Annotated in this window: 53 protein-coding genes (2 of these 53 running past the window's edge); 31 read left to right on the top strand and 22 right to left on the bottom strand. The window is 70.9% G+C overall.

Annotated features, from left to right (window positions below; genetic code table 11):
• Window positions 1–254, top strand: partial view of a GntP family permease gene (locus ACFYW1_RS25165; protein WP_388997368.1) — the end only. 1222 nt of this gene lie to the left of the window's left edge; the window shows 254 of its 1476 coding nt (coding positions 1223–1476); its start codon lies beyond the left edge, outside the window; the stop codon is at window positions 252–254.
• A gap of 84 nt (window positions 255–338) precedes the next feature.
• Here the strand turns inward: ACFYW1_RS25165 and ACFYW1_RS25160 are convergent, their stop codons facing one another.
• On the bottom strand, window positions 339–2198 hold the full coding sequence (locus ACFYW1_RS25160; RefSeq protein ID WP_388997365.1) for a serine/threonine-protein kinase: 1860 nt from the start codon (window positions 2196–2198) through the stop codon (window positions 339–341).
• Between the two features lie 606 nt (window positions 2199–2804).
• On the opposite strand from ACFYW1_RS25160, the gene ACFYW1_RS25155 reads away from it, so the two are divergent.
• Entirely contained in the window at window positions 2805–3053 is a 249-nt protein-coding gene (locus ACFYW1_RS25155; RefSeq protein ID WP_388997362.1) for a hypothetical protein, read from the top strand.
• Window positions 3054–3149: 96 nt separating this feature from the next.
• Here the strand turns inward: ACFYW1_RS25155 and ACFYW1_RS25150 are convergent, their stop codons facing one another.
• Together ACFYW1_RS25150 and ACFYW1_RS25145 are read right to left on the bottom strand one after the other, a co-directional pair.
• Window positions 3150–5405, bottom strand: a complete 2256-nt coding sequence (locus ACFYW1_RS25150) for a serine/threonine-protein kinase (protein WP_388997359.1) — start codon at window positions 5403–5405, stop codon at window positions 3150–3152.
• Between the two features lie 208 nt (window positions 5406–5613).
• Window positions 5614–7350 carry a chitinase gene (locus tag ACFYW1_RS25145; RefSeq protein WP_388997356.1) on the bottom strand — a complete coding sequence of 579 codons (1737 nt, stop codon included), beginning with the start codon at window positions 7348–7350 and terminating at the stop codon, window positions 5614–5616.
• Between the two features lie 694 nt (window positions 7351–8044).
• Between ACFYW1_RS25145 and ACFYW1_RS25140 the strand changes: the two genes are divergently transcribed.
• The 15 genes from ACFYW1_RS25140 to ACFYW1_RS25070 all read left to right on the top strand — a co-directional run bounded on the left by ACFYW1_RS25140 (window position 8045) and on the right by ACFYW1_RS25070 (window position 21182).
• Complete coding sequence (locus tag ACFYW1_RS25140; RefSeq protein WP_388997353.1) at window positions 8045–8911, top strand: hypothetical protein; 867 nt, start codon at window positions 8045–8047, stop codon at window positions 8909–8911.
• A 75-nt stretch (window positions 8912–8986) separates the two neighbouring features.
• A complete protein-coding gene (gene cpaB, locus ACFYW1_RS25135; RefSeq protein ID WP_388997350.1) occupies window positions 8987–9697 on the top strand; it encodes a Flp pilus assembly protein CpaB in 711 nt (236 codons plus the stop codon).
• 7 nt (window positions 9698–9704) lie between these two features.
• Entirely contained in the window at window positions 9705–10985 is a 1281-nt protein-coding gene (locus ACFYW1_RS25130) for a CpaE family protein (protein ID WP_388997347.1), read from the top strand.
• Window positions 10986–11111: 126 nt separating this feature from the next.
• Complete coding sequence (locus ACFYW1_RS25125; RefSeq protein WP_388997574.1) at window positions 11112–11495, top strand: TadE family protein; 384 nt, start codon at window positions 11112–11114, stop codon at window positions 11493–11495.
• The gene (locus ACFYW1_RS25120; protein ID WP_388997344.1) at window positions 11492–11878 is read left to right on the top strand and encodes a TadE/TadG family type IV pilus assembly protein; all 387 of its coding nucleotides are present in this window, start codon (window positions 11492–11494) and stop codon (window positions 11876–11878) included. The genes ACFYW1_RS25125 and ACFYW1_RS25120 overlap by 4 nt, the downstream gene beginning before the upstream one ends.
• A gap of 69 nt (window positions 11879–11947) precedes the next feature.
• Window positions 11948–13285 carry a CpaF family protein gene (locus ACFYW1_RS25115; protein ID WP_388997341.1) on the top strand — a complete coding sequence of 446 codons (1338 nt, stop codon included), beginning with the start codon at window positions 11948–11950 and terminating at the stop codon, window positions 13283–13285.
• Window positions 13286–13295: 10 nt separating this feature from the next.
• The gene (locus ACFYW1_RS25110) at window positions 13296–14234 is read left to right on the top strand and encodes a type II secretion system F family protein (protein WP_388997338.1); all 939 of its coding nucleotides are present in this window, start codon (window positions 13296–13298) and stop codon (window positions 14232–14234) included.
• 14 nt (window positions 14235–14248) lie between these two features.
• Window positions 14249–15136 carry a DUF5936 domain-containing protein gene (locus tag ACFYW1_RS25105; RefSeq protein ID WP_388997571.1) on the top strand — a complete coding sequence of 296 codons (888 nt, stop codon included), beginning with the start codon at window positions 14249–14251 and terminating at the stop codon, window positions 15134–15136.
• 51 nt (window positions 15137–15187) lie between these two features.
• On the top strand, window positions 15188–16504 hold the full coding sequence (locus ACFYW1_RS25100) for a sensor histidine kinase (RefSeq protein ID WP_388997335.1): 1317 nt from the start codon (window positions 15188–15190) through the stop codon (window positions 16502–16504).
• Window positions 16505–16565: 61 nt separating this feature from the next.
• Window positions 16566–17663: a response regulator gene (locus tag ACFYW1_RS25095; protein ID WP_388997332.1), complete on the top strand. Its 1098-nt coding sequence runs from the start codon at window positions 16566–16568 to the stop codon at window positions 17661–17663.
• 245 nt (window positions 17664–17908) lie between these two features.
• A complete protein-coding gene (locus ACFYW1_RS25090) occupies window positions 17909–18139 on the top strand; it encodes a hypothetical protein (RefSeq protein ID WP_283853664.1) in 231 nt (76 codons plus the stop codon).
• Window positions 18139–18741 (top strand): pilus assembly protein TadG-related protein, encoded by a 603-nt coding sequence (locus ACFYW1_RS25085; RefSeq protein ID WP_388997329.1) that lies wholly within the window; start codon window positions 18139–18141, stop codon window positions 18739–18741. The genes ACFYW1_RS25090 and ACFYW1_RS25085 overlap by 1 nt, the downstream gene beginning before the upstream one ends.
• Window positions 18742–18772: 31 nt before the next feature.
• Window positions 18773–19393, top strand: coding sequence for a hypothetical protein (locus tag ACFYW1_RS25080; protein WP_388997326.1), 621 nt, complete (start codon window positions 18773–18775; stop codon window positions 19391–19393).
• A 16-nt stretch (window positions 19394–19409) separates the two neighbouring features.
• On the top strand, window positions 19410–20051 hold the full coding sequence (locus ACFYW1_RS25075; RefSeq protein ID WP_388997568.1) for an OmpA family protein: 642 nt from the start codon (window positions 19410–19412) through the stop codon (window positions 20049–20051).
• Between the two features lie 387 nt (window positions 20052–20438).
• On the top strand, window positions 20439–21182 hold the full coding sequence (locus ACFYW1_RS25070; protein ID WP_388997323.1) for a DUF6193 family natural product biosynthesis protein: 744 nt from the start codon (window positions 20439–20441) through the stop codon (window positions 21180–21182).
• Window positions 21183–21233: 51 nt separating this feature from the next.
• On the opposite strand, the gene ACFYW1_RS25065 is transcribed toward ACFYW1_RS25070, so the two are convergent.
• The 5 genes from ACFYW1_RS25065 to ACFYW1_RS25045 all read right to left on the bottom strand — a co-directional run bounded on the left by ACFYW1_RS25065 (window position 21234) and on the right by ACFYW1_RS25045 (window position 26961).
• Window positions 21234–21806, bottom strand: a complete 573-nt coding sequence (locus ACFYW1_RS25065) for a dihydrofolate reductase family protein (RefSeq protein ID WP_388997320.1) — start codon at window positions 21804–21806, stop codon at window positions 21234–21236.
• A 235-nt stretch (window positions 21807–22041) separates the two neighbouring features.
• Window positions 22042–22515 carry a carboxymuconolactone decarboxylase family protein gene (locus ACFYW1_RS25060; protein WP_388997317.1) on the bottom strand — a complete coding sequence of 158 codons (474 nt, stop codon included), beginning with the start codon at window positions 22513–22515 and terminating at the stop codon, window positions 22042–22044.
• 141 nt (window positions 22516–22656) lie between these two features.
• Complete coding sequence (locus ACFYW1_RS25055; protein WP_388997314.1) at window positions 22657–25266, bottom strand: MDR family MFS transporter; 2610 nt, start codon at window positions 25264–25266, stop codon at window positions 22657–22659.
• Window positions 25267–25450: 184 nt separating this feature from the next.
• Window positions 25451–25975, bottom strand: a complete 525-nt coding sequence (locus ACFYW1_RS25050; protein ID WP_388997311.1) for a VOC family protein — start codon at window positions 25973–25975, stop codon at window positions 25451–25453.
• A gap of 485 nt (window positions 25976–26460) precedes the next feature.
• Window positions 26461–26961 (bottom strand): DinB family protein, encoded by a 501-nt coding sequence (locus tag ACFYW1_RS25045; protein WP_388997308.1) that lies wholly within the window; start codon window positions 26959–26961, stop codon window positions 26461–26463.
• Window positions 26962–27245: 284 nt separating this feature from the next.
• Here ACFYW1_RS25045 and ACFYW1_RS25040 point away from each other — a divergent pair, with 284 nt between their 5' ends.
• From ACFYW1_RS25040 to ACFYW1_RS25030, 3 genes are all read left to right on the top strand, one after another.
• A complete protein-coding gene (locus tag ACFYW1_RS25040) occupies window positions 27246–27839 on the top strand; it encodes a hypothetical protein (RefSeq protein WP_388997305.1) in 594 nt (197 codons plus the stop codon).
• Between the two features lie 219 nt (window positions 27840–28058).
• The gene (locus ACFYW1_RS25035; RefSeq protein WP_388997302.1) at window positions 28059–30449 is read left to right on the top strand and encodes a Tox-REase-5 domain-containing protein; all 2391 of its coding nucleotides are present in this window, start codon (window positions 28059–28061) and stop codon (window positions 30447–30449) included.
• A gap of 179 nt (window positions 30450–30628) precedes the next feature.
• A complete protein-coding gene (locus tag ACFYW1_RS25030) occupies window positions 30629–31357 on the top strand; it encodes a hypothetical protein (protein WP_388997299.1) in 729 nt (242 codons plus the stop codon).
• A gap of 43 nt (window positions 31358–31400) precedes the next feature.
• Here the strand turns inward: ACFYW1_RS25030 and ACFYW1_RS25025 are convergent, their stop codons facing one another.
• From ACFYW1_RS25025 to ACFYW1_RS25005, 5 genes are all read right to left on the bottom strand, one after another.
• Entirely contained in the window at window positions 31401–31850 is a 450-nt protein-coding gene (locus ACFYW1_RS25025) for a DUF3592 domain-containing protein (RefSeq protein WP_388997296.1), read from the bottom strand.
• Window positions 31851–31906: 56 nt separating this feature from the next.
• Window positions 31907–32491 carry a hypothetical protein gene (locus tag ACFYW1_RS25020; protein WP_388997293.1) on the bottom strand — a complete coding sequence of 195 codons (585 nt, stop codon included), beginning with the start codon at window positions 32489–32491 and terminating at the stop codon, window positions 31907–31909.
• Window positions 32492–32576: 85 nt separating this feature from the next.
• The gene (locus tag ACFYW1_RS25015) at window positions 32577–34583 is read right to left on the bottom strand and encodes a hypothetical protein (RefSeq protein WP_388997290.1); all 2007 of its coding nucleotides are present in this window, start codon (window positions 34581–34583) and stop codon (window positions 32577–32579) included.
• A 195-nt stretch (window positions 34584–34778) separates the two neighbouring features.
• Complete coding sequence (locus ACFYW1_RS25010; protein ID WP_388997287.1) at window positions 34779–36209, bottom strand: APC family permease; 1431 nt, start codon at window positions 36207–36209, stop codon at window positions 34779–34781.
• Complete coding sequence (locus tag ACFYW1_RS25005) at window positions 36206–37354, bottom strand: zinc-binding dehydrogenase (protein WP_388997285.1); 1149 nt, start codon at window positions 37352–37354, stop codon at window positions 36206–36208. Before ACFYW1_RS25005 ends, ACFYW1_RS25010 begins: the two co-directional genes overlap by 4 nt.
• A 210-nt stretch (window positions 37355–37564) precedes the next feature.
• On the opposite strand from ACFYW1_RS25005, the gene ACFYW1_RS25000 reads away from it, so the two are divergent.
• Entirely contained in the window at window positions 37565–38149 is a 585-nt protein-coding gene (locus ACFYW1_RS25000) for a helix-turn-helix domain-containing protein (RefSeq protein WP_388997282.1), read from the top strand.
• A 231-nt stretch (window positions 38150–38380) separates the two neighbouring features.
• Here ACFYW1_RS25000 and ACFYW1_RS24995 read toward each other — a convergent pair whose 3' ends face one another.
• The gene (locus tag ACFYW1_RS24995; RefSeq protein WP_388997279.1) at window positions 38381–38770 is read right to left on the bottom strand and encodes a DUF192 domain-containing protein; all 390 of its coding nucleotides are present in this window, start codon (window positions 38768–38770) and stop codon (window positions 38381–38383) included.
• 97 nt (window positions 38771–38867) lie between these two features.
• On the opposite strand from ACFYW1_RS24995, the gene ACFYW1_RS24990 reads away from it, so the two are divergent.
• The 4 genes from ACFYW1_RS24990 to ACFYW1_RS24975 all read left to right on the top strand — a co-directional run bounded on the left by ACFYW1_RS24990 (window position 38868) and on the right by ACFYW1_RS24975 (window position 41787).
• On the top strand, window positions 38868–39758 hold the full coding sequence (locus tag ACFYW1_RS24990; protein ID WP_388997276.1) for a prepilin peptidase: 891 nt from the start codon (window positions 38868–38870) through the stop codon (window positions 39756–39758).
• 82 nt (window positions 39759–39840) lie between these two features.
• Complete coding sequence (locus tag ACFYW1_RS24985; RefSeq protein ID WP_388997273.1) at window positions 39841–40653, top strand: class I SAM-dependent methyltransferase; 813 nt, start codon at window positions 39841–39843, stop codon at window positions 40651–40653.
• Between the two features lie 97 nt (window positions 40654–40750).
• Window positions 40751–41209: a hypothetical protein gene (locus tag ACFYW1_RS24980; protein WP_388997270.1), complete on the top strand. Its 459-nt coding sequence runs from the start codon at window positions 40751–40753 to the stop codon at window positions 41207–41209.
• A gap of 35 nt (window positions 41210–41244) precedes the next feature.
• Complete coding sequence (locus ACFYW1_RS24975; protein ID WP_388997267.1) at window positions 41245–41787, top strand: hypothetical protein; 543 nt, start codon at window positions 41245–41247, stop codon at window positions 41785–41787.
• A gap of 226 nt (window positions 41788–42013) precedes the next feature.
• On the opposite strand, the gene mgrA is transcribed toward ACFYW1_RS24975, so the two are convergent.
• Entirely contained in the window at window positions 42014–43054 is a 1041-nt protein-coding gene (gene mgrA, locus ACFYW1_RS24970) for an L-glyceraldehyde 3-phosphate reductase (RefSeq protein WP_388997264.1), read from the bottom strand.
• 193 nt (window positions 43055–43247) lie between these two features.
• On the opposite strand from mgrA, the gene ACFYW1_RS24965 reads away from it, so the two are divergent.
• The 4 genes from ACFYW1_RS24965 to ACFYW1_RS24950 all read left to right on the top strand — a co-directional run bounded on the left by ACFYW1_RS24965 (window position 43248) and on the right by ACFYW1_RS24950 (window position 48459).
• Entirely contained in the window at window positions 43248–44009 is a 762-nt protein-coding gene (locus tag ACFYW1_RS24965) for an isoprenyl transferase (RefSeq protein ID WP_388997565.1), read from the top strand.
• Between the two features lie 460 nt (window positions 44010–44469).
• A complete protein-coding gene (locus ACFYW1_RS24960) occupies window positions 44470–45792 on the top strand; it encodes a PhoH family protein (RefSeq protein ID WP_388997261.1) in 1323 nt (440 codons plus the stop codon).
• Window positions 45793–46181: 389 nt separating this feature from the next.
• The gene (locus ACFYW1_RS24955; protein WP_388997258.1) at window positions 46182–46886 is read left to right on the top strand and encodes a transglycosylase SLT domain-containing protein; all 705 of its coding nucleotides are present in this window, start codon (window positions 46182–46184) and stop codon (window positions 46884–46886) included.
• A gap of 142 nt (window positions 46887–47028) precedes the next feature.
• A complete protein-coding gene (locus tag ACFYW1_RS24950; protein WP_388997255.1) occupies window positions 47029–48459 on the top strand; it encodes an AI-2E family transporter in 1431 nt (476 codons plus the stop codon).
• A gap of 167 nt (window positions 48460–48626) precedes the next feature.
• Here ACFYW1_RS24950 and ACFYW1_RS24945 read toward each other — a convergent pair whose 3' ends face one another.
• Window positions 48627–49160, bottom strand: coding sequence for an alkyl hydroperoxide reductase (locus ACFYW1_RS24945; RefSeq protein ID WP_283853696.1), 534 nt, complete (start codon window positions 49158–49160; stop codon window positions 48627–48629).
• A gap of 12 nt (window positions 49161–49172) precedes the next feature.
• Window positions 49173–49727, bottom strand: a complete 555-nt coding sequence (locus tag ACFYW1_RS24940) for a peroxiredoxin (RefSeq protein WP_189542777.1) — start codon at window positions 49725–49727, stop codon at window positions 49173–49175.
• 131 nt (window positions 49728–49858) lie between these two features.
• On the opposite strand from ACFYW1_RS24940, the gene ACFYW1_RS24935 reads away from it, so the two are divergent.
• Complete coding sequence (locus tag ACFYW1_RS24935; RefSeq protein ID WP_388997251.1) at window positions 49859–50821, top strand: hydrogen peroxide-inducible genes activator; 963 nt, start codon at window positions 49859–49861, stop codon at window positions 50819–50821.
• Between the two features lie 144 nt (window positions 50822–50965).
• Here the strand turns inward: ACFYW1_RS24935 and ACFYW1_RS24930 are convergent, their stop codons facing one another.
• From ACFYW1_RS24930 to ACFYW1_RS24910, 5 genes are all read right to left on the bottom strand, one after another.
• Entirely contained in the window at window positions 50966–53371 is a 2406-nt protein-coding gene (locus tag ACFYW1_RS24930; RefSeq protein ID WP_388997248.1) for an ABC transporter permease, read from the bottom strand.
• Window positions 53368–54054: an ABC transporter ATP-binding protein gene (locus ACFYW1_RS24925; protein ID WP_388997245.1), complete on the bottom strand. Its 687-nt coding sequence runs from the start codon at window positions 54052–54054 to the stop codon at window positions 53368–53370. The genes ACFYW1_RS24930 and ACFYW1_RS24925 overlap by 4 nt, the downstream gene beginning before the upstream one ends.
• A complete protein-coding gene (locus tag ACFYW1_RS24920) occupies window positions 54051–54575 on the bottom strand; it encodes a PadR family transcriptional regulator (protein WP_388997242.1) in 525 nt (174 codons plus the stop codon). Before ACFYW1_RS24920 ends, ACFYW1_RS24925 begins: the two co-directional genes overlap by 4 nt.
• Before the next feature lie 165 nt (window positions 54576–54740).
• Complete coding sequence (locus tag ACFYW1_RS24915; RefSeq protein ID WP_388997239.1) at window positions 54741–55046, bottom strand: hypothetical protein; 306 nt, start codon at window positions 55044–55046, stop codon at window positions 54741–54743.
• Window positions 55043–56014, bottom strand: coding sequence for an SPFH domain-containing protein (locus tag ACFYW1_RS24910; protein ID WP_388997236.1), 972 nt, complete (start codon window positions 56012–56014; stop codon window positions 55043–55045). Before ACFYW1_RS24910 ends, ACFYW1_RS24915 begins: the two co-directional genes overlap by 4 nt.
• Window positions 56015–56234: 220 nt before the next feature.
• Between ACFYW1_RS24910 and ACFYW1_RS24905 the strand changes: the two genes are divergently transcribed.
• A protein-coding gene (locus ACFYW1_RS24905; protein WP_388997233.1) for a transglycosylase domain-containing protein crosses the window boundary here: on the top strand, window positions 56235–56337 show its beginning. The gene runs 2138 nt beyond the window's last position; the window shows 103 of its 2241 coding nt (coding positions 1–103); the start codon lies at window positions 56235–56237; its stop codon lies beyond the right edge, outside the window.

Here is a 56337-nt window from a genome sequence, read left to right as displayed (position 1 = left end):
TCGTCACCACCGCCGGCATCGTCGTCCCCCTGGTCGAGGGACAGGACCTCTCGCAGGCCCACCTGGCGCTGATCATCATGGCGATCTCGGCCGGCTCGATCTTCGCCTCGCACGTCAACGACGGCGGTTTCTGGATGGTGTCGAAGTACTTCGGCATCTCCGAACGCGACACCCTGAAGTCCTGGACGGTCCTGGAGACGGTCCTCTCGGTCGCGGGCTTCGCGGTGGCGGCACTGCTGAGCCTGGTGATCTAGTGCCGCGTCGAGTCGGGCCGGGGCGTGCCGAGTCGGGCCGGTCGGCGTTCCCGGTCCGGCCAGCAGGCTTTCCCTCCTCCGGCCTCAGGCCCGGCCGACGCAGATGATGTTCTTGTTGTCGTCCACCTTCCAGTACCAGTAGCGCTGCCCGCCGTTCGTCGGGCAGATCTGGCCGCGGTACGACTTGGGCGCCCGGTAGTAGCCGGTGATCTGTGCGATCGACTGGCCCGCGACGGGCACCTTGTCGGCGTTGCAGCTCCAGACCACCAGCAGGTCGGCGTTGCCGTTGCCGTCGAGGTCGGCGGGGAAGCACTGGCCCTTGCGGAACTGACGGGTCAGGCACAGGGTCGTGTTCATGTCGTCGTTCGCGGCGTGGTACCACTTGCCGCGGCCGTTCCCCGACGGGCAGGGGTCGGGGGTGCCACCGGTCGAGTAGGCGCGGGTGACGTAGACGTACGCGTTGGCGGAGTCGCAGTCGACCGGGACGGGCACGGCGGAGTTCCAGCTCCCGTGCCCGTCGGCGTAGGCGTTGAGGCATTGACCGCTGCGTATGAACCGGAACGCCCGGTCCGTGGCGTCGGCGGTCGGGGTGGGCGTCGGCGTCGGTGTCCAGCTCCGGTTCGCGGTGGAGCCGTAGGTGCTGCCGGTGGCCGAGGTGCTGGTGGTGTCCGTTTCCCAGGGCCGCCAGAAGAAAAGGAGGACGAGGGCGGCGAGCGGGATGAACATCCAGTTGTCGCCGGAGGACTTCTTCGTCGCCGGTGCGGGGGTCGGCGCGGGCGCGGGTTTGGGCTCGGGCCCGGGGCGGGCCGATCCCGAGTCCGAGTCCGGGGCGGACGACATGGCGCGGGCACGCCGCGCGTTCCGCTCCTTCTCTGCCTTCTCCTTCTCCGCTTTCGCTTTCTCGGCCTTCTCCTTCGCGGCGCGCTCCCGTTGCCGTTCCGCCGTGTACATCCGGGTGGGGTCCGGCGGCGGCACCACGCTCGTGCGCTGGTCCACCGTCAGGCCGTCCGGGTCGATCCGGTTCGCGCGGGCCAACTCCCGGCCCTGGGCCGCGTACTCCTCGATCAGTGCCGTCCAGCGCGGCGGCAGCCAGCGGTTCCCGCCGCGCGTGGTGGGCATCCCGGCCTGGTCCTCGCGGAACCGGGCGAGGAGTTCGGCCGGTGCGGGGCGTTCGGCGGGGTCGGCGGCCAGGCAGGGGCGGATGGTCGGTACGAGTTCCTTGGGCAGTCCGTCCAGGTCGAGTTCGCCGCGCTGGACGCGGGCGAGCAGGCGCAGGGTGTCGCCGTCCGCGGCGTAGGGCGGGCGTCCGGCGGCGAGCAGGAACAGCGTCGCGCCCAGCGAGTACACGTCCGAGGCCGCCGTCGACGCCTCGCCGCGGGCCTGCTCGGGCGAGGTGAAGGCGATCGTGCCCAGCGTCAGGCTGGTACGGGTGAGGTCGTCGGCGTGCGAGATGCCGAAGTCGATGACCCGGGGTCCGTCGATCGGGAGCAGGACGTTCTGCGGTTTGACGTCGCGGTGGACGATGCCCTCGCGGTGCAGGGTGACCAGCGCCTCCGCCGTGCCCGCCGCCGCCCACCGCACCGCCGAGGCGGGCAGTACTCCGCAGGTGCGGGTGAGTTCGGCGAGGGAGGGGGCGGGGATGTAGTCGATGGCCATCCAGGGCCGTTCGGCGTCGGGATCGGCTTCCCGCACGCGCGCGGTGTATGTGCTGTTTATTCGCTGGGCGAGTTTCACCTCGCGGGCGAAGCGCCGCCGGTCGACATCGCTGACCTGCCCCTCGGCCAGCAGTGTCTTCACCGCGACGAGTCCCCGGCCGGCGTGTCCGTCGTCGCGGGCCAGATAGATCCGTCCCATGCCGCCGGACGCCAGCCGCCCGATCAGCCGATACGGTCCGAGAGCCGTCGGATCGTCCCCGCTCAGTGCCTGAACCCGCGTCCCGGCCATGGTCATTCCCCCCGTCGCACCACCGCGCCCCCACCACGGTGGCACGCAACTCCTCGCGGAACCACGGTCCGGGCTGTCCGGGACAGCGGGCGGACGGTCCGGGACAGCCCGGGCCGCCCGGGCGGGTCCTGCCACGGGGTTTCGGCGCGTGCCCTGTTGAGGCCCGGTCGGCGGTCGGGTGCATCAACTCCTGTGCCGAGGGGCGGAGTTCTATTTGACTTCGCGGAGCCGGTGGTACAGTCGGAAGCGGTAAGGCCACTGAAGTCACACATGCTCAGTTGTAGTCATACGTGCTCAGTTGAATTCGTGCGTACTTAAATGCACGCGAACCTGATCGTCTCATCGAGGCGTCAGGACCGTCCAAAACCGATGAGCCCGGGGTGCGAGGCACCCGAGACGCGCAGGTGAATCGGCTTGGATGGCGCGATTTATACACATACTTTTACTTATATATTTTTGAGCCTTGCCGCACGGCGCCCCTGAGAGGGGCGCACCCCCGAGAACATCCGCGTACCGCGTCGGCGCAGGTGTCTCGACCCGAACCCATCCGGTTTGGATCGAGCCCCTGCGTGCCCGGTTCAAACCCGTTCCCGAAAGGTTTGAACCGTGAACGACGCCACCATCATTGCCGTTCTCGCCGTCGCCGGGGTGCTCTCGATCGTCCTGTTCAGCCTGAAAGGGCTGCTCGACCAGATCCCGGACGTTCTCGACGCGGCGGGACGAACCCGCGAGGCGTGGCTGCGCCTGAGGAGGGCCGAGCCACCGCTCCGGGCGGGGGACGAGGAGCAGCCTCCGGGGCAGCCGGTGCAGCGGGGCCGACGGGACCAGGACCAGGAGCCGCCCGTCACCGCGTAGCCCTCTCCGGCCCCGGCGCTGCGCAAGGGCCGCACACCACCCCCTCCGGCCTTTCCGGGCAGGGCTCCGCCCGGAAAGGCCGGGAACCGGGCCGGGTCAGGCCGCCGAGGCGCAGACGATGCTCCGGCCCCTGTTCACCTGCCAGTACCAGAACCGCTCCCCGCGCCCCGCCGGGCACGTCCACTTGGTGCCCGGCGAGGGCGAGCGGTAGTACCCGGTGACCCGGAGGATCGACTGGCCGGCCCGGGGGACGGTCGACGAGTTGCAGGCCAGTACCACCGTCAGGTCGGCGTTGACGGCTCCCTGGACCTGGGCGGGGAAGCACTGGCCGACCTGGAACACCCGGTCCAGACAGAGCGTCCGCTCGACCCCGTCCGCACCCGACTTGTGCCACCAGGTGAAGCCCTGCCCCTGGTCGCAGCCGCTGGACTCGCCGGGCCCGGAGGTGACCCGGTTGACGTGCATGTAGGCGTTCCAGGACCGGCAGTTCACCCGGACCGGGCGCTTGGCGCTCATGTTGCCGTGCCCGTCGTTGTACACGTTGAGGCAGTCACCGGCGCGTACCGCGCGAAAGGCCCGGTCGGTGGCGTCCGGAGCGGGGGTGGGCGTCGGCGTGGGTGTCGGCGTCGGCGTGGGGGTCTCCGACGGTTCGTCGCCGGTGTCGCCGTCCTCGCTGTTCGAGTCGTCCGTGGAATTCGTGGTCCCGCCGTCGGAGTGGGGGTCGAGGCCGCTGCCGGAGGTGAGGGTGCCGGACGTGGTGGTGTCGGAGGCGGACCCGCCGCCGTCCGTCCCCGTCGAGTTCCAGGGCTGCCAGAACAGGAGCCCGACGAGGACGACCGGAACGATCAGCCACTTCCAGCCCCCGGAACCGTTCGTGGACCCGGCCGGTCGGGACGGCGACGGCGAACGGGTGGCCGGGCTCGGCGCGGCGGCGGCACGGCGCGCCCGAACGGCCGCGCCCCGCTCCCGCTCGGCCCGTGCCTCCTGTTCCGCACGCGCCGCCCGCTCGGCCCGCGCGGCCCGTTCCGCGCGTGCCGCCCGTTCGGCCCGCACCGCCCGCGCGGCTTCCTGGCGGGCGGCCTCGGCGCGCTCCCGTTCCGCGCGTGCTTCCCGTTCGGCCCGTGCCGCCCGCTCGGCCCGCGCCTCCCGTTCGGCCCGCTGTTCCTCCCGCTGCCGGGCCTCCCGGCGCGCGGCCTCGGCACGTTCGCGCTCCGCCCGTTCCTGCTCGGCCTGTTCGGCCCGCTGCCGCTCCGCCAACTCCGCGAGCGCCGCGAGCTCCTGGCGGGTGCGGGCGTTCTCGCGGCGGGCGCGGTCGCGGGCGGCGCGGGCCCTGCGCGCCTCCGTGTAGATCAGCGTCGGGCGCGGCGGCGGCACCACGGCCGTGCGGTCACCGGCGGCCGGAGCCGTCGGGCCCGCAGGACGCGCGGGGCGCGTGTTCGCGAGTTCCTCGCCCCGGGTCGCGTACTCCTCGATCAGTGTGGTCCAGCGGGGTGGCAGCCAGCGGGTGCCGCTGCGGGTGGTGGGCAGGCCGGTCTGGTCCTTGCGGAACCGGGCGAGCAGTTGGGCGGGTGTGGGGCGTTCGGTGGGGTCGGTGGCGAGACAGGGGTGGATGGTCGGTGCGAGTTCTTTGGGCAGTCCGTCGAGGTGGAGTTCGCCGCGTTGGACGCGGGCGAGCAGGCGCAGGGTGTCGCCGTCCGCGGGGTAGGGCGGGCGTCCGGTGGCGAGCAGGAACAGCGTCGCGCCCAGTGAGTACACGTCGGAGGCGGTGGTCGATGGTTCGCCGCGGGCTTGTTCGGGTGAGGTGAAGGCGATGGTGCCGAGGGTGAGGCCGGTGAGCGTGAGGTCGCTGGCGTGGGAGATGCCGAAGTCGATGACGCGGGGGCCGTCGAGGGGGAGCAGGACGTTTTGTGGTTTGACGTCGCGGTGGACGATGCCCTCGTGGTGGAGGGTGGTCAGGGCCTCGGCCGTTCCGGCGGCGATCCATCGCACTGCCGAGGCGGGCAGTACTCCGCAGGTGCGGGTGAGTTCGGCGAGGGAGGGGGCGGGGATGTAGTCGATGGCCATCCAGGGGCGTTCGGCGTCGGGGTCGGCTTCCCGCACGCGCGCGGTGTATGTGCTGTTTATTCGCTGGGCGAGTTTCACCTCGCGGGCGAAGCGCCGCCGGTCGACATCGCTGACCTGGCCCTCGGCCAGCAGTGTCTTCACCGCGACGAGTCCCCGGCCGGCGTGTCCGTCGTCGCGGGCCAGATAGATCCGTCCCATGCCGCCGGACGCCAGCCGCCCGATCAGCCGATACGGCCCGAGAAACACCGGGTCGTCCGTGTCCAGAGCCCGCACCCGTGCCGCGGCCATGTCATTCCCCCCGTCGCACCGCCATCGCGCCCCTCAACGGTGCCACGAGCGTGCCCGAACGGCCATGGAACGCGGGAGGTACCCGGCACTCCGTTGCCGGTCCGCGACCTGCCCGGGGCCGGCCGCGGAGGGCGCCGGACCCGCGACACGCAGCAGCGCCGCCGGGGGAGCGGCGGCGCTGCTGGTCATGGACGGGGCCGGTCCGTGGCTACGGCAGGCCGTGGACGTGCGGGCCCACCGCGTTCGACCAGGCGTTGCCCGACTTGGCGTCCCAGGCGGTCGACCAGGTCATCGCACCGCGGATGGCCGGGTACGTCTTCGAGGGCTTGAAGGAACCGCAGTTGGTGCCGGAGGCCAGGCAGTCCAGGGCCGCGTTCACCACCGACGGGGCGACGTATCCGCCACCCGCGGCGCTCGGCGAGGCGGGCACGCCGAGACCGACCTGCGACGGGGCGAGGCCGCCCTCCAGCTGGATGCAGGCCAGCGCGGTGAGGAAGTCCACCGAGCCCTGCGAGTAGACCTTGCCGTCGCAGCCGAGCATCGCGCCGCTGTTGTAGTACTGCATGTTGACGACGGTCAGGATGTCCTTGATGTTGAGCGCCGTCTTGAAGTACTCGCCCGCGGTCGACTGCATGTCGATGGTCTGCGGGGCCATGGTGATGACGAGGCCGGAGCCCACCTTCTGCGACAGGGAGCGCAGCGCCTTCGTCATGTACGTGGAGTTGAGGCCGTTCTCCAGGTCGATGTCGACGCCGTTGAAGCCGTACTCCTGGATCAGCGAGTGGAGCGAGTTGGCGAAGTTGGCCGCCGAGGCGTCGCTGTTGACGGAGACGGTGCCCTTCTCGCCGCCGACCGAGATGATGACGTTCTTCCCGGCCGCCTGCTTCGCCTTGATGTCGGCCTTGAACTGGTCGACGGTGTAGCCGTTCAGGCCGGCGGTGTCCAGGTTGAAGGTGACGGCGCCCGGGGTGTTCGTGGCGTCGGCGAAGGAGACCGCGATGATGTCGTAGTTCGCGGGCACGTCGCTGAGCTTCTGCACCGTCGCGCCGTTGTTGAAGTTCTGCCAGTAGCCGGTCACCGCGTGCTTGGGCACCGAGGGGCCGGGGCCGGGCTCGCCGCCGCCCTCCTTGGCGGTGCGGGCGCTGACGGAGGCGGACTTGGCGGACTCGCCGGCCGCGTTGGTGGCGGTCACCGAGAACTGGTACTCGGTGTCGGCGGTCAGCCCCGTGACCGTCGCCGAGGTGCCGGTGGCCGTGGTCGCCTTCGTACCGTTGCGGTAGACGGTGTAGTTGCTCGCGCCGGGCACCGCGTTCCAGGACAGGGCGACGGAGGTGGACGTGGTCGTGCCGACGCCGAGACCGGCGGGAGGCGCGGGGATCTCGGGATCGGGGTCGGTGCTGCCACCGCCGTCGGGGCCGCTGACGGACACGTCGTCCACCAGATAGGCGGCCTGGCCGTACCAGCCGTGCGTGTAGACGTCGACCGAGGTGGTGTTCGGGCCGGTTTTGAAGCTGGTGGTGAGCCGGGTCCAGCTGCCGGAGCCGGGGGACCAGGTGGACACGTCGGTGGTTCCGGTGCCGCTCGCGCCGAGGTACGCGTAACCGCCCTGGACCCAGGAGCTGAGCGTGTACGTCGAGTCGGGCTTCACGGACACGGTCTGGGTGCACCGGGCGGTGCCCTGGCCGGTCGGGGTGGCCTGGAGCGCGGAGGTGCCGCCGTGCACCGGGGAGGAGACGGTGGTGGCGGTGCCGCCGGTGCAGGACCAGTTGGCGAGCCCGGACTCGAAGCCCGCGTTCCTGGCGACGTTGACGTCGGCGGCCTCGGCGCTGCCCGCCATGCCCGTGGCGGTCAGCGCACCGGCCGCGAGGACGGCCGTCGCGACGCCGACGAGCGGGCGGCGGTAACGCCTGCGGGTTCTGCGTCCGTTGACGGGGGAAGGTTCCACTTGCTGCCTCCGTGGGGAGTCGGGGATGCCTGCCGGGGTGCCTGGGGATGGGCCGACGGGGTGGACCGGCGGCACTTCGGAACGGCCGGGAGGTGACGGGCAGATGAAGGGGAGACGGAGTAGAGGAACGGTGGCCACCGCTGGCCGACAAAGCTGGTCCAGACCAATCGAGTTGTCAAGACCTCTGGCGGCGAGGGGGTGTGGCGGGCGGGTCTGTTCGGCCCTCCGGAACAGTCCCTCCGGAGGTCCGTGAATACCCCCGGAGGTGTCCCTGAGTGGCCCGTTCCCAGCTGTGGATTGACGTTTTGTTGCAGCCTCGCAACCTCATGCGGGTGAAGTGCCGGGGGTGTCCGGACAGTGACGAACCACCCCTCATCGGAGGGGGTAGTGAATCACCCTTCACCGCTCTGACGTGCGGCGATGAATTTCCGAGTCGGGTAACCGGAAGGTGTCTCGGTAACCCTCCGCAGTTGTACAGAAGTTGACGATTTTCGATTTGATCCGATTTAGCACCGCGGCGTTACGTGGGCGCCTCGTACACGTTGTCGGACTGGCCTCCGAAAAGTGTTCTCTGCCAGGTAAGACGTGGATAAAGTGCTGAGGCAGAACCGCGGAGCAGGAGCGATTGCGGCCGACGTCATGACCGGCGTCGGCCGGAGCCGAAACGGGGAACAGCGTGCCGACCGCAATAGCAGTGACCAGTGCTGACCTGGTACTACCTCCGACCGATCAGCAGACGCCGACAGCCGCCCTGCTGCAGGCTCCGGATGCCCAGGCCCTGGAGATGGCCATCGGTGACATGCACGTGCTGCTCGAACAGCACGGCTATGTCGTCGCCGTCTACCCGACCGGCATCTCGTCCGCCCATGAACGTCGGCTCTACTCCGTCCGCGCGGTCCTGGAGAGCGATCGCATCGCCCTGGTGAAGGTGGACCTGCCGCCGCTGGGCGTGGCCGTGCTCGTCCGGCAGCTGCGCCAGCTGTCCATCTGCGACTTCAGCCCGGGAGTGGTCGCCTCCGCCGCCCGGCTGCTGACGCACTACATCCACGCGGGCGCCCTGCTGCACTCGGTCGCCAAGTTCGACCGGGTCCCGGTCGACCTCAGGACGCACGCCCAGTCCTGGGTGCCCGGCTCCCAGTTCGCCGTGGTCGCGGCCCCCGAGCCGCAGCTCGTCAAGGTCGGTCCGAAGACGGAACCCCCGACCGGCCCCGAATTCGCCACTCATCTGATGACCGCCAAGGGGCAGTCGCAGTCCGAGTGGGTGAAGGAGACCCTCGCGCCCGCGTGGAAGGTCCAGTCCGTCCACGAGGCCACGCTCCCCTCCGCTTCCTCCGCCTGGTGGGGAACCGGAAAACTGGTGGAATTCGCCGCCTACCTGCCAGACCTCTCCGTCCTGTACCAGCTGGTCTCCTCCGTACGCCGGGAGAACTGCCACTGGTGCGGGATGGAACTCATCGGTGATCGCTGCGGGTTCTGCTCCTCCCCGCTTCCCGCGGCCGAGAACCGAACGCACCCAGCCGGTGTCCTCAGCCATGGAGCGCTCGCACCACCGCAGTCCTAGCGCTTCCGCTTTCCTCCGTAGACGCCTTTCCGTCCGCTGCCCCCAGCATCCGAATCGAACGAGGTTGTCCGGCCCATGAACTCCCGTCAGCGCCGTGGCGTGATACTCCTGCTTTTGTCGGTTCTGTGCGCCTTCGGCGCCTTTGCCGGCGTGCTCTCGGTCATCAGCGATGTCAACTCCAAGGTCGGGCCGGAGGTCTCGGCCTACCAGCTGAAGTCCGACGTGGCCCCCTACACCGCTCTGTCCGCCGGGCAGTTCGAGAAGATCTCGATGCCCAAGCGCTGGCTGTCCACCAACGCGGTGACCGACCTCTCCGAGGTCAACGGCAAGATCGCCGTCACCCAGCTGCGCAAGGGCTCGCTGCTCCAGTCCGACATGATGCAGCGGCGCCCCGAACTGCAGCCCGGGGAGCAGGAGATCGCCATCATGATCGACGCCGCGACCGGTGTCGCGGGCAAGATCACCCCCGGCGCCACCGTCAACATCTACGCCACCTTCGCCGGTGAGCGCGACGGCGACCCCTCCCAGTCGAAGGTCATCGTCTCCAACGCCAAGGTGCTGGACGTCGGCAAGCTGACCGCCCTGGAGCCCCGCACCGACGGCAGCAAGACCAACATGGGCACCGAGGCCGTCCCGATCACCTTCGCGCTCAACACCCTCGACACCCAGCGCATCGCCTACGCCGAGTCCTTCGCCGAGCACGTACGCCTCGCGCTCCTGGCCTCCGGCAGCGACAGCACCATCCGTCCGGGCGACCGCACCTACACGCTCGACAAGGACAAGTGAGGATCGAATGACCACGAGGATCCTCCCGGCCGTCGGTGACGTCGACGCGGCCAGATCCGTCAGCACCCTGCTCAGCCAGCTCCCCGAAGCGGAGCCGGCCGCCCCGGTCAGTGACTCGACGCAGCTCATCGACACCCTCGCCCGGCTCGCCGGCGAATCGCTCGACGATCTGCCCGAGGTCGTCCTGGTCCACGAGCGGATCGGGCCGGTGCCGGCACTGGAACTGATCCGGGAGGTCTCCCTCCGCTTCCCCGCCATCGGTGTCGTGCTGATCACCGCCGATGTCACCCCCGGTCTGTTCTCGTCCGCGATGGAGTCGGGCGCACGAGGCGTCGTCACCCTCCCCCTCAGTTACGAAGAACTGGCCAACAGGGTTCAATCCGCGGCCCAATGGTCCGTCGGGGTGCGCCGCCACCTGTCCACCGGCAACGACGTCTTCACCGGACCCGGCGGTACGGTCGTCACCGTCAGCGGCGCCAAGGGCGGGGTGGGCGCCACCATCACCGCCGTGCAGCTGGCCCTGGCGGCCCAGGCGTCCGGGCGCACCGTCGCCCTGGTCGACATGGACCTCCAGGCCGGTGACATCGGCTCGTACCTCGACGTGCAGTTCCGGCGTTCCATCGTCGACCTGTCGACGATCACCGACATCTCGCCGCGCGTCCTGGCCGACGCCGTGTTCAGCCACGACACCGGCCTGTCGCTGCTGCTCGCCCCCAGCGAGGGGGAGAGCGCCGAGGAGGTCAGCGACCGCTCGGCCCGGCAGATCGTCAGCGCCCTGCGCTCGCGCAACGAGGTCGTGGTGATCGACTGCGGTAGCCAGCTGAACGGCGCCAACGCGGCGGCCATCGAGATGGCGGACACCTCGCTGCTGGTCACCACCCCCGACGTGATCGCGGTGCGCGGCGCCAAGCGGGTCGTACGGATGTGGGACCGGCTCCAGATCCGCAAGGCGGAGGAGACGGTCACCCTCGTCAACCGCTTCATCCGCAACACCGAGATCCAGCCGCAGCTGATCGAGAAGATCACCGGCACCAGGACGGCCGACACGGCCGTCCCCGCGAACTTCAAGGAACTCCAGAGCGTGGTCGACGCGGGTCGACTGCACGAGCTCGATTCCAAGAGCACGGTCAAACAGGCCCTCTGGGCCCTTGCGGGAGAGCTGGGCATCGTCAAGGTTCCTGAGAAGGCGGAAAAGAACGGCGCGAAGAGCAACGCGAAGTTCAAGAACGACCGGGGCTCGATCGGGCGCCGGCGCGACAGCGACTCCCGGAACCGGGCGACGACCTAGGGGGCAAGTTGACCAATGGCAATCACCGAGACGAGAGACACGGAGATACGGGGAAGGCAGCACGGTGACCCTTCCCCGGCACGGGGTCCGGAACGAGATACCGCGAGGGGACCGGTACGCGGTGGCCTGTCGGGCCGCGGGCGCGACCGGGGACAGACCGCGATCGAGTTCCTGGGCGTCACACCGCTGATCATCCTGTTGATGATCGCGCTCTGGCAGTGCGCGCTGATCGGCTACACGTTCTCCCTGGCGGGCAACTCCGCGGACAAGGCCGCGCACGCGGGAGCGATCGCGCAGAGCATGCGCGGTCAGGCGTGCCGGGAGGCGGCCAAGGAGAACCTGCCGGACGCCTGGGAGGACGAGATGAAGAACCCCAGGTGCCGCACCTCCGGCGGCATGTACAAGGCCGAGGTCAAGCTCCAGGTGCCCGTCCTGGTGCCCGGCGTACTCAACTGGCCGTTCGAGGTCAAGGGCAACGGCGCATTCCCGGTGGAGGCGGACCGACGATGAGCAAGCACACTCCTGACTCCGGCGCCAAGGCCACCCGCCGCGACCGCGGCCAGGTCGCCATCGAGTACCTGGGCTTCATTCCCCTGATGCTCCTGTGCGGCCTCCTCGCGATCCAGGCGGGCCTCGCCGCGTACGCCGCCAACCAGGCGGGCACGGGGGCCCGCGCGGCGGCGCGTTCGGCCAGCATGTCGCTCGGCGGCGGCTGCGACGTCGAGGCGGGCAAGGACGCGATGAGCGGCTGGACCGCCAAGCGGGCCCGCATCCGCACGAGTGGCTCCGGCCAAGAGATCACCTGCACGACCCGCGTCAAGGTGCCCGACATCCTTCCGGGCGTCAACATCTGGGGCACCGCCGAGCGCAGCTCCACGATGCCCCGCACCTGACGGCCGCGGCACGCCGCTCCACGATCTCTCCAGCGGCTCAACAAGCAAGACGGAACGAGGAGTTACGCAATGAGCCTGCGGGCACGCATGAGCGCCCCCGAGAAGAACGGCGGGGCGCGGGAGGACAGCCACATGGTGGCCGTCTACCGCGCCAAGCTGCTCGAAGAGATCGACCTGGCGGAGATGTCCTCGCTCGCCGCCGCGGACCGGCGGGCCCGGCTGGAGCGCGTGCTCAGCCACATCATCAGCCGTGAGGGGCCGGTTCTCTCGACGGTCGAGCGCACCCAGCTGATCCGCCGGGTCGTGGACGAGGCCCTCGGCCTCGGCATCCTGGAACCGCTCCTGGAGGACGCGTCCATCACCGAGATCATGGTGAACGGGCCGGACCAGATCTTCGTGGAGCGCAGCGGCAAGGTCGAGCAGCTGCCCATGCGTTTCAGCTCGCACGAGCAGCTCATGCAGACCATCGAACGCATCGTGTCGACGGTCAACCGCCGTGTGGACGAGCAGAACCCCATGGTCGACGCGCGACTGCCCAGTGGTGAGCGTGTCAACGTGATCATCCCGCCGCTGTCGCTGACCGGTGCCACGCTCACCATCCGACGGTTCCCCAGGGCCTTCACGCTCCAGGAAATGATCAACGTCGGCTCGCTCGACGACCAGATGCTGATCCTGCTGGCCGGGTTCGTCCAGGCGAAGCTGAACGTCATCGTGTCCGGGGCCACCGGTACCGGGAAGACGACGCTCCTCAACGCGCTCTCCGGGCTCATCCCCAACAGCGAGCGCATCGTCACCATCGAGGACTCCGCCGAGCTCCAGCTCCAGCAGAGCCACGTCATCCGGCTGGAGTCCCGGCCGGCGAACGTCGAGGGCAAGGGCCAGATCACCATCCGTGACCTGGTCCGCAACTCCCTGCGTATGCGTCCCGACCGCATCGTCGTCGGTGAGGTCCGTGGCGGCGAGTCGCTCGACATGCTCCAGGCGATGTCGACCGGTCACGACGGCTCGCTCGCCACGGTCCACGCCAACAACGCCGAGGACGCGCTCATGCGTCTGCAGACCCTCGCCTCGATGTCCGAGATCAAGATCCCCTTCGAGGCGCTGCACGACCAGATCAACAGCGCCGTCGACGTGATCGTCCAGCTCACCCGGCACGCCGACGGTTCCCGAAAGATCACCGAGATCGCCGTCCTCGACTCCCACGGGCGTGATCCCTACCGCATCGTGACCGTCGCCAAGTTCGACGCCCAGCCGATGGACGCCGAGGGACGGATCAACGGCGAGTTCAACTACCTCCCCATCCCGCGCAGGATCGCCGAACGCCTCTACATGGCCAGCCAGCCCATCCCGCAGGCCTTCGGAGTCGCCGAATCCGCCGATCAGCTCGCCACCCGAGAGGCCAACTAGGTAACGCGCCATGACGAATCTTCCTCTTCTCACCATCGGTGTGACGCTGCTGGCCGGCGTCACGGGCGTGATGGGCCTGCACGCCTACAGCGGCGGCAAGGCCGACCGCGACGCCCTGGTGGACCGGCTCTCGCACACGGGACACATCCCGGAGGGCGGGCGGCGGCGCCGCTTCCGGGGCTTCGACGCCAAGCTGCGCAAGATCGGTCTGGGCCGGAAGCTCGAACTCAAGCTGGCCGCCACCGGCCTGGAGCTCACCCCGGGCGAGTTCTTCGTCTACGCGCTCGCCGCCCTGGCCGGGCTCTGGATGATCGCCTCGTCGCTCCTCGCCAGCTTCTTCGGCCCGGTCGCCGCCCTGATCGGTCTCTGGGGCACCAACGCCTTCCTGAACTGGCAGCGGACCAAGCGCACCGAGCGCTTCATCAACCAGCTCCCCGAACTCGCCCGCATCCTCGCCAACGCCACCCAGGCCGGCCTGGCCCTGCGCACCTCGATCGGCATGGCGGCGGACGAGATGGAGAACCCGGCCGGTGAGGAGCTGGCCCGGGTCTCCCGGCGCCTCGCCGTCGGCGAGTCCCTCGACGACGCGCTGAGCGAGCTGACCGACCGGCTGCCCTCCCGCGAACTCGTCGTCCTCGTCACCACCCTCGTGCTGTCCAACCGGGCCGGTGGTACGGTCGTCAGCTCGCTGCGCAACCTCACCGAGACGCTGGAGGAGCGCAAGGAGACCCGCCGAGAGGTCAAGACCCAGCTCTCCCAGGTCACCGTCACCGCCTACGCCGTACCGATGTTCGGCCTGGGGACCATGCTCCTGATGGACGCGGTCATGCCCGGCGCGCTCGACCGGATGACCGGCGCCTTCATCGGCCAGACCGCGGTGGTCATCTCCATCGTCCTGTACGCGATCGGATTCATCGTGATCCGCCGCATGTCCAAGATCGACGTCTGATGGGCGGGGCGAACATGGATCTGGTGCTCGCAGGCATCATGGGGCTCGCGGTGTACGGCGCCATCGCCGGCATCCGCATGTACCGCCGCGACGCGAAGCTTCCCGGCGACCTCGCGATCGCGCTGGAGGTCGGCTCCACCCGCACCAGCGCGGTGGGTTCCGGCATCGACCGTCTCGGCATGCGCTGGGCCCCCGCGGTCCTGCGGATGATGGGCCCCAAGGCCGTCAACAAGAAGCGCCGCCAGATCGACATGGCGGGCAACCCGGGCGGTCTGACCATCGACCGCTACGCGGCACGCCGCGCCGTCTACGGCGGCCTCGGCGCGCTCGGCGCCTTCAGCATGCTCATGCGCGGCCAGATCTTCCTGGCCCTGCTGCTGGTCGCCTTCGGCATGTTCTGGGTCGAGGTCGGCCTCTGGTCCGCGGTCCGCATCCGCCGCGACCACATCGACCGGACCCTTCCGGACTTCCTCGACGTGCTCGCCGTCGTCGTGTCGGCCGGCCTCGGCTTCCGGCAGGCTCTGGGGCGCGTGGCGGAGAAGTACGAAGGCCCCTGGGCCGACGAACTGCGCATCACCCTGCGGCAGATGGACATGGGCGTCAGTCGTCGTGAGGCGTTCGATCAGCTGCGCAAGCGCAACGACTCCGAGCAGGTCGCGATGTTCGTGACCACGCTCCAGCAGGGCGAGGAGCTCGGTGCGCCGATCGTCGAGACGCTGATCCAGATCGCCAACGACATGCGGCGCACGGACGCCCAGAACGCCCGCCGGAAGGCGGCCAGGGCCGTCCCCAAGGCGACCTTCGCCGTCACCACGTTCCTGCTGCCCGGAACGCTGGTGCTGCTGACGGTCGGCTTCGTCTACGGGGCCAACATCGACTTCGGGTTCCTCGCAGGCGGATGACGTGGACGAGGCGGACGGTGGGCAGGAAGGTCGGAAGGAGGTGGCAGGCTCATGTCGTTCCCGCTCGGCAGCGCCCAGAACGGGCTGAACGCCGAGGTGCGTCAGGCGATCGCCGATCCCGGCTCACGGCCGGCGTTCGCGATCCAGCTGAACGCGCTCCAGGCGATGTGCCGCCAGGTCTTCGGCTTCCGGCTCGCCATGATCGCCATAGCCACCCCGTTCGCGATCAACCACACCGCGGCGGGGCCGGCCTCATGGCTGATCGGCTCGGCCATCCTCGTCACGTTCATGGGGTCGTACGTCCTGTTCCGTGACTGGGAGCGCTTCGGCCCGGTCCTGCTGCGCTACCCCTGGCTGCTGGGCATCGACGCCTTCTTCGGCGCCCTGCTGCTGATCACGGCCAGCCCCGAGTCCACCCTCGCGTACGTCACCGTCTGCACCCCGCTGCTGGCCGGGCTCGTCTACGGCTGGCGCGGCGCGGCGGTCTTCGCCGCCCTCCAGATCATCATCGTCCTCGGCGTGTACAACACCAACCCGAAGCTCCAGCCCGCCGACGCCACGGCGATCCTGCTCCCGGGCTTCTGCTGCATAGCCGGCGCCGTCGGCGTCACCCTGCGCAACCTGCTCCTGCGCTTCGGGACGGCGAGCCAGGCCCTCACCGAGACCAGGGCCCGCCTCGCCGTCAACGAGGCCGTGGAGGGCGAGCGCACCCGCCTCGCCCGGGAGATGCACGATTCGGTGGCCAAGACCCTGCACGGCCTGGCACTGGCGGCCGACGGCCTGGCGGCCTCCTCCGACCGGATGGACCCGCTCACCGTCAAGCACCAGGCCGAACTGGTCGCCCGCTCCGCCCGCCGGGCCGCCGCCGAGTCCCGGGAACTCCTCTCCGACCTGCGTCGCGAGTCCGGCCTCGACGGCGGCGTGGACGTCGTACGCGAACTGAGGGCCCGTGCCGACGACTTCACCCGACGGCACGGTCTCACCGCCACCTTCCGGCTCCTCAACGACGTACCGATACCGCACGTCCCCCAGGTCGTCGCCCGCCAACTGCTCACCATCGCGTCCGAGGCGATGGAGAACGCCCACCGTCACGCACAACCCACCTACCTCGTCGTGCTCGCAGGCGTGAAGGGCGACGTCCTGCGCGTCAGCGTGTACGACGACGGGCGCGGCCTGCCACCGGGCACGACGCTCGACGACCTCCGGCACGCCGGACACTTCGGTCTGGTCGGCATGGTCGAACGTGCCGCGTCCATCGGCGCCCGCATCCGGATCGGGAAGGGCCAGGCGGCCAAGGGCACCGAGGTGCGCCTGGAACTCCCGATCGCCGCTCTGACCGCCGCCCCCGGCGCGGAGCAAGCCGCATGAACCGCATGAACCGTCCGTACTCCACCCTCACCCCCCATAGACCCTTGAGAGGAGGTCGCAGATGCCGGACGACATTTCCCGCGCGTCGGGCCAGAACTGGGCCGCGCAGAACCACGCGTCCCAGCACACGTCCTCGCACGTCACCCCGCTCGACTCGGAACCCGGTTCCCACGCCTTCCCCGTTTCCCAGCAGTCCGCGGCATCCGAGCCCCTGCCCCCCTTCCCGGCAGCACTGAACCGACCGGTGGCCGGCGTCCTGCGGGTCGTCGTCGCCGACGACAACCCCGTGGTCCGGGCCGGCCTCGGCGTCCTGCTCTCCGGCCGCGAGGACATCGAAGTCGTCGCGGAGGCCACGGACGGCCGTCAGGCCTACGACATGGCCGTCCTGCACCGCCCGGACGTCGTCCTGCTCGACGTCCGGATGCCCGGTGTCGACGGCCTCTCCGCGCTGCCCCACCTCGTGCAGGTCGCACCCGTGATGATGCTGACCTACAGCCGCGAGAACGAGATCGTCCACGAGGCACTGCGCCTGGGCGCCGGCGGCTACCTGGTCCACGGCGAGTTCACGGCCGACCAGCTGGTGCAGGCCGTGCGCGACACGAAGGACGGCCGCGCCCACTTCACCGCCACCGCCGCCAACGCCCTCCTCGCCCACATGCGCCAGGGCCCGAGGCCGCAGTCGCGACCGCTCCCCGAGGGGCTCGGAACGGCGCTGACCACCGGCGTTCCCTACCAGGGCCCCGGGTACGACGGCCACGCCCCGAGTTCCGTTCAGCAACACGGTGCGCCTGCACACGCACCCATGCCCGAACCGGCTCCACCTGCGCCGCGACCTGTTCGAGCACCCCAAGGTCTTTCGCATCTGCAACCAGTTGTGGCACAGTCTTCCATGACCGGGGAACCGGGTGCGTCGCTCAACAGGCAGCAGTACGGGCTGAGTTCACGGGAGGTGGAGGTCATGGAGCTGATCGCGTCCGGCATGAGCAATCAGCAGATCGCCGCCACCTGCTTCATCAGCGAGAAGACGGTCAAGAACCACATCAACCGCATCTTCACCAAGTTGCACAGCACGAGCCGCAGCGAGGCCATCGCCCGCTGGCTCGGCACGGCCCCCTCCGCGGGGCGAGGGGCGCGCGAGGCCGGTGGTCACCGTGGCTGAGCGCGGGAGTGCGAACGGGAGTACGACGGGACGTGGGCCCTGGCGCGGTGCGCCGGTCCCGCAGACCCAACTGACGCTTTGGGCCCGGGAATGGGCCCTGGGGCCCTCCGGCGAGCGGGGCGCGCCGCCGTATGTTTCTCATGTCGCCAGCGGCACCGGCCAGGAGGAAGCCGGTACCGCGGGCGACACCCAGGAAACTTGCGAGTCGGCCGACTACCGGTCGGCCGAACCCGGAGGGGAACACCATGTCGAACATCACTCTGAAGACCGCCGTTCGCGTCAACGGCTGGGCCAACACCGCCGTCAGCGCCATCCAGAAGCGCTACGAGGCCAAGGACCGCGGCCAGACGGCGTTCGAGTACCTGGGCATCATCCTGGTGGTCGTGGCGATCATCGGTGCGATCATGGCCACGGGTATCGGTGGCGCGATCTCGAGCCGCATCCAGGGCCTGGTGTCCTCCATCACCTCGGGCTGATGACCGGCACTAAACGCCGAGACGCAGGGCAGGCCTTCCCCATCTATGTAGTGATGGTGGCGGGCCTGCTCTTCCTCGTGTTCGCATTCTTTGCCGTCGGCAAGGCAGCAGCCTTGCGCAACAGCGCCCAGGGGGCGGCGGACGCGGCAGCTCTGGCCGCGGCACGCCAGGCCCGCGAGGAGTTCCAGGCCGGATTCCTCGCCTCGCTCCCCGAGGACTTGCTCGACGCCTACCTCAATGCCCACCCGGTGGGCGGCTGCTCCGCAGCATCAGGGCTCGCTTCGGCCAACAAGGCGGATCTCGTGAGCTGCATTCCGATGCCTGGCGGCTACGAAGACCGGATCAAGGTGAAGGTTCGGGGACACAAGCCGGTGGACTCACCGGTACTTCCCGGATCGAAGAACGAGAAGGCGGAGGCAGAGGCCACCGCCGTCATCAAGTTCCGCTGCAGTTGGAAGTCGGTCGACTACAACAACGACAGCATCCGGGACATGTTCTTCTTCACGTGCGGCAGCGACTTCCTCCAGATCGCGCCGGCCAGTCCTCCGCCCTGGTCCACGGTGAGCAGGATCCTCTACGACGTGCACCTGGTCGACAATTGATGGCGAACGACGAGTAAAGGAATCAGAACCCATGAGCATTCGGCGCTCCACCAGGTCCCGAAGGGCTGTGGCAGCCGTCTCGCTGGCGGCTGCGATGGCCTTGGCCGTCGCCGGTTGCGGCACCGACGACGGCGGCGACAAGTCCAATGACGCCGGCTCGTCGCCCTCCTCCGTTCCTTCCAAGTCCTCGGACGGGGACAAGGAGGACGAGAAGCCGCAGGACACGGCTGCCGGGGAGAACGTGGACCCGAATGTGAAGCTCGCCGAAATCAGGGGTCAACGCGGGATCACCCTGGTCATCAACCAGGTGAAGCGTGATTCCGGTGGCTTCGTCACGGTGCAGGGCGAGGTCAAGAACGGGAGCGACATGAACCAGCCCACCAGCGGTTGGTCCGGTTCCGAGGAACTGCTCGTCGAGAAGAACCCCAACTCGGTGGCCGGTGCCGCGCTGGTCGACAAGGCGGGGAAGAAGCGTTACTACGTTCTGAGGGACACGGACGGCCGTTGCCTCTGCACCACGGGCATCCTGCCGCTCCAGCCCAACGGCTCGACCCCCGTGTTCATGCAGTTCCCGGCGCCGCCCAGCACCACGACCGAGGTCGACTTCGTGTTGCCGACCTTCGCCACCACGTCGCTCAAGATCTCCGGGTGAGGCGGACGTGAACCACATCCGTACTCGTCGTAGGCCGCCGTACCTGGCGAGCCATGTCGTCGCCACCGCGTTGTTGGTGGCGAGTGTCGGCGTCCTCGGCGCATCCAACGCCGTTGCCGACGACGGCCCCTCCGTTCCCCCGGGCACGGAGGCGACATCGGTGCCGCCGGTGAAGGTCGACCCCAACGACACCGACCTGAAGATGCCCGAGGGGGGCACGCTCGCCCCCGCCAAGGTCCTCGACATCGTCCAGGTGATCGAGGACGAAGGCGGCGAAGAGCGTCGTGAGGACACCAACGCGAACGTCAAGTTCGCGCTCCAGGCCGAGGTCCTCTTCGGCAAGGACAGTGCCAAGCTGAGCCCCGCGGCCAACTCCCGCATCGCGGCCATCGCCACCGAGATCAAGAAGCAGAACGCCACCAAGGTGCGCGTCTTCGGCTTCACCGACAACCTCGGCTCGTCGGCCCACGGCGACGTGCTGTCCAAGCAGCGCGCCAACGCCGTGCACGGGGTGCTGGTCAAGGAGCTCGGGTCGGGCATCAGTTTCGAGATCCGTGGTTACGGCGAGCAGTACCCGATCGCCAACAACGGCACGGAAGAGGGCCGGAAGAAGAACCGGCGCGTGGAGGTCTCCTTCCCGCGCAGCACGTCTTCCTGAGGAACCGCGCCATCAGCAGGGGCCCGGCACCGCGAGCACATCGCGGTGCCGGGCCCCTGCCGCGTTCCGGCTACCGCCAGGGCGACCCGATCGGGCTCGACCTCCCGCCCGGTGCCGACCCCGATCTGCCGGTCGAGTACGCCCAGGAGCTGTGGCGGACGGGCGCGCGCCGTGCCAACCGGTGGCGGTTCGGTGCGACAGGGGCGTCGTCCGCGATGCCGACGAGACGCGCTGGAAGATGACCCCCCGGAATTTCCGGACGATCCACGACGAGTTGCGCCCGGCATTCGACTGACCCGGGCTCCGGAGTCCGCCCGCCGGTCTCCTCGTGAGCCGATTCGTCGGGGCCGCCTCGGGACACCAGCGATTCGGGCACAATCGGGAGCCGTGCCCACTCCACCTGATCCCGCTGTCCTGTACCCCGACGTCGCGGCCCGCGGCAGCCTCGCCGCGGCGCTCCGGGCCGAGGCGGAATCCTGCCTCGACGCCGTACCCGTCACGTCCCCCGACTCCGATCCGCTGCTCCACGCGACCGTCACGAGCACCCTGCCGCACCGTGAGCCGCTGCGGATCAGCGCATGGGCGCACGAACGGCGGTGGTCGATCCGTGGCGAGGAACCGTTCCAGGGCATGGCCCTGATCGACGGCAGGACGGACGCCCTGGCGGAGATCGCCGGGGCGGCCCGGGCATGGCACGACGGGGCGCCCCTGGACGACATCCGCCGGGCGGCCCCCTTCGTGCACCTGACCGGCCGGTTCGAGGTGCCCGACCACGATCCCGCACGCCTGACGGAGTCCGAGTGGCGGAGCATGCGCCAAGAGGCCGAGGAGCTGGAACAGGGTGCCTGGCAGGAGGGGTACCGGGTCCTGGTCGAGGTGGCGTACGCCGAACCGGCCCTGCGCGCCCTCTACCCGTTCACGAGCCACTGGGTGTTGCGTTTCTCGACCACCACCCGCCCGCACCTGACCATCGTCGGACCATGTCTGACCGCGAACGAGGACGGCACGTACGGGGTGGGCAGAGGATTCATCAGTCAGGACCTCGGCCGATTCGCCACGGCGCACGAGGCTGTGGCGCTGGCCGTGCGCCAACTGCCGTCCGACCTCGGCCCGGTCGCGCTCGGCGGATGACTCCGGCGGGCCGGGGCCCGCCACGAGCCGAGGTCCGGGCCGGGCGGGACGTCAGCGGACGACGTCGAAGACGTTCTTCTGCAGCCCGTTGGAGTACGCCTCGTGCTCGACGAGCCGCAGCTTCTGGGTGTCCTTGTCCGTGTCGCTGAACAGGCGCTTGCCCGCACCGAGCAGCAGGGGGAAGACGAGCAGGTGGTAGCGGTCGATCAGACCGGCGTCCGAGAGGTTCCGGTTGAGGGTGGCGCTGCCGTGGACGATGATCGGGCCGCCCTCGGTCTCCTTCAGGGCGGCGATCTCGTCGAGCGAGCGCAGGATCGTGGTCTCGCCCCAGTTGGAGACCAGATCGTCCTCGGTGAAGGTGGTGGAGACGACGTACTTCGGCATCGGCCGGTAGCCGGCGAACTCCGGCATGTCCGGCCAGACCGGGCTGAACGCCTGGTAGCTGACCCGGCCCAGCAGCAGTGCGGTGGCCTCCTCCTGCTCACGGCCCTTGATCTCGAACGCCTCCGGGACGAACTCCATGTCCTTGAAGGTCCACCCCGAGTTCCGGTATCCGGGCTCCCCGCCCGGGGCCTCCACGACGCCGTCGAGCGAGACGAAGACGGTGCTGATCAGGGTGCGCATCTGAGATCTCCCGAAGTGGTGCGGTGTGCTTGCGGCAGGTCGGCCGGTGTCCGTCGGACCGCCTCGCGGCCGCGCTGCACCAACCATCGCCCATATGACTGCGGATCGCCGAGAAAATCATCGGTCTTCGCGCACCTGTTTCAGGAGTCGGCCGGTGTTCCTTTCGGCAGTGACGGGAACGGGCGCACGCCCCGGACCCCTCGCCGGGGGCCGGGGCGTGCGCCCGAACGGCCGGTCACCCGAACTGGCCGACCTTGTAGTCGCCGGCCGGCTGCTGGTTGATGACGTTCAGCCGGTTGAAGGCGTTGATGAGGGCGATGAGCGACAGCAGGGCGGCGAGCTGGTCCTCGTCGTAGTGCTTGGCCGCGTTCGCCCATGCCTCGTCCGTGACGCCACCGGCCGCGTCGGCGATGCGGGTGCCCTGTTCCGCCAGCTCCAGGGCGGCGCGCTCCGCGTCGGTGAAGACCGTGGCCTCGCGCCAGGTGGCGACCAGGTTGAGGCGGGTCGAGGTCTCCCCGATGTGGGCGGCCTCCTTGGTGTGCATGTCGGTGCAGAAGGCGCAGCCGTTGATCTGGCTGGCACGGATCTCGACCAGGTGCTGCGTGGTGGCCGGCAGCGTCGAGTCCGCGATCACCTTGCCCGCCGAGACGACATGCCTCAGGAACTTGGTCGCGATCGAGTTTTCGAAGAGGTTCAGACGGGCGTCCATGGTGAACTCCTTGCCGTTTCGATGACTACACCTCCTTGACGGAACGGCCCGGCAGGTTGTGACAGGGGTGGATGTGACCTGCGTCTCTTCGGGGTACGGCGCGGGTACGGGCACGGGCCCGCCTCGTGCCGCCGCGCCGGATCACCGGGAGGCGGGGGCGGTTCCCGGGGCCCTGGCCGTGATCAGCAGCCCGGCGAGCAGGCCCGCGAGCAGGGTGAGACCGGCCGTCCACCAGAGGGCGACGGAGTAACCGTCCATGACCGCCCCGTTCAGCGCTTCCACGGCGGCGGACAGGCCCTCGGGAAGGCCGTGCGGGCTGAGGGGGTAGCCCGCCTGGGCCGCCGCGGCCAGCTGCGGGGGGATGTCCGTCGTACCGCTCAGCCGGGTGGAGACCGCCGAGGCGAGGACCGTGCCGAGCAGGGGCGTGGCGATCCAGCCGCCCAGCTGCTGGGCCGCATGGACCACCGCCGAGGCCCCGCCGGGCCTCTGGGCGGTGATTCCCTCGGTCACGGTGGTGAGGAGCGGGGTGAGGGCCAGGCCGGCACCGAGGCCGATGAGGACGGTGCCGGGCAGCATCCGGGCGGTGTACGTGCTGTCGGCGTCGAGGCCGGCCAGGACCGCCGTTCCGGCCGCTGCCAGCAACAGCCCCGGCCCGATCAGCATGCGGGGTGCCAGCCGGTGGCACAGCCGGGCGGAGACCTGGGTGGCGGCGACGGCTGCCGCCCCGGCCATCGGCAGCAGGGCCAGACCGATCCGGCCCGGCGGGTAATCGAGGACGCCCTGGAGGTACCTGGTCAGGATCAGGAGCACGGCGAACGTTCCCAGCCCGAGGGCGGCCAGGGCGAGGAGGGTGCCGACGCGGTCGCGGTCCATGAGGAAGGACTGCGGGAGGAGCGAGCCGGACGACCTGGTCTGCCACCCCACGAAGGCCACCAGCAGAAGTGCGCCGGCGGCGAGGAGCAGCAGGGTCGGGAGGTCGGTCCAGCCGCCCGATGTGGTCATGTCGGGTCCGTGCTCCACCTGGGCCCGGTCGAGGCCGAGGCCGAGGGCGAGGAGCGCGCCGGAACCGAGCAGCAGGCCCGGCAGGTCGAGACGGGCGGAGGTGCGCGCCGGGTGGCCGTGCACCAGGGCGGACGCGCCGATCACGAGGAGCACGGCGATCGCGGCAGCGGCGTACAGGCATATGCGCCAGCTCAGGTTCTCGAACAGCCGGCTGTTCACGAACATGCCGAACGCCAGACCGCCGCCGAGGGCCGCGGCGTAGATCCCGAAGGCCCTGCCGCGTTCCTTCGGATCGGTGAAGTCGGTGGACACCAGGGCCAGTGACGACGACGAGAGCAGCGCGGCGAACGCGCCCTGCAACGCGTTGGCGCCGATGAGCAGGCCGGAGGAAGGGGCCGTGCCGCCGATCGCGCACGCCACCGCGAAACCGGCCGCACCGATGACCAGCGCGCGTTTGCGGCCCAGGAGATCGGTGACGTGTCCGCCGAGCAGCAGTAGTCCGCCGAAGGCCAGTGCGTGGGCGACGGCGATCGAGCCCATGTCGTCGGTGGAAAGGTTCATGTCGGCGCCGATGGCCGGCAATGCCATGGTCATGATCGTGACGCCGGCCAGTACCAGCAGTTGCGCCAGTACGGCCACCCCCAGCCCCCACCAGCGCTGGGGGTGCGGAGCCGGGGTGCCCGCCGGGGCGTGGGACTTCGCGTAGCCGCCCGGTGCGGGATCCGCGAAGGGGCCGAACCCCGGCGACGGGCGGTGGTCCGTGGGTGTCGCCGACGCCGTCGGGGTGTACGCGGGCGGCGGCGGGAGCGGCTGGGCCGGGACGCGCGGGTCCGCCGGTGCGGTCCTCGTCTCGGGGGCGAAGTCCAGCAGCTGGGCGGCATGACGCCCGAGCTGGGCGAGCACCGAACCGGGCAGCCATTCGCCGCCGGGGTCGGCGGCGGTGCGGGCGGCCACGTCGGCGGGGGTGGGCCGCTGCGCCGGATCCTTGTGCAGGCAGGCGCGCACGAGGTCGACGAGCGACTCCGGTACGCCGGTCAGGTCCGGCTCCTCCTCGGCGATCCGGAAGAGGTGCGCGTTCAGACCGGTCTCCGTGGCGCCGAAGAGGAGGCGGCCGGTGGAGGCGTACACGAGGACGGCGCCCAGGCAGAACACGTCGCTGGCCGGGGTGAGTTCGAGGCCGCGCACCTGCTCGGGCGACATGAAGCCGGGGGAGCCGATGAGCATTCCGGTGCGGGTGTGCAGGCTGTCCCCGGCGAGGCTGTCCATGGCCCGGGCGATGCCGAAGTCGATGACCCGGGGGCCGTCCACCGTCACCAGTACGTTGGACGGCTTCAGGTCGCGGTGGATCAGGCCCGCCCCGTGGACCGACCGCAGGGCCACCGCCAGACGGTTGGCGAGGGTGCGCACCGAATGCTCGGGCAGCGGACCGAAGTCCTCGGCGACCACGGTGGTCAGGTCGGGCCCGGGGATGTACTGGGTCGCCACCCAGGGCACCGGCGCCTCGGTGTCGGCGTCGAGCACGGCCGCCGTCCATGTCCCGCCCACCCGCCGGGCCGCGGCCACCTCGCGCGCGAACCGCTTGCGGAATTCCGGGTGCTGGGCGTGCTCGGCCTGCACCACCTTCACGGCCACGGTCCGCCCGGCTTCCGAGCGGCCGAGGTACACCAGCCCCATGCCGCCCGCACCCAGGCGGGCTATCAGACGGTACGGGCCTATGTGTGTCGGATCTTCGGTGATCAACTGGTCCACGACAACAAGGTAGTTGAGGCGCCCGAGTCGTGATGGCCAGTCGCGACGAACCGCCGGTGCGTGCCGATGGCGGCTGCGGTGGAGGGACTGCGGGCCGGCGATCCGCGTCCGGCACCGGGCGCCCGGGACCGGACCGGACCGGCCCTCGGGCCGATCGGCCCCGGTACCCGCCGCGCCGACCGGCTCACCCCGCCGGGCGCAGCGGGGCGCTCGCCACGCCCGTCGCACGACCGCTGAGCTCGGCGTCCAGGGTCTCCTGGGCCATGCGCATCGACTCGACGTACTTCGGCTCCGACATCCGCTTCCAGGTCTCGTCCGGCGCGACCTGTTCGACGTGGCTGATCACCCACCAGATGTTGCCGAACGGGTCCCGCACCCGGCCGCCGCGATCCCCCCAGGCGGCGTCGGCGGCCTCGGTGACCACCCGCGCCCCGTGGGCGACGGCGGCGGCCATGGCGGCGTCCGCGTCGGGGACGTACACCCGCAGCAGCGAGGGCATCACCGGCCAGTCCGACCGCCGGTCGAAGGCCAGCACGGTCGTGTCGCCGATCCGGATCTCGCCGTGGCCGATGCTGCCGTCCTCGACCGTCACCCGGGCGAGCTCCTCGGCACCGAACGAGGCGGTGAGGAAGTCGAACAGGGCGCCGGTGTCATCGGTCACCACCCAGGGGGCGACGCAGGTACGGCCTTCGGGAGCGATGCGGTTCATCGGGCAGGTCCTTCCTCGTGGTCCTTCGGGACGTGACGACCATAGAAACCCAACAGGTCGGATCCGGTCCTATATCCCGAAGGGGCGGCCGGAGGGAGAACAGCCCTGGGAGAAAAGGAAAGTGATGGGCTCTCATCGCTTCGGACGGGTGAAGCGGACGCGGTTGCCGAAGGGGCTGCGGAGAGCGCGGTCGGTCCCCCGCGGCGGGAACATCGCGCGCTCCACCCGGCGGCGACGCGAACAGCGGCGCGGCGTCTCGCCGGACGCGGCCGGTCCCGTACGGGCGAAGCGGGCCGGGGACACATGGGCGATCCGGCCCGGGCGGGCACGTCCAACAGCTGTGCGCGGGCGCGGTCCAGCGCGTCCCGGGCCAGGAGCACGCGGCGGTCGCCCTCCTCGGTGGCGCGGCTCGCGGCGCCATCGCACCACGGCCCCGCCGGGTCCGCCCGGGCGGGGCCGTGGTGTTGTGCGGTACGGGTGCCGGCTCAGGAGCCGGTGGTGCCGTCGACGATCTCGCGGATGATGTCGAGGTGGCCGTTGTGCCGGGCGGTCTCCTCGATCAGGTGCAGGACGATCCAGCGCAGATCGGGGGAGCTGCCGTCCCGGCGCAGAAGTTTCGCCCGTGTGTCCAGGTCGTGGGAGGCGACCAACTCGCGGTAACGAGTGGTCCGTTCCTCGTACAGGGCGAGGACGTCGGCGAGCGGCATGTCCACCGCGATGCGCATCTCGCGGTCGGGGTCCTCGTCCGTCCAGGGGCCCTCGTCCTCCCCGCCGAGGAAGACCACCTCGAACCAGTGGTACTCGACCCAGCTGAGGTGGTTGATCAGCCCGGCGATCGTCATCAGGGGCGAGCCCGGCAACGGGGCCCGGCGGGCGTCTTCGGGGGAGACGCCCTCGCACTTCGCGCGTGCGGTGTCGCGGACGTAGTCGAGGGTGGCCAGCTGGGTGCGCTCGTCCCATGCGGGAGGCGAATCGGTGCGTGTCATCGACGTACACCATGGGGGAAGGGCCGGGGCCTGTCCAACGTATTGAACGGCACCCGAGCGGTCCCGGTCCCGGCGCGATCGTGCGGGTGCCGGGGCCGGGGCCGGACCATTGGGGTCCGTCCTGGGTCCGTGGGCCCACGCCCGCACGGATGGATCTCATTACGCTCATGCGTGACCAATCGAGCACACCTGATCCGGCGCCCGTCACGGGCGTCCGTCCGGCGCGCCCGTACGCACGTTGATCTGCACGCTCCACCTGTATCCGTTCATGGGGTGATGTGTCGATGAGTGACGGTTTCTTCTACTCGTACCACCTCGGCTGGAGCCGACCGGACGCCGAATCCCTCTTCGGCGACCTCGACGCGGCGGGGCTGCGGCTGGCCCACCCCGTCACCAGGCGGGTCACGCTCCTCGGTCCGGGGCCCGGCTCCCGGGCCGCTCCGTCCTGGGTGACCCGGGAGCAGCTCGTGCTGCTGGCCGGGCTGCAACGGCTCGACACGGTCGACTTCCTGCTGTGGACGAGCAGCGGCACCGAGGTGCCCGCCCGCGTCTACCGGATGCGGGACGGGGTCGTCGCGCTGGAATTCGGGTTCGGCCGGCTGACCCGGGACGAGCAGGAGGCGGCCGCGCGGGCGATCCGGGAGGCGATAGGGCGGGCCTCCGTGCTCTGCATCGGGTTCGTCGTCGACCGCGAGGGCGCCTCCGCGGCGACGGACTGGAGCGGTGTCGTCATCAACGGGACGACGTTCTTCGACAGTTGGCCCGACACGCTCGCCGTGCGGCACGAGATCGCCGCGGTGCAGCCGCAGCTGTCCGGGGTGGCCTCCTACGACCAGTCGCCCTGGGTGCTGTTCGGCAGCGAGGTCCCCGTGCGGTAGCGGGCCCGGGGCCCCTGGCGCCGACGACGGGTCCGACGGGGTGCGGAAAAGGCATCGACGGGTGCCCCATTTATTCCTTTGCTCCGCAACTCCCATGGGAATCGCCGACTTTGAGCGTTGCATTGGGCCCTGGGGCCCATGCCCCGAAGGGTGCCGGTGTGGTCGGATGCGTGGAGTGGCTGAACTGTGGCCGCGCACCGGCAAGCTGGGGGACTCGTCGTGTCTGGCACAGGTGGATTCGCGATCGCGGGCGGCGCCGACGGTGGTGGCGTCGCCATGACCCGGCAGGGCAGACAGTCCTTGCCGCGACCGTTGCAGGCGGTACTGATCCTCGTCCGGCTGCTCTTCGCGGCCGCGGTGCTGGGCGGTGCCGGTGTCCTGACGGTGGCGTCGGCGGTCAATGAGGTCGACGGTCAGCTCTTCGGGCTGCTGCTGTACGCGGCGCTGCCGAGCGTGATCGGTCTCGTGCTGTCGCTCTACGTGCGCACGGGCGGCGTCTGGATCTGGCGCGGCCTCCTTGCCGTGCACGCCTGGTTCATCGCCGGGGCGCTGTCGACCCTCGGCGGGGGCGGGGGCGGCCGGGGCATCACGCAGTTGGTGATCCCCGTGGTCGTCGTCGTGCTGCTGCTGCGGGCGAGCTCCCGCGAGTGGTTCGACCTGCGCCCCGAACAGCGCGCCCCGCACCGGCGGTTCAGCATCGCGCGCATGATCAGGTGGCGCCGTGACGACGCCGGGCAGACCGCGATGGAATACCTGGGCATGGTCCTGGTGGTCGTGGCCCTCATCGCCGGGCTCGTCGTCACGGGCATCGGCGCCCAGATCACCGGCGGCATGCAGGACGCGATCTGCCGGCTGACCGGCAGCTCCTGCCCCGCGCCCGGTGGCAGCGAGGTGGAGGCGGGGCACGGGGCCTCGTCCGGCGGCACGGACTCCGGCGGCTCGGTCGCCACCGGCGGCACGGATTCCGGCGGTTCGGACTCCGGCGGTTCGGACTCGGGCGCCGGTGGCACGGACGCGGCGGGCGGCACCACGACCGGCTCCGGCGACTCCGGAGGTTCCGGCGGTGCCGACGCGACGGGTGGTTCGGGCGCGTCGGGCGGTTCGGACGCATCCGGCGGCTCCGGTGGCTCCGGTAGCTCCGGCTCCACCGGCGGAGACGTCATCCAGGTCGACGACGGCGGCGACGACGTGGACACCTCGGGAGAGGTGGACGGGGGCGACACCCCGGACGACGACGGCGGCGACAACGGCGACGGGGGCGACGACGAGAGCTGCACCTCGGGCATCGGCGCGTTCTTCTCCTGCGCCGCGCATCAGACCGGCGGCTTCTTCGAGGGCCTGATCGGCGACGGCCTGTGGGGCGACATCACCGGCACCATCGACACGATCTTCCACCCCGTCGATGCGTGGAACGGCCTGATGGACTACGGCAAGAGCCTCGGCGACAAGTGGAGCCAGGACTCCAAGGGCGCCGGGGACAAGTGGTCCGACGGCGACTACCTCGGCGCGATCTGGGACTGGACCAAGGCGTCCGGCGGCACCGGCCTCAAGGTCCTCGACGACATGTTCATCGGCGACGAGGTCCGGGACATGTGGAAGGAGGGCAACGAGGGCCAGGCGATCGGCACCGGTCTCTGGAACATCGGCTCCCTCCTCATCCCCGGGTACGGCGAGGCCAAGCTCGTCGGCAAGTTCGGGAAGCTGGGCAAGCTCGGGAAACTCGGCAAGCTGGGCGAGGTCGCCGAGAAGGCGTCGGAGGCCGCGTCCAAGGCGAAGAAGGCCGCCAAGGCGGGCGACATCGACGCCGCGGAGAAGGCCGCGAAGGAAGCGCAGCAGCACGCCGACGACGCCGCCGAGGAGGCCGGTCTCAAGGGCTGCACCGTCGGCCTGGGCGGTCGGCTGCGGGTCCCGTACGGCGGTGGCACCGCGCCGGGGCTGTCCGGCACCGGCACCGGGGTCCTGGCCGGCCCGCGCACGGCCGTGCCCGTCGGGTTCTTCGCGCAGGACTGCGGCGAGGTCGACCCGGAGAAGAAGGCCGCCGCGGAGGAGGCCCAGCGACTGGCCGACGAGGCCGCCGCGGCCGCGAAGGCGGCCAAGCGGAAGAAGGACCTGGAGCGCGCCCAGAACCAGCCGAAGCCGGAGTGGTACAAGGACCTGAAGGACCCGACGACCGGTTCCAAGGACGGCGGCGCGGGCAACTGGCAGGAGATCAAGCCGGGCGTCTGGAGCTACCCGACCGAGATGGGTGCCCGCTACCAGGAGCAGATCTCCAAGGTGGGCCGCGGCAAGGAGTACCGGGTGCCGCTGGACAAGCTCACGGGCAAGCCGGTCGACTTCGACGGCTGGGACGCCTCGCGGGGCACCTACCTGGAGGCGAAGTACGGGTACCGGGGCAAGGACTTCTACGACGCCGACACCGGGACGCTCACCCCGAAGGTCGCCGACCGGTGGGCGGACCAGGCCAGCCGGCAGGTCGACGCGGCCCGCGGCAAACCGGTCGAGTGGCACATGTCCGACCCGGACGTCGCCGAGGCGGCGCGGGAGATGTTCGAGGACCGGGGCATCCCGGTTAAGGTGATCCACACCCCCGGGGACGTGGTCGGCAACTGAGCGTCGGAAGAACGACGGACGGTGAGCCGAGAACCGAGGATCCAGGACCGGGGCATCCCGGTTAAGGTGATCCACACCCCCGGGGACGTGGTCGGCAACTGAGCGTCGGAAGAACGACGGACGGTGAGCCGAGAACCGAGGATCCAGGACCGGGGCCCGGACCCCAGGGAGAACGTGTCGTGCTGAACGTCGTGGTGAACGGCCTCTGGGGCCTTCGTGGGGAGTCCGTGGCGGCCGTCGCCGAGCGCTGTGCCGCGACGCTCGCCGCGCTGCGGGAGATCGACGGCTCGACCTTCGACGTGTGGCACGAGGCCGAGGACGGCCGCCCGTCCGACCCGGTACTGGCGCCCTCGGCCGCCGCGCTGGCGGAGTACATCGAGCGGAGGAACACGGGCCCCGACCTCGACGTGATCGGCTACACCGCGTCGCTGTGGGCGAGCAACCCCGGTGCGCCGCACGTGTCCCTGGCGCTCCACGCGGGCAGCACCTCGCAGTACGCGGGGAACTCCGTCGCCCTCTCCTTCCGTTCGCGAGAGGTGGACGAGACCGCGGAGGTGATCCGCCGCGCCCCGGAGATCCTGCGGCTCCTCGCGGAGCACTGGGAGTTCGACGCGGGCCAGGTGTACGACCGGCCCCAGTACCGGGCGGTGGCCGAGCGGTTCGACCTGAAGAACAGCGACCCCCGCTGCGGCCGGGCGGTCTTCCTCTCCGCCGGCCGGGCCGCCCGCGCCCCCGAGGACCTGCCCGGAACGTACGTCCGCACCGCGCACGACGGGCTGGTCGTCGACCTGACGTGCGGCGGCACGAAGCTCCCGGACATCGACACGGTCATCGGGGCGAACGAGCGGCTGCGGGAGGCCGGGGCGCTGGAAAGGCTTCCGAAGCCGTTCGACCGCGCCACGTTCTGACGGCTGCGGGGCCGCGTACGCCCGGTCCGGGCCGTACCACGCCTCAGATCCAGCCCCGCATCGCCGCGAAACCGGCCAGCAGCCCCACCGCGAACGCCCCGAGCACGAGCGTGAACACCGCGGGCATCAACACCGGCCCCCACGCCCCCGGCCCGGCGACCGTGGCCCTGTGCTCCGGGTCGGCCGGGTCGTAACTGACCCGGACCGGCGCCCCGACCTCGAAGCCGAACGGGCCCGGGGCGCGGTCGGTGAACTCGACGTCGCGGCCGTCGCGGGTGCGGAACGCGAAGACGTACTCGGTGGCGTATCCGCGCTCCGAGCCGGGGCCCCGGTCCACCGTCCGGCGGTCCGCGCACCGGCCCTCGACGCGTTCACCGTGCCGCAGCAGCCGCAGCACCCGGTACAGGCGCAGCGCCGAACGGACCGCGAACGCGCCGAGGAACAGACCGAACAGCAGCAGGAACGTGGCCGTGCCGCCGGGCAGGATCTGCATGAACGGGCGCTCCCGGTCCGTTGCTCGGCCTACTTGACCGAATCAGCCTACTCGGCCTATTTGACCGTGATGGAGTCGACGAAGGCGTCGAGGTCCTGCTTGCTCAGCGCGCCCTTCACGGCGTTGATCCGGACGGCGAACGGCACGTCCTTCGAGTCGACACCGGCCACCACGACGCCCGTCATCCGGGTGCCGGGCGCCGGGGTCCCGTCCTTGCCGCTCGACAGGAACTCGTAGTCGATCCGGCGGGCGTCGCGAGCGCCCTCCGGGCCCGCGAGCCGCACGTCCTCGGTGTTCTTGCGGGTCGCCCCGAGACCGATGCCGGCGCCCGCCGCGGCCGCTGCCTCGGCGGCGTCGTCCACACCCGTGGCGAAGTCGAGCTGCACGGAGACCATGCCGGACCGCACCTCGCCCTCCTTCTTGAGCGCGACGGCCGCGTTGGACTCGGCGCGGTCGGCCTTCGCCTGCTCCTTGTAGCCCTTGTCCTCCGGGTAGCCGACGGAGAGGCTCTTGGTGTCGAGTGTGCCCCAGCCCTCCGGGACGGCGGCGGGGTCGCCGCCGCAGCCGGCGAGCAGGGCGAGGCCGATGGCGGCGGCAGCAGCTGCGCCGATCGCCCGGGACATCTTCATCGTCGTCGTCATCGCCTATCGCCTTGTCGTCGTGCGTGGTGGCCGCGGTTACCGGGCACCGTAGCCGGGCCCGGTACCGCCCGTCGCACCGCCGTCGCTACTTCGCGCAGTAGCTGTACGGCAGGTACGAGCGCTTGTCGCCCTGCGGGGCCCCGAGGAACTCCGCGTCCGTCAGCGTCTCCTTCTTGTGCTCGTCGGAGATGGAGAACCCGAGGCTCATGCCGAGCGACACCTCGAAGCCGAACTCCTGGGCATCCGTCAGGCCGGTGTACTTCATGGAGCTCGACAGGCCGTCCTCGAACATCAGCTGCTCGAAGGGGTCGCCGTTGGCGGGCCGGTCCTGCATGGAGTGGTCGCCGAACATGTACTCGAACGGGGCGGTGTTGTTGCCGGAGCCGTCGAGCCACTGCTCGGCGATGGCCCGCTTGTCCTCGGTGGCCTTGTCCGTGTCCTTGCCGAAGACGATCGAGTTGGTCTGCACCTGGATGCCGGTCTCGCCGGAGGAGTCGGTGGCGCTGCCCTTGCCGCCCCGCTTGTCCTTGCCCTTCTCGCCGTTGTCGCCCTTGACCTCGCCCTTGTTGGAGGTCGAACCGCCTTCGAGGGTCTGGGTCATGTCGATGCGGACGATCTTGCCGGTCTTCTGGTCACGGGTGACGGTGATCGCCCCGGTCCGGTTGTCCTTCACGCCGGCCGTGCCGCCGAGCGGACCGGCCGAACCGCTGACCTTGCCCTCCAGTTCGAGCTTGGCGGTGTACGTGTACGACTCGTTGCCGTTGACGTCGTCCTTGGTGATGGTCACCTCGGGGGAGAACTTCGCCTTGCCGCCGAGCTTCGCGCCCAGCTCGGACTCGTCGCCCGCACTGATGGAGAGGCCGCCGTCCACGTACCCGTTGAGGCCGATGGTCGAGTAGGAGATCTTCTTGTCGCCGATCTGGTCCTCGACCTGCTTCTTCTTGTCGGCCCACTTCATCCCGGAGTACCAGCCGCCGCCGTAGCCGCCGCTGTACTTCGTGGAGGTCTCCCACATCTTCATTTCTTCGATGTCGTCGCGCATCTTCTGGGCCTCCTCCTCGCTCTTGAAGACCCAGGTGTCACCGTTGGTGATCTTGATGCCGCCGCCGACGTCCACATCGGCCTTGCCGAGCTTGCCGAGCTTGACGCCGGGGGTGCTGGCGGTGGCGCCGGCCGAGGCGGCGTCCGTGAACGTCATGTAGACCAGCTTGTCGTTCTCGTCGACCTTGCCGTCCTCGTTCACGTCCGTGTTGGCCTGGCTGACCTTCTGCTGGAAGCCGTACTCGTTGCCCCACTCGAACCAGCCGATCTTCACCTTGCCGCCGACGGTGTCGGAGATGCTGGAGACCTGGCACATCTTGGGTTCGTAGTCGGCGTCCGTCTTCGGCTTGGCGGTGTTCTCCCCGTTGCCGCCGCCCGTGGAGCAACCGCCCCCGCCGCCGCCCAGCGCGCTGATCGCACAGCGGATGCGCTCGCCGATCTGGCCGCCGACGCCCGCCATGGACATCGCGCCGATCAGCGTGACGACGAGGACGACCACCCCCAGGTACTCCATGGCGGTGGCACCGCCGTCCCGCCAGGAGTAGGGGTGGTACGGGGCCGGCGCCGGCTCGTCCGCGCGGTCCTCCAGGAGCCGGTCGACGGCCAGTCCGGCCGCCGCGCCGGTCGCCAGCGAGACGATGGGCATCAGCGTGCCCTCGATGTTCATCACGTGCCAGGACACGGCGAGCCCGTAGCCGAGCGCGGCCACCGGCACGCCGAGGGCGGCCAGCAGGGACACCAGGCGGGACTCGCGGTGCTCGTCGGGCAGGACGCGGGCGGCGGCCAGCACCGTGAGGACGGTCGTGATCACGTTCGGGACGTGCAGCACCCCCAGCCGCCAGCCGAAACTGGCCAGCCGCTCCTCGGTGGCGAGCATCTCGACGAGCCCGCGCGACACGAGGTACCCGGCGGCGATGTACACCAGCGCACCGGCGGCCCAGCTGCGGGTCAGCGCGAAGAACACGCCGCCGCTCTGGCCGGAGCCGGCACCCCCGTTCCCCGGCGGTATGCGGCCCGCGCTTCCGCTTCTCCAGCCCCCGCCACCAGCCACGGTTCTCCCTCTCCGACGTCCACTTGCCCTGCCCGAGCCCGCAGTTCTGCATTTCGGGTTCGAGCGTGAGCGTACGGATGTACGAGCCGGGTGACCTGGGCCCTTGGCCCCAAAGTCGGGCCCAACGAGTGGTGCCCCGCCCACCCGCGGGGGCGGGGGAGCGGGGCACCGGGGGCGGGGAGACGGGCCCGGGGGTCAGTCCAGGTCGTCCGCGAACGTTCCGGCGCGCTCGGCGACCTCCGGGCGGCGGACCTTCAGCACGGCGAATCCGGCGATCCCGACGACCAGCGCGCCGACGAACACGTACGGCAGCACGTTCAGCGGGGACTCCGGGACCGGCCACAGGTTGCGGTAGAAGACGTAGACCATGGCGGCGGCCCCGATCAGGCCGAGGGTCCAGGAGACCAGCAGCCCCCGTGCCCCGATCCGGCGCACGAACAGCGGGGCGGCCAGGCAGACCAGGGTGTAGCTGAGCATGTAGCCGAAGACACCGATGGTGTCGATGTACGACGTCGCGTCCAGCGGTGCGGTCCCGGCGCCGACCACGAGCACCGCCGGGACGGCGACGAACGGGGTGACGGTCCAGATCGCGGCGGACGGGGTGCGGTGGCGCGGGTGGGCGCGGCCGAGCCGGGCCGGCATCACGCCCTCGTTCGCCATGCCGAACAGCAGCCGGGCGGCGACGGTGATGCAGGCCATCACCACGGCCACGAACGAGGCGGCGAACCCGGCGTGCAGGAAGAACTTCAGGAAGCCGAGCCCGGACATCTCCGCCAGCTCGTCCATCGGGTCGGAGCTCTTCCCCAGCGCGTCCGCCCCGCCGAACCCGGCGACCTGGGCGTACGTGGCGAACATGTACAGCACCCCGGCCAGCACCGCGCTGCCCATCACCGAGCGGGGGATCGCCCTGTACGGGTCGGTGGCCTCGGCGCCCAGCGAGGCGGCGCCCTCGAAGCCGACGAAGCCCAGCACGCCCAGGACCACGGCGAAGACGATGCCGTCGAGGGTGGAACCGCTCAGGCTCAGCTGGTCGGTGTCGATGATGTTGCCGCTCTTGAGGAAGGCGGGCAGCAGCACGACCACGATCAGGACGATCGACACGACCTCCAGCACCGAGGCGACCCGGGCCGCGGTGCGCACACTGGCGATCGTCAGTCGCATCGCGACGGCGGCCAGCAGCAGGTCGAGCAGGATCTGCCCGGGGATGCCGGTGAAGAGCCCGATGCCGATCTGGTCGAGGGCGCGCGCCGTGTAGTACCCGGCACCCGCGAGCGAACCCGAACCGATGCACACCGCGCCGATCAGCAGCGCCCAGCCGGTCACGAAGGAGCCGGACGCCCCGAGCGAGAGCCGGGAGAACGCGTACAGCGAACCGACCCCGGCGCGCCTGCGGGCGAAGACGCAGATGCAGTACGCGATGGCGAGCACGGCGGCCATGGCGAGGAAGAAGGAGAACCAGGCGCCGTTGCCCGCGGACGCGGCCATGCTGGCGGGGGCGAACGCGATGACGGCGCTGGGCGCGACGTTGGCGACGCTCTGCGCACCGACCTCGAAGGTGGAGACGGAGCGGTGGGCCAGGCCGTCGGCCGGCTTCGTGGCGCCGGCCTGCTTTCCGGTGGTGCTCATGTCCGGTCCTCCATCATCAGCAGCTGGCGCAGGGCGTGGCCGGCGGCGAGGTCGGCCAGTGCGTCGCCCGCCTCGTCCAGCGGACGCCGCGCCGAGATCATCGATTCCACGTCGAGTTCGCCCGACACCACGAGGTCCACCAGCTCGGGGATGTCCCGGGCGGCGTCGACCGAGCCGTAGTTGGAGCCGAGGATGCGCTGGTCGGCCTCGGCGAGGGCGAGGGGGTCGAAGCGCGCGGTGCGGCCGGCCGGCGGGAGGCCGACGATGACGGCGGCGCCGCCCTGGCCGAGCGCCGCGATGGACTGCTCGGTGGTCTCGATCTTGCCGATGGCGTCGAAGACGTAGTCCAGGCCCTCCGGGACCAGGGCGCGCAGGGCCGCGACGACGTCGCCGTCCCGGGCGTCGACGGTGTCCGTCGCGCCCAGCCGGCGGGCCAGCTCCAGCTTCTCCGGTACGACGTCGACGGCGACGATCCGGCCCGCCTTCGCCAGCCGGGCGCCCTGCACGCAGGACAGCCCCACCCCGCCGCAGCCGATGACGGCGACGGTCGCGCCCTCCTCGACGCCCGCCGTGTTGCGGACCGCGCCGACCCCGGTGGCGATGGCGCAGCCGACCAGGGCGATGACGTCGAGGGGCGCGTCCTCGCGGACCTTGACCGCACCGGAGGCGGGGACCACGACGCGCTCGGCGAACGAGGAGACCCCCAGGTAGTGGTGGGCCTTCTCGCCGTCGACGGAGAGCCGGCTGGTGCCGTCGTACAGCACCCCGCCGGGCGCCACGACCTCGGCGACCAGGGCGCACGCGGCGGGGCGCCCGGCGAGGCAGAACCGGCAGGTGCCGCAGGAGGGGACCCAGGACAGGACGACGTGGTCGCCGGTCTCCAGGCCGGTGACGCCCTCGCCGAGCGCGGTGACCACGCCGGAACCCTCGTGCCCCATCACGACCGGGGTGGGGTGGTCCCACTCGCCGCGCAGGACGTGGAGGTCGGAGTGGCAGACGCCGGCCGCCGTCACGGCGACCTCGACCTCGCCGGGGCCGGGCGGGGCCAGGGTGACGTCGGTGACGGCCACTTCCTGGTCCGGGGAGCGGAAGACGACGCCGCGCACGGTGCGCGCGGTGCTCTCTTGGGAGGACGGGGAGCTCATCGGCTTACTCCTCGGGTGGTGCGGAACGGTCGGGGGAGGGGTGCGGCGGCCGGCGAGGGGGAGGCGCGGCGGCCGTCCGGGCACCCTGTTTAGTGCCGTTAAACTTTCGTCAGAGTTTTACAGCACTAAACTCGATGGGTAAAGACCCTTCCGGCCTGCTTTTTCCCCCGGCCACCGACGGTGACGACCCCGACAGGTAGCGTGTCCGCCATGTCCGAAGCCCCTGACAGCCACATGTCCACGATCGGTCCGCGGCTGCGCGAGCTCCGCCTGGCGCAAGGGCTGACGCTCGCTCAGGTCGCCGAGGCGGCGGGCGTGACCAAGGGATTCGTCAGCCTCGCCGAGCGCGGCAAGACCTCGGTCTCCGTCCCGACCCTGATCCGCATCTGCGAGGCCCTGGGCACCGGCATCGCCACGCTCTTCGACTATCCGGACCAGGACGTCGTCAAGAGCGGTCTGGGAGCCAGGCTGGAGATGGGCGGGCACGGCATCGAGGAGTTCCTCCTCACGCCCGCCGAGGAGCGGCACGTCCAGGTCATGCGGACGATCCTGCGGCCCGGCGGCGGCTCCGGCGGCGCGTACAGCCTGGAGGCCGAGACGGTCTTCGCCTACATGGTCCGCGGCACGCTGCGGCTGAGCGTGGACGGCGAGCCCCGGCTCCTGGAGACCGGCGACTCGACGACGTTCTCGGCACGGGCCGCGCACGCCTGGGACAACCCCGGCGAGGACGAGGCCGAGGTCCTCTGGTCGATCGCACCCGCCCTGCCGCTCTCCCGCACCAAGCTCCGGCCGTAGCGGGGGCGGGGAGCGGCCCGGCCCCTCGCGAAAGAGGCGTCGTACGAGAGGCGTCACGAAACGCCCGTCGCGAAACATCGGTCGCGAAAGGGTTGTCGCCCGAGGGGCGTTGCCGAACGCCTCTCGCGAAAGGGATGCCGTACGAGGGGCGTTACCGAACGCCCCTAGCGAAAGGGGCCTCGCGCAAAGGCTGTTGTGCGACGGCTGTTGTGCGAGGCCCTCACGGACGGCTCAGTTGCCGTCGACCGCTTCCTGGGCGATCTCCACCCGCACCCCCGGCCGCAGCCCCCACTTCTCCATCGCCCCGGCCTCCGCCTCGATCACGTGCCGGGCCCGCAGCCGGGGCAGTCCCAGCCGTCCGGGCTTCATCGTGCGCACCGCCAGGACCTTGAACTTCCGGTCCAGGTACGCCACGTCGATGGTGAACCGCATCCCGAAGCAGTGCACACTCCCGCACGGGGTGATCATGAGGGCACCGTCGATCCCGTCCTGCCCGAGCAGCCCCCGGCTGCGGGCCCGGTACGAGGCCGCGATCCGTAACGGAATCCGCCGCCCCTGACCTCCCTGTGCGTCGGTGACCGTCAACGTGCCGCTGCCATTGCGCCAATGAGCCATGGCCATGAAGGTAGCGCCCGGTGACGACTGCTGGGTCCGGAACGGTGCGCAGTGGGCCCCAGGGCCCATGACCCCTGCCCGGCACCCGCCTAGGGTCGGCTCCGTGGAAGCCATGCTGACAGTGCTCGCCGCACTCTGGGGCGCAGCGGCCGGACTGCTGGTCCCGCGCGCCGCCCACCGGTTCTCCGTCGAGCCGGACGAGGCATGGCGCGACACCTGCCCCGCCGGGCACCCCCTGACCGGGATCGCCCGCGGCTGGCTCGGCTCCACCCGCTGCCCGGCGTGCGCCGCCGCGCCCGTGCCCGTCGCCGCGGGCGCCGGACCGGCCGCCCCCGACGACGGAGCGGACGCCTCCACACCCCCCGATCCCACCCCCCACACTCCCTCCCCCCACGAGCCCGCGTCCTCCGGCCCCACACCCCCCGAGCCCCCGGCCCCCGCGTACCCGGCGCGCTACGCCCCCGGCACCCTCGTCCCCGTCGTCACCGCGCTCTCCTGCGCCGCGCTCGCCGCCGCCACCGGGACCCGGCCCGAGCTGGCCGTCTGGCTGCTGCTGGCCCCCCTCGGGGTGCTCCTCGCGACCATCGACCGCCGCGTCCACCGGTTGCCCGACCCGCTGACCCTGCCCGCGGCCGGCGCCGTCGTCGTGCTCCTGGGCGTCGCGGCGCTCCTTCCCGAGCACGGCGGATCGTGGCTGTCCGGTCTGCTCGGCGGGGCCGCGCTCGGCGGCTTCTACTTCCTGCTCTTCCTCATCAACCCGAACGGCATGGGCTTCGGCGACGTCAAGCTCGCCCTGTCGCTGGGCGTGGCCCTCGGCTGGTACGGCTGGGCCGTGCTGTTCGCCGGCGGTTTCGCCGGGTTCCTGCTCGGCGCGGCGTACGGGTTCGGGCTGATGGTCCTGCGCCGGGCCGGGCGCAAGACCGGCATCCCGTTCGGCCCGTTCATGATCACGGGCGCGCTGCTGGGCATCCTGCTCGGCGCCCTGGCCGCCTGAGGCCCCCGGCCCCGCCACGATCCGCGGCGGCCCCGGCGTATTGAGCTCGCGCGGGCCGGGGCCCGGCTGACACGATCTCCGTATGACCGGTACACCCGAAGAAGAGACAGTGGACGCGGCGGCGGGGGCCGAAGGCGCCCGGTTCGACGCCCTCGTCGCCGAGGCCGCCGCCGCACCGGTCGCCGGCTGGGACTTCTCCTGGCTCGACGGCCGGGCCACGGAACAGCGCCCCTCCTGGGGATACGCCCGCGCCATGGCGGACCGGATGGGGCGGGCCCGGGCCGCGCTCGACATCCAGACCGGCGGCGGCGAGGTCCTCGCGTCCGTGCCGAAGCTGCCGCCGCTCGTCGTCGCCACCGAGTCCTGGCCGCCGAACGTCGCCCGCGCCACCGCCCTGCTGCACCCGCGCGGCGCGGCCGTGGTCGTCGACCCGGACGAGCCGCCGCTGCCGTTCGGCGACGACGCCTTCGACCTGGTGGTCAGCCGGCACCCGGTGGTCACCTGGTGGGAGGAGATCGCCCGGGTGCTCGCCCCCGGCGGCACGTACTTCTCGCAGCAGGTCGGCCCGGCCAGCGTCTTCGAGCTCGTCGAGTACTTCCTCGGCCCCCAGCCGCCACAGGTGCGCGGCGCCCGGGACCCCGAGCGGGCCCGGGCCGCGGCCGAGGCGGCCGGGCTGGAGGTCGTCGACCTGCGGGCGGAGCGGCTGCGCACCGAGTTCTTCGACATCGGCGCCGTCGTCTACTTCCTGCGGAAGGTGATCTGGATGGTCCCGGGCTTCACCGTCGAGGAGTACCGTCCGCGGCTGGCCGAGCTGCACCGCCTGATCGAGACCGAGGGCCCGTTCGTCGCCCACACCACCCGCTTCCTGATCGAGGCCCGCAAGCCGGAGCGGTGAGCCGGGGAGGGAACCGGCCGCGGCCCCGGACGATCGCCGCCCCGCATTCCGCGAAGGGTGCGACCCTGGACGGTGAGCGCCGGGGAAGGGGATCGTCATGAGGACGGGCAACGGGGACGGAGCACCGCGCGTCCCGCGGCAGGGGAGGGCCGACTGGCTCCGGGGCTCCCGGATCGTCGGGGTGCTCGGTGTCTTCTACCGGCCGGAGGGACGGGTCGGGGAGCCGGAGGCCGTCGAGTTCCTGCTGGCCGACGGCCAGTCGGTGCTCCTGACCTGTGCGCCGGAGGGGGCCCTGCGGGTCGGCCCGGGTGCCTGGCCCCGGCTGCCCGACTGGTGCGTGCCGTCGGGCCAGTGGGAGTTCGCCCCCGTGACGAACCTGCCGCCGCCGCCCGACGGCGGCTGGACCGTCACCCGCACCGAGGAGCACGGCGACGAACGGGGCCAGGTGTGCGAGGCCGTCATCCGCTGCGAGGGGGGCAGCTTCGTGGTCGTCGGCGGCGACACCATGACGATCCGCTTCACCCACGGCCACCGGGGCGCCCCGGCAACCGCCTGACCCTCCTGGCCCAAGCCCTGTCCCATACTCGGCGCATGACCTCTGTGAGATGCGCGGCCAGGGCCGCCGCCACCGCGACGGCACTCGTTCTCGTCCCCGCCCTCGCCCTCGTCGGCTGCGGCACGGAGCGGGCCGGAACCGGTACCGGGGCCGGCGGATCCGGCACGAGCAGCGTCCCGCCCCCGGGGAACGCCTCCTCCGACGGACCGGTCGACGGCAGCGACGCCTCGAAGTACCGGGAGAACCACGCCTTCCAGTCCACCGCCGAACTGTCCCCGGCCGACCGGGAGCGGGGCGACGCCGAGGTGAAGAAGGTCGTGGCGGGCCTGTCCGGGGTCGCGGAGGGCCGCAGGAGCACCGAACCCCGGGTCCGCACCGCACTCACCGGCCTGGGCTACCCGTCCGAGTCCATATCCACCGGCACCTTCGGCACCCACCGCACCACCTTCGTCCTCGACCTCGGCAGGCTCTGCGTGGTGGGGTCGCTGGACGGCGAGGTCGGCGGACGCGTCACGGCCGAGGCGCACGGCAAGTACCTGGAGGGAACCGGCTGCGTGAAGCCGGTCGGGGGCCACTGAGGAACCGCCGGACGGCCTGTGGACCGTCAACCCGGTGACGCGCGCGCAACGGAGTTCAGTGAATTCGGAGAGTAATTGTGGAGTGGCGTGGCGCGCAGCATCACTTACGAAGGGTTATGGTGGAAACCCCCCCTCGGGCCGGTCCGTATCCCCCCCCACGGACCGGCCCGTTTTCTTTTGGGCCGCGGGACCGGTCATGGGCCGGTCCCGCGGAGCCCGTCTCCCGTCAGCTCCGTCCGGCCCAGATGTTGGTGCCCGCGGTGTCCACGGCGAAGGTGTCGATCTCGGCCAGTTCCTCGTCGGACAGCGGGGCCCCGGCGAGCGCCGCGACGTTCTCCTCCAGCTGGGCCACGCTGGAGGCACCGATCAGGGCGGACGTCATGCGGGGGTCGCGCAGCACCCAGCACAGCGCCAGCTGGGCGAGCGACTGGCCGCGGCGCCGGGCGATGTCGTTCAGCCCGTTCAGCCGGCGCACCACCTCGTCCGAGAGCAGGCCGGGGTCCAGGGACTTGCCCTGGGTGGCGCGCGAACCCTCGGGGATGCCCGTCAGGTACTTGCCGGTGAGCAGGCCCTGGGCGAGCGGCACGAAGGAGATGCAGCCCATGCCGGCCTCCTCCAGGGTGCCGAGCAGACCGTCGTCCTCGATCCAGCGGTTGATCATCGAGTAGGACGGCTGGTGGATCAGGGCAGGCACGCCCATCTCCCTGAGCAGCCGGGCCGCCTCGGCGGTCTGCTCCGAGTTGTACGAGGACACCCCCACGTACAGCGCCTTGCCCTGCTGGACGGCGGAGGCCAGGGCCCCCATCGTCTCCTCCAGCGGGGTGTCCGGGTCGAAGCGGTGGGAGTAGAAGATGTCGACGTAGTCCAGGCCCATCCGCTTCAGCGAGGCGTCGAGCGAGGACAGCAGGTACTTGCGGGAGCCCCATTCGCCGTACGGGCCCGGGTGCATCTCGTAACCGGCCTTGGTGGAGACGATCAGCTCGTCCCGGTACGGCGCGAAGTCCTGGTGGAAGATCTTGCCGAAGTTGAGCTCGGCGGAGCCGGGCGGCGGCCCGTAGTTGTTGGCCAGGTCGAAGTGGGTCACGCCCAGGTCGAAGGCGCGGCGCAGGATCGCCCGCTGGGAGCCCAGCGTGCGGTCGTCGCCGAAGTTGTGCCAGAGGCCGAGCGAGACGGCGGGCAGCTTGAGACCGCTGCGACCGGTGCGGCGGTACTCCATGGAGTCGTAGCGCGAACCGGCGGCGAGGTAATGGAGAGGGGAATCAGTCACGTTTCTCTCCTTATCACGGACTTGTGACAGACCGGGTTGGGCCGGTACGCCCCCTGCGCAGTAATGTGGCGGCTTCGGGGGGCCGTCATGACATGGCGGGGCGACGGACTCTGTGTACCGGCGCGGTGACCCGGGGGGGACGACCCCGGGCACAGGGGCGGGCGGGCCCGCACGGAACCGAGAGGTGAACTCAGTGAACTTGCGCGACCTGGTGTACGGGCTCTACGCGCGCCGGGTGGAGTCCCGCCTGGACCACACCCAGGTGCCCAAGCACATCGGCGTCATCCTCGACGGCAACCGGCGCTGGGCGAAGGCGTCCGGCGGCACGGCCGCGCAGGGCCACCAGGCGGGTGCGGACAAGATCAAGGAACTCCTCGGCTGGTGCAGCGAGACGGACGTGGAAGTCGTCACGCTCTGGCTGCTGTCCACGGACAACTTCGACCGGCCCGAGTCCGAGCTGACCCCGCTCCTCAAGATCATCGAGAACACGGTGCGCGACCTCGCGGCGGACGGCCGCTGGCGGGTCCACCACGTCGGCACGCTCGACCTGCTGCCCTCCCACACCCAGACGGTGCTCAAGGAGGCCGAGCAGGCCACGATCGGAATCGACGGGATACTGGTCAACGTCGCGGTCGGCTACGGCGGACGGCAGGAGATCGCGGACGCGGTCCGCTCGCTGCTGCTGGAGCACTCCAGCAAGGGGACGTCCTTCGAGGACCTCGCGGAGATCGTCTCCACCGACCTGATCTCCGAACACCTCTACACCCGGGGCCAGCCCGACCCGGACCTGGTCATCCGCACCAGCGGCGAGCAGCGGCTGTCCGGCTTCATGCTCTGGCAGAGCGCGCACTCCGAGTACTACTTCTGCGAGGTCTTCTGGCCGGCCTTCCGCCGGGTCGACTTCCTGCGCGCCCTGCGCGACTACGCGGCCCGCCACCGCCGCTACGGCGGCTGACGCCGCCCCACCCGTCCCCGCCCCCGGCCCGCCGCGGGCGGCTGACGCCGTGTCCGCCCCCGGCCCGTCCGGGGCGCGGGGGCACAACGGCACGGACGGACATCCCGGCCCCCGGCACGGACCGGACCGGAGCCCGGACCACATCCCGGATCACACGCGGCCGGGACACAACCCCCAGCTCACCCGCCCCTGGCGGCATGGCTTCGCGTGTTCGAGGGAATACCCCTGACAGGTCGACATCCGGTCAGGAACCAGGCGGATGTCGTGTCCAGATGAGCGGCATGGAGTCCGCTCGCCCGGGAGGCCCTTTGCACACGAAGGACCGTACACACCGTGCGGCCGACGCGGAGGGCCGGTGCTCGGCCCGCGCAACGGGGCCAGAGCCCGGTCCGTTCTCTCCCATTGGGATGCTCCGCGACGCCGTCGCACCCCAACCTCGTCCGAGGGGGTACGTCCTTCCGTGGTGACCAGCACAAAGCGCCGCATTCCCGACAGGCGCACCTACGTTCTCGACACCAGCGTGCTGCTGGCCGATCCGAACGCCATGGCCCGGTTCGACGAGCACGAAGTCGTGCTCCCGATCGTCGTGGTCACGGAACTGGAGGCCAAACGGCACCATCCGGAGCTCGGTTACTTCGCCCGGCAGGCCCTGCGCCTGCTGGACGACTTCCGGGTCAGGTACGGCCGGCTGGACGCCCCGATCCCGCTCGGGGATCTGGGCGGGACGCTGCGCGTCGAACTCAACCATTCCGATCCCGGCGTGCTGCCCGCCGGCTACCGGTTGGGGGACAACGACTCACGGATCCTCGCGGTCGCGCGCAACCTCCAGGCCGAGGGGTACGACGTCACGGTCGTCTCCAAGGACCTGCCGCTGCGCATCAAGGCGTCCTCGGTCGGCCTCCTCGCCGAGGAGTACCGCGCCGAACTGGCCATCACCGACTCCGGCTGGACGGGCATGTCGGAGCTCCCGCTCGGCGCCGAGCAGGTGGACCTCCTCTACGGGGAGGAGACGCTGTACGTGCCGGAGGCCGCCGAACTGCCCGTGCACACCGGGCTGGTCCTGCGGTCCGAGCGCGGCAAGGCGCTCGGCCGGGTCACCGCCGAGGGCAATGTGCGCCTGGTGCGCGGCGACCGGGAGGTCTTCGGCATCCACGGCCGCAGTGCCGAGCAGCGCATCGCGCTCGACCTGCTCCTCGACCAGGACGTCGGCATCGTGTCCCTGGGCGGCCGGGCCGGCACCGGCAAGTCGGCGCTGGCGCTCTGCGCCGGTCTCGAAGCCGTCCTGGAGCGCAGGCAGCACCAGAAGGTGATGGTCTTCCGCCCGCTGTACGCGGTCGGCGGGCAGGAGCTGGGCTACCTCCCCGGCACCGAGGCCGAGAAGATGAGCCCCTGGGCGCAGGCGGTCTTCGACACGCTCTCGGCGGTCGCCGGGCGCGAGGTGATCGAGGAGGTGCTGGGGCGCGGGATGCTGGAGATCCTGCCGCTCACCCACATCCGGGGCCGTTCGCTGCACGACGCCTTCGTGATCGTCGACGAGGCGCAGTCGCTCGAACGGAACGTCCTGCTGACCGTGTTGTCCAGGATCGGGTCGAATTCCCGGGTCGTCCTCACGCATGACGTGGCCCAGCGGGACAACCTCAGGGTCGGCCGGTACGACGGGGTCGTCGCCGTGGTCGAGAAGCTGAAGGGCCATCCGCTCTTCGCGCACGTCACGCTCACCCGCTCCGAGCGTTCGCACATCGCCGCACTGGTGACCGAAATGCTGGAGGAAGGCCAGATCTGATACGGGTTACGCCAGTTGGTGCCGCCCGGCAGGCGCAGTAGCTTAGCCGGGCGGCACCGTGCTGCGGCGGTATTTTCGTAAATCACTTGCTCCGAATGAGGTGTGAGCTTTCACACGCAACGGAGAATTGCTTCCCGGCGCCCCGTTCCGGCAGAGTCTTGCTTCCGTCAGGCCCCGCATACGGCACATGAGCACCTCCGAAGGTGCCACGCACCACACAACTCAACAAATGCCGTCCGTATGCCGCCCGCGAGTACCACGCGGCACTCCTTCGCGGAGTCGCCCACCGGGCCCGTGCCTCCCGTGACCCAAGCAGTGGGGAGGCCAGCGCCAGGGGCACGATTGCGTCCGCGAGGTCACCTAAGCGGGCGATGCTGGAAGGACACCGTGTGAGCCGGATCTCGGTCCGGGGATTCGCCGTGGCATCTGCCACTGCGGTCACCACCGTCGGCGCCGTCGTAGGCGTTGCGTCGGGCAGCACTCCCGCTGTCGACGACAACAACTTCGAGGCGACCGCAGCCGACACGACGCTTCTCGCCGACATCCCTGCGGGCGAGCAGGCCCAGGTGCAGACGGCCTCGCTGACTCAGCAGGCCGACGCGCAGGCCTCCGCGGCCGACGCCGCGGCGAAGAAGTCCGCGGAGGAATCGGCCCGCATCCAGGCCGCCAAGGACGCCAAGGCGAAGAAGCAGGCGGCCGAGGACCGGGTGGAGAAGGAGCGCCAGGAGAAGAAGGAGCGCGCCGAACGCGCCAGCCGCTCCTCGATCCGCAGCGCCTCCTCCTTCGCCACGCAGGGCTCGTACACCGTGGCCGAGGTCCAGGCGATGGCTCGCCAGATGGTTCCCGGCGACCAGTTCCAGTGCTTCAGCAACATCGTGAACCACGAGTCCACCTGGAACTACCGGGCGACCAACCCGTCCTCCGGTGCCTACGGCCTCGTCCAGGCGCTGCCCGGTTCCAAGATGGCGTCCGCCGGTGCCGACTGGCAGACCAACCCGGCCACCCAGATCAAGTGGGGCCTCAACTACATGGACAGCCGCTACGGCAGCCCGTGCGGTGCCTGGTCCTTCTGGCAGGCCAACCACTGGTACTAGACCTGCCGGACCCTCAGAGGTTCGCGGTTCGAACGTGCAGAGCCCCTCGCCGTCCTACGGTGGGGGGCTTCGCGCGTGTACGGTCGGTTCGGGCCGTCCGGAGGGGAGTGGCGGGGGAGAAGACGGGGGAAGAGGAACGAACATGTCGAAGATTCCGGGGTGGCTCGGCCGACTCGGGGCCGAACTGACCGAACTGGGCGACCGGTTGGAGCGGCGCCGGGCCGAGGCCGAGGAGGACGCGGCCGCACGGGCCGGCGCCGCTCCGGCCGAGGCCGCCGTCGTGCCCACCGGATCCGCAGGGTCCGCCGGGGCCGTGCCGCCGGACGGTGTCCGGTCCGGTGCCGCGGCCGTCACCGACCACGTGCCACCGCCCCCCTCCTACGCGCCCTCCGTGGCCGCCCGGCCCGATCCGGTCGCGGCGATCCCCTGGGGCATGCGGGTCGCGGCCGAGGCGGGCTGGCGGCTGCTCGTCCTCGCGGGCACGCTCTGGGTGCTGATGCGGATCATCAGCGCCGTGGAACTGGTGGTCCTGGCCTTCGTCGCCGCGCTGCTCGTCACCGCGATGCTCCAGCCGACGGTCGCCCGGCTGCGCCGGCGCGGGCTGCCGCGCGGGCTGGCCACCGCGGTCACCGCGGTCCTGGGCTTCGTCGTCATCGGGCTGGTCGGCTGGTTCGTGGTCTGGCAGGTCATGGACAACCTCGACACCCTCTCCGACCGGGTGCGGGACGGCATCGACGAGTTGAAGCGCTGGCTGCTCGACAGCCCCTTCCACGTCACCGAGCAGCAGATCAACGACATCGCGAAGAATCTCAGCGACACCATCGGCACCAACACCGAACAGATCACCTCCGCCGGACTGGAGGGCGTCACGGTGATGGTGGAGGTCCTCACCGGGATGCTGCTGGCGATGTTCTCGACGCTCTTCCTGCTGTACGACGGCAAACGCATCTGGGAATGGGTGCTGAAGCTGGTGCCCGCCCAGGCCCGGCCGGGCGTCGCGGGTGCCGGGCCGCGCGCCTGGCGGACGCTGACCGCCTATGTGCGGGGCACCGTCATAGTGGCGTTGATCGACGCGATCTTCATCGGGCTCGGGATCTTCTTCCTCGACGTCCCGATGGCGGTGCCGCTGGCCGTCTTCATCTTCCTCTTCGCCTTCATCCCGCTGGTCGGCGCCGTGATCTCCGGGGCGCTGGCGGTGGTCGTCGCGCTGGTCACCCAGGGCGTGTTCACCGCGCTGATGGTGCTGGTCGTGGTGCTCGCCGTGCAGCAGATCGAGGGCCATGTGCTCCAGCCGTTCATCCTGGGGCGGGCGGTGCGGGTGCATCCGCTGGCCGTCGTGCTCTCCGTCGCCGCCGGCGGTCTCATCGCCGGCATCGGGGGAGCCGTGGTCGCGGTGCCGCTGGTCGCGGTCACCAACACGGTGGTCGGCTATCTGCGGACGTTCGGGCGGGAGGAGGCCCTGCGGCTCGCCCCGCAGCCGCGCGGCGCGAGCGCCGTCGACGTCGCCCCGACGCCCGCGCCGGGATCGTCCGCCGGAAAGCCCGGCCCGGACGAGGGCGAGAACGGCGCGTAGGCCCGGGCCGCCGGGCACCGGACGGGCCCCGGGCCGGAAGCGCGGTACGGACCGGCGGAGCGTGCACGGAGCGACCTGAGCGGGTACGGGGCGGGTGGACGCGAGAAGGGCCCCGGGGACGGTCGGTCGTCCACGGGGCCCCGCTCGTACAACAGGGTACTGCCGGCCTACTCGGCGAGCACGGCCTCGGCGTCGAGGGTCACGCCGACCGCCTGGATCACCGAGGCGATCTTGACGGCTTCCTGGATGGTCTCGCGGTCCACACCGGCCTTGCGCAGGACCTGCTCGTGCGAGTCCAGGCACTGGCCGCAGCCGTTGATCGCGGAGACGGCGAGCGACCACAGTTCGAAGTCGATCTTCTCCACGCCGGGCTTGCCGATGACGTTCATCCGCAGGCCCGCCCGGAGCGTCCCGTACTCGGGGTCCGACAGCAGGTGCCGGGTCCGGTAGAACACGTTGTTCATCGCCATGATGGCGGCGGCCGACTTCGCGGCGGAGTACGCCTCCGCGGAGAGGTTGGCCTTCGCCTCCGGCTCCAGCTCGCGCAGCACCTTCGGCGAGCGCGAGGCGATCGCGCAGGCGAGGACGGTGCCCCACAGCTGCTGCTGGGGGAGCTCGCTGTTGCCGATGACCGAGCCGAGGTTCAGCTTCAGGTCCTTGGCGAAGTCCGGGACGGCGGCCTTCAGTTCGTCGAGTGCCATGTCGCTGTCAGCTCACTCGCCCGCGAGGAGCGCGACCGGGTCGAGGGTGTTCTCGCCCTTGGTCCAGTTGCAGGGGCACAGCTCGTCGGTCTGCAGGGCGTCGAGGACCCGCAGGACCTCCTTGGGGTTACGGCCCACGGAACCGGCGGTCACCATCGTGAACTGGATCTCGTTGTTCTGGTCGACGATGAAGACGGCGCGCTGGGCGAAGCCGTCCTCGCCCTCGATGCCGAGGTCACGCATGAGCTCGTGCTTCGAGTCGGCCATCATCGGGAAGGGCAGGTCGGTCAGGTCCGGGTGGTCCTTGCGCCAGGCGTGGTGCACGAACTCGGAGTCGCCGGAGAAGCCGAGGATCTGCGCGTCACGGTCGGCGAACTCGTCGTTCAGCTTGCCGAAGGCGGCGATCTCGGTGGGGCACACGAAGGTGAAGTCCTTCGGCCACGCGAAGACGATCTTCCACTTGCCCTCGTAGGTCTTGTGGTTGATCTGCTCGAACTCCTTGCCGCTCTCCAGCGAGACGCAAGCGGTCAGGTCGAACTCGGGGAACTTGTCACCGACAGTGAGCACGCGCTCTCCTTGCAGCGTTGGAATCCCTTTTTGGGGGAGTTCCTGAGGGTTGGACGGACTCCACCTTGGCACAGGGTGCATTGATCACGGAAATAGCTACACTTTGCTGTGATGATCGGAGGTGCCTATCAGTGGCGCAAGGGATTCCGGGCAATCGCCCTAAACAGCCCAGCCTCTCGCAGCTGCGCGCCTTCGCGGCCGTCGCCGAACATCTGCACTTCAGGGACGCGGCGGCAGCAATCGGGATGAGTCAGCCCGCGCTGTCCGGGGCCGTTTCCGCCCTGGAGGAGGCACTGGGTGTCCAGCTCATCGAGCGTACGACGCGCAAGGTGCTGCTCTCGCCGGCCGGTGAGCGGCTGGCGGTGCGGGCGCGGGCGGTGCTGGAGGCCGTCGGCGAGCTGATGGAGGAGGCCGAGGCGGTCCGGGCGCCGTTCACCGGGGTGCTCAGACTCGGCGTGATCCCGACCGTCGCCCCGTACCTGCTGCCGACCGTGCTGCGGCTGGTCCACGAGCGCTATCCGGAACTGGACCTCCAGGTGCACGAGGAGCAGACCTCCTCGCTGCTGGAGGGGCTGGCGGCGGGACGGCTGGACCTGCTGCTGCTCGCGGTTCCGCTCGGGGTGCCGGGGGTCGCCGAACTCCCGCTGTTCGACGAGGACTTCGTGCTGGTGATGGAGCGGGATCACTGGCTGGGCGGACGGGTCGACATCCCGCGCGAGGCGCTGCGCGAGCTGCCGCTCCTGCTGCTCGACGAGGGGCACTGCCTGCGCGACCAGGCCCTCGACATATGCCGGGAGGCCGGGCGCACGGAGGGCGCGCCGGTCACCACGACCGCGGCCGGGCTCTCCACCCTGGTGCAGCTGGTGGCCGGCGGACTCGGAGTGACGCTGCTGCCGCGCACCGCCGTACCGGTCGAGACCGGCCGCAACGACGCGCTGGTCACCGGCTACTTCGCGGAGCCCGCGCCGTCGCGACGGGTGGCCCTGGCGATGCGGACGGGGGCGGCGCGGCGCGAGGAGTTCGAGGAGTTCGCGGCGGCGCTGCGGGAGGCGATGACGGCGCTGCCGGTACGGGTGACCACGGGCGACGGCTGAGGGCCGAGCCGGTCCGGGCGGGGGCCGGTGCGGGAAGGACGTGAGGGCGTCGCGAGGTTCCCGGCGGGGGGCCGGGACGGCGGGCGGCCCCGGCCCCCGGATGTCCGGGAGTCCGGGGCCGCGGCCTCGGGTATTGCCGTGCCGTCACTCCGTGCGCAGGCCCTCCGGGCGCATCATGCGCCACAGGGGCGGCAGTGAGACCAGGGTGATCAGCAGGATCAGTGCCCCGCCCGCGCCGGCCATCGGCAGGAACAGCCACCAGTCGGTGACCTCCTTGTCGAGCATGGAGATCAGGGTCGCGCCCAGGCCGACCCCGCCCGCGACGGCCACCGTCAGTCCGATGACCACGGGCACCGCCGTCTGCCAGAGCACCGACCAGCCCAGGGTGGAGCGCCGGGTGCCGAAGGCGACCAGGACCGACAGCAGGCGCTTGCGCTCGCGCAGCTGCTCCAGCTGGGAGACCAGCATCGAGGCCGCGATCAGCAGCAGCGTCGCCGTGCCGCCGACCTGGAGGCCGCGCTGCACGCTGGCGTACTTCCGGTCGCGGGCCTCCGAGGTGAGGGACGACACCCGGGCCATGGGGTCGACCGAGGCCACGGCGTTGCGTACGTACTCCGCGGCGTCCTTCACGTTCTCGTCGATCCGGACGTGTGCCTCGGTGGTCGCATCCGGCAGGGTGGACGGGTCCACCGCGCCGAGGGTGGCCAGGATGCCGGAGGTCTCGTCACCCAGCGCGGTGCCGCGGGCGGTGACCGTCCGGGCGTCGGCGGGCAGCGTCCAGCGCACCGACTTCTCGCCGGACCCCGACTCGACCATGACGTCCTCGCCCTTGCGGGCCGTCCGGTCGATCCACTGGGACATCTCCTTGTCCTTCGTGGGGTGCGAGACGAAGGTGTCGCCGTCCTTGCAGGAGTCGATCCGGGCCATCTGGCGCAGGCTCGCGCAGTCGGCGACGGTCAGGCTGGTGGTCCGCTGGACCTCCGGGCTGCCCTCCGCGTCACCGGGATGGGTGACGTACGCGTTGACCTTGCCGATGGCCGACTTCACGCCCTTGGCGGCCCGGAGCGCCTCGACGATCCGGGTGGCGCCGTCCCGGGTGACCTTCTCGGAGTACGAGGAGTACTGGGGCCGCGTGGCGTCCTGCGTGGTCACCTTGATGAACTCGTCGCCGACCGCGGCGGTCAGCATCTGCAGCGCCACCGCACCCGCGACCGCGACCGTGATGCCGCTGACCGCCCGGGAGGCCGCCCCGCTGCTCAGCTGGAGCCTGCGGACGGCGAGCTGCCAGGCCACCGGGCCGCCGTGCAGCCGGTTGACCAGTGCCTCGACCATCCAGGGCAGCAGCAGCGCGAGTCCGACCAGGACCAGCACCGCCCCGCCCGCGATCGGATACGGGTCGACCGTGCCGTACGGGTCGACCTTGCCGGTCAGACCGAGTACCGCCAGGCCGGCGAACGGCAGCGGCAGCCGCCACCAGAGCCGGCGTCCGCGGCTGCGGCCGTTGCGGATGACCCCGAGCGGCTCGACGACCACCGCGCGCATCGCGGCCAGCGTCACCACCACCGCCGTCAGCGGCACCGCGACGACCACCAGGGCCGTCAGCCGGAGGTCGGGCACCAGGTCGGCCGGGAAGACACTGACGTTCCACATCTCGATGCCGCCGATGAACTGCCGGGCCACGAAGAAGAACACCACACCCGTCACCACGCCGAGGAGCGCCCCGAACAGGGCCTCGCCCGCCGCGATCCGCCGGGTCATCCGGATGTCCGTGCCGACCAGGCGCAGCGCGGCGAGCCGGCGGTCGCGGCGGTCGCCGCCGAACCGCACCGCCGTCACGATGAAGATCGCGACCGGCATCAGCAGCACCACGCAGATCATGATGATCAGCACGATCAGGATGGGCGGCATCTCCTCGCCCATGCCCGGGTCGCCGTACCCGGCGATCCGCTGGGCGCCGTGCCCGGCGACCAGGGTGTCGTTGCCCGCGTAGTAGACCAGGTCGCTCGGCGAGACCAGGCCGGGGTCGGCGATCGTGCCGACGGTCCGGTACGGCAGCCGCTCCTTGAGGAGGGCGCCGTCCGAGGAGCCCAGCAGGTCCTTCAGCGCGGGGGAGACCACCATCTCGCCGGGGGCGGGGAAGCGGTCGACGCCCGGCGGGCGCACCGGCTGCGCGCCGTCCGCCCGCATCAGCCGGCCCTCGACGACGTGCCCCCGGAACTCCGTCTCGACGTCGGACAGCAGCACCGAGGCGTCGGACTTCGGGGCGGGCTTGCCCGGCGAGGCGTCGACGACGCTCGCGGCGCGGCCCGCGCTGCGATCGGTGCGCTGCTGGAGCATGTGCGGCACGGAGGCCGCGGTCAGCAGCAGGGCCACCCCGAGGCCGACGCCGACGGCGGTCAGCGCGGTGCGGATCCAGCCCTCGCGGCCGCCGCCCGCGCCGAAGCGCATGCCGAGGCCGAGGTCGCGGAGCCAGGCCGCGAGACCGGTGGGGGCGGTGGGGCGGGGGGTGGCCGGCGGGGCCACCGTGTTCTTCTCGTCGAGCATGGTCATCCGATGTGCTCCAGATCGCGGGTCCGCCCGTCGCGCACGGTGACGTCCCGGTCGGAGTACGCGGCGACGCGGGCCTCGTGGGTCACCAGGACCACGGCGACGTTGGTGGACCGGGCGGCCTCGGTGAGCAGCTGCATCACGCGCTCGCCGTTCAGCGAGTCCAGGGCGCCGGTCGGTTCGTCCGCGAAGATCACCTTCGGGGAGGCGGACAGCGCGCGGGCCACGGCGACGCGCTGGCCCTGGCCGCCGGAGACCTCGCCGGGGCGCTGGGCGGCGACGTTGTCGACCTCCAGGCGCTCCAGCCAGTGCAGGGCGGTGCGCTCGGCCTCCTTGCGCCTGGCACCGGCCAGCCGGAGCGGCAGGGCGACGTTCTCCACGCAGGTCAGCTCGGGGACGAGCTGGCCGAACTGGAAGACGAAGCCGAACTCGGTACGGCGCAGCGCGCTGCGCTCGGCGTCCGACATGGCGGACAGCTCGCGGCCCGCGTACGTGATCGTGCCCCGGTCCGGGGTGACAATGCCCGCGAGGCAGTGCAGCAGGGTCGACTTGCCCGAGCCGGAGGGGCCCAGCACGGCGACGACCTCGCCGGGGTGGATGGAGAACGAGGCACCGTCGAGTGCGGGCGTCTGGTTGTACGTCTTGTACAGGCCCTCGGCGCTGAGCAGGGAACCGGCGGGGGTCATGCGCCCACCTCCATGGCGAGTCGGTCGAGTCGGGCTGCGGTCAGTTCCAGCCAGCGCAGATCGGCTTCGAGGTGGAAGAGGGCGTGGTCGCAGATCAGCTGGTCGGCGAAGTCGCCCTTGCGCTTGCGGTCGGTCAGGATGCGCATGAGGCGCAGGTGCTCGGTGCGCTGGGTGTCGAGCAGGGACTCGGCGCTGCGGCCGGTGAGCAGGGCCAGGACGACCTTGGTGTAGAGCGTCGACTGGAGGTACGGCTCGGGCTTCTCCGGCTGTGCCAGCCAGGCGCCGACATCGGTGATGCCGGCGTCGGTGATGGCGTACCGCTTGCGTTCGGGGCCGCCACCGCTCTCTATCCCGTCGACCTGGACGAGCCCGTTCTTGAGCAGCCGCGACATGGTCGAGTAGACCTGCCCGTAGTGCAGGGGGCGGTCGTGGCCGAACTTCTCGTCGAACGCGCGCTTGAGGTCGTAGCCGTGGCGTGGGCCGGACTCCAGGAGCCCGAGCAGGGTGTGGCCGATAGACATGCGGAGCACTGTACACGGTGTGTATACCCCCGGTGTATACGGGGGGTGGGGGCACGGGAACGGGCGCGGGGAGAGCTTCTCCCCGCGCCCGCGTCTTCCCGGAATGATTCGTTCCGACCCGAGGCGGTGGCTCCGGGCCGTGACCCCGGTCCCGCCGCCCGGCCCTCAGCCGTCGCCCGTTCCCGTTCCCCCGCCGATGTCCGCGTCCGCGTCCGTGGCCGGCCCTCGGGCCTCGTCCGGTTCCGGCCGGTTCTTCGGCGGGCGGCCGCGGCGCGGGATCGGCCGGGCCGTCCCCGGCAGCCGGCCCGCCTCCGACAGCGCGCGGCGCAGCAGGAACTCGATCTGGGCGTTCGCGCTGCGCAGCTCGTCGGAGGCCCAGCGGGCCAGGGCGTCGTGCACCGCGGGGTCCAGCCGCAGCAGCATCTGCTTGCGCTGCGGCTGTTTCCTGCGCTCCGGGGTCTGTTCGGTCACTGGTAGAGAGTGCCCGTATTGAGGACCGGCTGTGCCGCGCGGTCACCGCACAGCACCACCATCAGATTGCTGACCATGGCGGCCTTCCGCTCCGAGTCGAGCTCGACGATGTCCTGCTCGGCGATCCGGGTCAGTGCCATCTCGACCATGCCGACCGCGCCCTCGACGATCTGCTGCCGGGCCGCGACCACCGCTCCGGCCTGCTGGCGCTGGAGCATCGCGGAGGCGATCTCGGGGGCGTACGCGAGGTGGCTGAAGCGCGACTCGATGATCCGGACGCCGGCCGCCTGCACCCGGGCGGTCAGCTCCACGGCCAGCTTCTCGGTGATCTCCTCGGCGTTGCCGCGCAGCGAGAGGCCGCCCTCGTCGTGGGCGTCGTAGGGGTACTCGATCGCGATGTGCCGGACGGCCGACTCGGTCTGGGTGGCGACGAACTCCAGGAAGTCGTCGACCTCGAAGAGGGCCTGCGCGGTGTCCTCGACCTTCCAGACGACGATCGCGGCCAGCTCGATCGGGTTGCCGTAGGCGTCGTTGACCTTCAGGACCGCGGTCTCGTGGTTGCGGACCCGGGTGGAGATCTTCCGGCTGCTGGTGAGCGGGTTGATCCAGCGCAGCCCGTCCGTGCGGATCGTGCCGACGTACCGGCCGAAGAGCTGGATCACCCGGGCCTCGCCCGGTGCGACCATCTTCACACCCGTCATGCAGAAGAACGAGGCGATGACGAGCAGGACCCCGAAGATGCAGACCGGGACGCCCACGCCGTTGTTCCCGTTCGAGCCGACGACGCCGCCGACGATGGCCAGGCCGATGCCGCCGATCACCCCGAGCACGGTCAGCAGCAGACCGAGACCGCCGGGAATGCTGTGCGCCGTCACCTCTCTCACCTGGGGCTCGGGCATCTGCGGGGCGTCGGGCGTGAGCTCGGCGGGCAGGGTGGCAACATCGCGCGGATTACTGTGGTCGGTCATGGAATCCCCCGTTTCGTACGGCTGGCTCGTGCTAGCAATGTGATTACACATTACTGGTCTTCGCAACCCTGGGCACCTCTCATGAGTCGGTTCCCTACAGAACGGGTGCTGATTGTCACGTCCGAGAAAGACCGCATCGCTTGCTTTTTGTCCTCGCCGACGGTGTTAGCTGGCTGGGCCGAGTGATCCGGTCCAGCAGAGAAACAGGAGCAACACAGCGATGGGTCGAGCTGATGCGCGACGAGCCCAGCGGCGCGGAGCGCGGCGGGCCCCCAGGGGCGGCGGCATACGCAGACTCTTCACCTGGAAGAAGATGCTGGGCA

Origin of the sequence: Streptomyces sp. NPDC002669 (genome assembly GCF_042889165.1) — a bacterium.
Classification (GTDB): Bacteria; Actinomycetota; Actinomycetes; order Streptomycetales; family Streptomycetaceae; genus Streptomyces.
The sequence above is the reverse complement of the archived record's forward strand: the minus strand, read 5'-3'. Positions and strand labels throughout refer to the sequence as shown.

Excerpts from the sequence above, each read along its gene's own strand:
- ACFYW1_RS25065 (WP_388997320.1), bottom strand. The coding sequence starts at position 21,806 with ATGCGCACCCTGATCAGCACCGTCTTCGTCTCGCTCGACGGCGTCGTG.
- ACFYW1_RS24930 (WP_388997248.1), bottom strand. The coding sequence starts at position 53,371 with ATGACCATGCTCGACGAGAAGAACACGGTGGCCCCGCCGGCCACCCCC.
- ACFYW1_RS24995 (WP_388997279.1), bottom strand. The coding sequence starts at position 38,770 with ATGGCCATGGCTCATTGGCGCAATGGCAGCGGCACGTTGACGGTCACC.
- ACFYW1_RS25110 (WP_388997338.1), top strand. The coding sequence starts at position 13,296 with ATGACGAATCTTCCTCTTCTCACCATCGGTGTGACGCTGCTGGCCGGC.
- ACFYW1_RS25005 (WP_388997285.1), bottom strand. The coding sequence starts at position 37,354 with ATGAGCTCCCCGTCCTCCCAAGAGAGCACCGCGCGCACCGTGCGCGGC.
- ACFYW1_RS24910 (WP_388997236.1), bottom strand. The coding sequence starts at position 56,014 with ATGACCGACCACAGTAATCCGCGCGATGTTGCCACCCTGCCCGCCGAG.
- ACFYW1_RS24950 (WP_388997255.1), top strand. The coding sequence starts at position 47,029 with ATGTCGAAGATTCCGGGGTGGCTCGGCCGACTCGGGGCCGAACTGACC.
- ACFYW1_RS25105 (WP_388997571.1), top strand. The coding sequence starts at position 14,249 with ATGGATCTGGTGCTCGCAGGCATCATGGGGCTCGCGGTGTACGGCGCC.
- ACFYW1_RS24920 (WP_388997242.1), bottom strand. The coding sequence starts at position 54,575 with ATGTCTATCGGCCACACCCTGCTCGGGCTCCTGGAGTCCGGCCCACGC.
- ACFYW1_RS24945 (WP_283853696.1), bottom strand. The coding sequence starts at position 49,160 with ATGGCACTCGACGAACTGAAGGCCGCCGTCCCGGACTTCGCCAAGGAC.
- ACFYW1_RS25130 (WP_388997347.1), top strand. The coding sequence starts at position 9,705 with ATGACCACGAGGATCCTCCCGGCCGTCGGTGACGTCGACGCGGCCAGA.
- cpaB (WP_388997350.1), top strand. The coding sequence starts at position 8,987 with ATGAACTCCCGTCAGCGCCGTGGCGTGATACTCCTGCTTTTGTCGGTT.
- ACFYW1_RS24985 (WP_388997273.1), top strand. The coding sequence starts at position 39,841 with ATGACCGGTACACCCGAAGAAGAGACAGTGGACGCGGCGGCGGGGGCC.
- ACFYW1_RS25115 (WP_388997341.1), top strand. The coding sequence starts at position 11,948 with ATGAGCCTGCGGGCACGCATGAGCGCCCCCGAGAAGAACGGCGGGGCG.
- ACFYW1_RS24980 (WP_388997270.1), top strand. The coding sequence starts at position 40,751 with ATGAGGACGGGCAACGGGGACGGAGCACCGCGCGTCCCGCGGCAGGGG.
- ACFYW1_RS25000 (WP_388997282.1), top strand. The coding sequence starts at position 37,565 with ATGTCCGAAGCCCCTGACAGCCACATGTCCACGATCGGTCCGCGGCTG.
- ACFYW1_RS25020 (WP_388997293.1), bottom strand. The coding sequence starts at position 32,491 with ATGACGACGACGATGAAGATGTCCCGGGCGATCGGCGCAGCTGCTGCC.
- ACFYW1_RS25160 (WP_388997365.1), bottom strand. The coding sequence starts at position 2,198 with ATGGCCGGGACGCGGGTTCAGGCACTGAGCGGGGACGATCCGACGGCT.
- ACFYW1_RS25045 (WP_388997308.1), bottom strand. The coding sequence starts at position 26,961 with ATGACACGCACCGATTCGCCTCCCGCATGGGACGAGCGCACCCAGCTG.
- ACFYW1_RS25050 (WP_388997311.1), bottom strand. The coding sequence starts at position 25,975 with ATGAACCGCATCGCTCCCGAAGGCCGTACCTGCGTCGCCCCCTGGGTG.
- ACFYW1_RS25095 (WP_388997332.1), top strand. The coding sequence starts at position 16,566 with ATGCCGGACGACATTTCCCGCGCGTCGGGCCAGAACTGGGCCGCGCAG.
- ACFYW1_RS25060 (WP_388997317.1), bottom strand. The coding sequence starts at position 22,515 with ATGGACGCCCGTCTGAACCTCTTCGAAAACTCGATCGCGACCAAGTTC.
- ACFYW1_RS25040 (WP_388997305.1), top strand. The coding sequence starts at position 27,246 with ATGAGTGACGGTTTCTTCTACTCGTACCACCTCGGCTGGAGCCGACCG.
- ACFYW1_RS25085 (WP_388997329.1), top strand. The coding sequence starts at position 18,139 with ATGACCGGCACTAAACGCCGAGACGCAGGGCAGGCCTTCCCCATCTAT.
- ACFYW1_RS25100 (WP_388997335.1), top strand. The coding sequence starts at position 15,188 with ATGTCGTTCCCGCTCGGCAGCGCCCAGAACGGGCTGAACGCCGAGGTG.
- ACFYW1_RS25090 (WP_283853664.1), top strand. The coding sequence starts at position 17,909 with ATGTCGAACATCACTCTGAAGACCGCCGTTCGCGTCAACGGCTGGGCC.
- ACFYW1_RS25010 (WP_388997287.1), bottom strand. The coding sequence starts at position 36,209 with ATGAGCACCACCGGAAAGCAGGCCGGCGCCACGAAGCCGGCCGACGGC.
- ACFYW1_RS25080 (WP_388997326.1), top strand. The coding sequence starts at position 18,773 with ATGAGCATTCGGCGCTCCACCAGGTCCCGAAGGGCTGTGGCAGCCGTC.
- ACFYW1_RS25150 (WP_388997359.1), bottom strand. The coding sequence starts at position 5,405 with ATGGCCGCGGCACGGGTGCGGGCTCTGGACACGGACGACCCGGTGTTT.
- ACFYW1_RS24975 (WP_388997267.1), top strand. The coding sequence starts at position 41,245 with ATGACCTCTGTGAGATGCGCGGCCAGGGCCGCCGCCACCGCGACGGCA.
- ACFYW1_RS25120 (WP_388997344.1), top strand. The coding sequence starts at position 11,492 with ATGAGCAAGCACACTCCTGACTCCGGCGCCAAGGCCACCCGCCGCGAC.
- ACFYW1_RS25025 (WP_388997296.1), bottom strand. The coding sequence starts at position 31,850 with ATGCAGATCCTGCCCGGCGGCACGGCCACGTTCCTGCTGCTGTTCGGT.
- ACFYW1_RS24925 (WP_388997245.1), bottom strand. The coding sequence starts at position 54,054 with ATGACCCCCGCCGGTTCCCTGCTCAGCGCCGAGGGCCTGTACAAGACG.